Below are 57671 nucleotides of genomic sequence, written 5' to 3'. Positions count from 1 at the left end.
CAGCGGTCCGGGGACGCCGTCGACCTCGCGCTGCGTGGTATCCGGCTGGTTTCCGGCTTTTTCTCCCGGCTCAACGCCGCTGAGTTCATCGGTCTGACGGCGGTCCTGGTCACCGGCTTCCTCCTGGTCGACCACGGGTCGGTGAGCATCGGCACGGCGACCGCCGCCGCCCTCTACTTCCACAGCCTCTTCAACCCGATCAACGCCGCGCTCTTCCTGATCGACGACGCACAGTCGGCGGGCGCGAGCCTCGCCCGCCTGGTGGGCGTCTCGAATCTGCCCGTCGAGCCCGAGTCCGGCAACAGCGGGGCCGCACCGGTGGACGGCGCGGTCAAGGTCACCGCCCTCAGCCACGCGTACGTCACCGGCCACCCGGTGCTCCACGACGTCGACCTGGAGGTACGGAGCGGAGAGCGGGTCGCCCTGGTGGGCGCGAGCGGGGCGGGAAAGACCACTCTGGCCAAGCTCATCGCAGGCGTCCACGAGCCGAGCGGCGGGTCGATCTCCCTGGGCGGCGTCGACACCCGGGAGCTGGGCCCGGCCGGCGTACGGCGCGCGGTGACGCTGATCAGCCAGGAGGTGCATGTGTTCGCCGGTCCGCTGGCCGAGGACCTGCGGCTGGCCCGACCGGACGCCACGGACGAGGAACTGCGCACGGCACTGGCCGGGGTGGGGGCACTGGAGTGGGCCGAGGCGCTCCCCGACGGCCTCGCCACGGTCGTCGGAGAGGGTGGGCACACGCTCACCGTGACCCAGGCCCAGCATCTGGCCCTGACCCGCCTCATGCTCGCCGATCAGCCGATCGCCATTCTGGACGAGGCCACCGCCGACGCCGGCAGCGCGGGCGCCCATGTCCTGGAGACCGCTGCTCTACAGGCGCTTGAGGGCCGCACGGGGCTGATGGTGGCCCACCGGCTCCCGCAGGCGGCGACCGCGGACCGTGTGGTCGTCCTGGACCAGGGCCGTGTGGTGGAGACCGGCACGCATGACGAACTGATCGCGGCAGGCGGCCGTTACGCCGCGCTGTGGACGGCGTGGTCCGACAGCCGGCAGTAGCCCCGGGACCCGTCCAGCGCCGCAGTCACGGGGGAAGCCCCTGACCTGCGGCGCCCCGTCATGTGCAAACGCTGACTGCCGTGTGGCGTCGGATGCCGGACGGGTGGGAAGAGGCCGTCTCCAGGGTCCTTGTCGGCCCGGCCCTGCGTTCCTGCGTTCCTGCGTTCCTGCGTTCCTGCGTTCCTGCGTTCCACGGTGACTCTGGCACCAGGACCCGTGTCCCGACACCGACGCCGCCTCCGAAGGGCTGTCCAGCCGCGCCTCTCGGACACCGAACGCGCGGTGGTGACGAAACTACGCAGGTCCCGGGACAGGCCGCGGTCAGCGAGCACCGGCCCGGCGGCGCGTCCACGGCCGACCTGACGAACACCGAGCCGACTTCACGGTCCGCGACGGAGTGCGCCACCCGGACCGTACCGACTGCCCGCGTCGTCGGCGCGGTTCGCCACGTCCCGCCCCGTGGACACCGCAGCCCACCGCGCATCTGCCGGCCGACCTGCCGGCGTCGCGTCGCTGGTCGGCTTCGTCCACGTGACCGTCGCGATCTGCACGGCCGTCGTTCTGTCGGTCACCGTGGTCGGTCTGCCCGTGCTCGCCGGCGGCTGGTCGGTGCCCGTGCGATCGGCAGGGCGGAGCGGGCGCGGGCTGCGGCCGCGGTCGACGTACCCGACCACTCCTTCGCCACTTCAAGCACCGGCCCACCCGGCCGCCGTCGACGTGGGACACGGTCCGAGCACCGCCCTGTGGTCCAGCAACGAGTCCGCTCCGCAGACCGAGACCATGCCCGACACCCGCTCGTCCTGACCGACCGGGTGCAGGCACCGACGCCGTCGCTCAACGCACGTCGCCGCCCGCGGGGAGGCAACTCCCCGCGGGCGGCGGACTTCTCGGCGGTCTGCCCTGTGTCAGCCCTGCTGGGCCACCAGGCTTGCCGGGCGCAGGTCGCTCCAGTGGGACTCGACGTAGCCGACACACGCCTCGCGCGTGTCCTCGCCGAAGACCGTGCGCCACCCGGCGGGCACCTCGGCGAACGACGGCCACAGCGAGTGCTGGTTCTCGTCGTTCACGAGTACCAGGAAGCGGCCCTGCGGGTCCTCGAACGGGTTGGTGGTCATGCGTTGTCACTCCTCAGGGACTTTACGGTGAACAGCTCCGAGAGCGGCTGTTCGGGGTCGGCTGCCACGGTGCGCAGCAGGGTCTGGAGTTCGTCGGCGAGCCGTCGTGCCTTGGCGCTGCCGAGCAGGTCGGTCGAGTGGATCAGTTCGCAGTGCACCGGGCCCTCGCCTCGCGGCTCGTAGAAGCTGAGGATCAGCTCGGCCCGCGCGGCGCCGGTCGGGACGGCATGGAACGAGCCGATGCCGCCCTCCAACTGCCCGAGGTCCGCCTGCTCGTGGTGGATCACCATGACCTGCGGCCCCTCCTCCGGCAGTCCGGTGGTCCGCACGACCTCGTCGAACGGGACGTCCTGCCGGTCCAGCGCGCTCAGCGTGGTCTCCCGCACCCTGGTCAGCAGCTCCGCGAACGTCGGGTCGCCGGCGGTGTCGGTACGCAGGACGACCGTATTGAGGAAACAGCCGACCAGGTCGGCGAGCTGGTCGTCGGTGCGGCCGGCGACCATCGTACCGATGGGCAGGTCGGTGCCTGCTCCGTGGGCGGTGAGCAGGGCCGCCAGGGCCGAGTGCAGCACCATGAACATGCTGGTGCCGGTGGTCCCGGCGAGCCGGTCCACGGCCGCGTGGAGCTCCTCGTCGAGAACGAAGCCCACATAATCGCCCGGGCGTCCGCCGGACGCGGCCGGCGCCGCGGTGCCGCGCGGGCCGTCCCCCGGTAGGGCCAGCCGCTGCGGTACGTCCTTCAGCGTCTGCCGCCAGTACGCGAGCTGCCGGCCGCCCCGGCTGTCCGGGGCGGTGAGGTCGCCCAGTACCTCATGGGCCCACCGGGTGTAGTCCGCGTACGTCACCGGCAGCGGCTGCCAGTCCGGTGCCCGGCCCTCGGCGCGGGCGGCGTAGGCCGTGGTGAGGTCGCGGAACAGCGGCACCACGGACCACTCGTCCACCGCAAGGTAGTGCATGGTCAGCAGCAGGGCCTGGCTGCCGTCCCCGTCCGCGAGCAGGTGGGCTCGCAGAGGGGCGTCCCGCTCCAGGCGGGGCGCCTGAGCGGCAAGTTCCGCCAGCCGCGCGTCCAGGTCCGCACACCGCTCCGCGGTGAGCGCCGGGCTCTGCGCCGGCTCCTGGAACACCGTGCCGTCCCGCTCGGTGAACGCCGTGCGCAGGGGCTCGTGCCGGCCCACCACATCGGCGAGTGCCGCCGCGACCGTGTCCGCGTCCAGACCGCCCGGGGAGCGCAGCACCAGCGCGTGGTCGAATCCGGGGCTCCGGCGGTACGACTCCCACTGCCAGCGCTGGACGGGCGCCACCGGCAGGGGCGTGCAGTCCTCGGCCGGACCGCCCTCGGCCGCGCGCAGCGCGGGTCGGGCGGCGGCCGCTCCCTCCAGCTTGCCGGCGATCCCGGCGACGGTCAGCGCATCGAAGACGTCACGGATGCTCAGCTCGACTCCGAACTCGGCGCGGATACGGCCCAGCAGCCGCATCGACGCCATGGAGTGGCCACCGAGTGCGAAGAAGTTGTCGTGCACGCCGACGCTGTCCAGCTTGAGGATCTCGCAGAACAGCTCGGCAAGGCGGGCCTGCGTCTCGGTGGCCGGGCGGGCGTCGCCGGTCATCGCGGTCCAGTCCGGCGCGGGCAGCGCCTTGCTGTCCAGCTTGCCGTTGGGCGTCAGCGGCAGCGGGCCGTCCAACGGCACGACGAGGGCTGGGACCATGTACTCGGGCAGCAGCCCGGCCACATGGGCGCGCAGCTCCTGCGGGTCCAGCGCCTGCGACACGGTTTCCCCGGTCTCCGGCACGGCGTAGCCGACCAGCCGAACGATGTCGCCTTCGCGGTCGGGCACCACGGTGGCCTGTGCGACCGACGGGTGCGAGGCGAGGGCCGCCTCGATCTCGCCCAGCTCGATACGGAAGCCTCGGATCTTCACCTGGGTGTCGACCCGGCCGAGGAAGTCGAGGTTGCCGTCCACGCGCCAGCGGGCCCGGTCACCGGTGCGGTACATCCGGCTGCCCGGCGCGCCGAACGGGTCGGCGACGAACCGCTCGGAGGTGAGTGCGGCCTTGCCGAGGTAGCCGCGGGCGAGGCCGCGCCCGGCGACGTACAGCTCGCCCACCACGCCCGGCGGGACGGGGCGCAGGTGCTCGTCGAGCACGTAGCAGCGGGTGTTGGGGTCGGGGCGGCCGATGGGCACCCGGCCGCCCGGGCGGCCGCCGTGCTCGCGGGCCGGCCACAGTGTGGAGTTGACCGTCGCCTCGGTGAGCCCGTAGGCGCAGATCAGGTGGGCTGTGGCGCCGAACCGCTCGAACAGGTCCGGCGGCACCGTCTCGGTGCCGACCAGGACGGTCGATCCCTCGGGCAGTTCGCAGCCCGGCGGGAGTGCGGACACCAGGGAGGGCGGAAGGATCATGTGGGTGATCCGCTGGTCCTCCAGGAAGTCCGTGAGCGCCGGTCCGGCGACCCTGGCCTCGTCGGTGATCAGGACCAGCCGACCGCCGTGGCACAGCGCCATCGCAAGTTCGAAGACGAAGACGTCGAAGCCGATCGACGCGAACTGCAGCACACGGCTGTCACGCTCCAGGCCCATCCGGTCAACAGCGGTGGCGACCAGGCTGGAGATGCCCTCGTGCGGGACGACCGCGCCCTTGGGACGGCCGGTCGAACCGGACGTGTAGATCACGTACGCGGCCTGGTCCGGACCGGCCGGCCCGCCGTCCACGGCCGCGCCGGACAGTGCGTCCAGCTCCGCCGCGATGTCCGGCGCGTCGAGCAGTACCACGGGTACACCCGGCACGTCCGGGATCTTCCCGGCGACCGGCTCGGTGCCGACCACGAGGGCCGCGGCCGAGTCCTCGATCATGTAGGTGAGGCGGTCTCCGGGGTGGACCAGGTCGAGCGGCAGGAACGCGGCGCCGAGCTTCTGCGCGGCGACCACCGTGGCGACCATGTCGACCGAGCGGGGCACCGCCACACCGACCACGCTCTCGGCACCGACGCCACGGGCGGCGAGCAGCCGCGCGATGCGGTTGGCGCGCGCGTCGAGCTGGGCGTATGTCACCGAGCGGGAGCGCTCGACGACGGCGACCACGTCGGGCCGCTCGGCGACCTGCCGGGCGAACAGAGCGGGCAAAGACGCCTCGTCGACCTTGCGAGCCGTGCCGTTGAAGCCCTCCAGGACCAGCCGCCGCTCCTCGGCGGAGAGGATCTCCGCCTGCGACAGAGGCCGCCCGGGGTCGGTGACGAGGGCCTCCACCAGCCTGCGGAGGCGATCGCCCATCCGCTCGGCCGTCTCCTGGTCGAACAGCTCGGTGGCGAACTCCAGTCGGCAGCCGAGGGAGTCGGCGTCGCCGTCGGCCGAGGTGTGCTCGGTGAAGCTGAAGACGAGGTCGAACTTGGCGGAGCTGATCCGGAACGGCACGTATTCCACGCCGAGTCCGGGCAGCTCCAGCTCGTCGCCGGTGCGGGCGTGGTAGCCGACCATCACCTGGAACAACGGGTTCCGGGACAGGGACCGGGTCGGGTTGAGCTTCTCGACGACGGCCTCGAACGGTACGTCGGCGTGGGAGAACGCGGCCAGGTCCGTCTCACGGACCCGGGCGAGCAGCTCGGTGAAGCTGGGGTCGCCGCTCAGGTCCGTACGGACCACGAGCGTGTTGACGAAGAAGCCGACCAGCTCGTCCAGCGCCTCGTCGCTCCGCCCGGCGATGGGCGAGCCGAGGGGGATGTCCGTTCCGGCGCCCATGCGGTGCAGCAGCGCCGCGACGGCGGCGTGCACCACCATGAACATGCTGGCGCCGCTCTCGCGGGCCAGCCGCCGCAGCCCCTCGTGGACGCGGGCGTCGAACTCGATGTCGAGTTCCGCGCCGGAGAACGCCGGGCGCGCGGGCCGCGGCCGGTCGGTGGGCAGCTCCAGCTCCTCCGGGGCGCCCTGAAGCGTCGTACGCCAGTACTCCAGCTGCCTGGCGGCCAGGCTGTCAGCGTCGGCGGGGTCCCCCAGCAGCCGCTGCTGCCAGAGCGCGTAGTCGGCGTACTGGACGGGCAGCGGCTCCCAGTCGGGGGCTTCGCCCGTGTCGAGTCGGGCCGCGTAAGCGGTGGCCAGGTCCCCCAGGAACGGGCGGTCCGACCACTCGTCGGTGGTGATGTGGTGCAGCAGCATCACGACGACGTGGTCGTCCGGCGCCACCTCCACGACTGTGGCGCGCAGTGGCAGTTCGGCGGCGAGGTCGAACGGCCGGTTGACGGCCGCGTCGACGATACCGGGCACCTCGTCCTCGGTGGCGGTCAGATACTCCACCACGGGCCGCGCCTCCTGGGCGGGCAGCACCCGCTGGAAAGCCTGGCCGTCGCGTTCGGTGAAGACGGTGCGCAGCGCCTCGTGGCGTGCCGTCACATCGGCGAGGGCGGTGGCCCACGCCTCCCGGTCGAGGACCCCGCGCAGCCGCATGACCAGCGGGAAGTTGTACGCGGCCGAGGTGCACTCGATCTGCTGGATGACCCACAGCCGCTGCTGCGCGTGGGACAGCGGCAGCTCGTCGGGCCGCTCCCCGGCCGTCAGGGCCGGGCGGGCGGCGCCGTGCGAGGCGGCCGCGCGCTCCACCAGGTCGGCGACGGTGGGCGCCTCGAACAGGTCGCGGATCGCGAGTTCGGCGTCGAGGGCGGTGCGGGCGCGGCTCACGAGGCGGGTGGCGAGCAGCGAGTGGCCGCCGAGCTCGAAGAAGTCGCTGTCGATGCCGACGCTGCCCTCTGGCAGCCCCAGGACCTCCGCGAAGAGAGCGCAGAGCGTCTCCTCCCGCGGGGTCCGGGGCGCACGGCTCGGGCCCGAGCCGCCGAAGTCCGGGGCGGGCAGAGCCTTGGTGTCGAGCTTGCCGTTGACAGTCAGCGGCAGCGTGTCCACGGCGACGAGCGCGGACGGGACCATGTAGTCGGGCAGGCCGGCCTTCAGGTGGTCGCGCAGCCGCCGCTCCAGGGCTTCGCCCCGCTCGGTGCCCGCCTCGGGCACGACATAGCCGACCAGGCGCTTGGTGCCGGCGGTCTCGTTCACGACCACGGCGGCGTGCGCGACGTCGGGGTGCGAGGACAGGGCCGTGGCGATCTCACCGAGCTCGATGCGGTAGCCGCGGATCTTGACCTGGTCGTCGGTGCGGCCGAGGAAGTCCAGGAGGCCGTCGGGGCGCTGGACCACGAGGTCGCCGGTGCGGTACATGCGCTCGCCGGGCTCGCCGAACGGGTCGGCTACGAACCGGTCGGCCGTCAGGCCGGGCCGGTCGTGGTAGCCACGGGCCAGGCCGGTGCCGCCGATGTACAGCTCGCCGGGGCAGCCCGGCGGGACGGGCCGCAGCATCATGTCCAGTACATAGGCGCGGGTGTTGCGGATCGGTATGCCGACCGTGGAGGTCGCGCTGTCGGCGGTGGACCCGCCGAGCGTGTTGATCGTGTACTCGGTGGGGCCGTAGAGGTTGTAGCCGTAGGTGCCCTCGGTGCGGCGCAGCCGGCTCCACACCGTGTCGGACACGGCCTCACCGCCGAGCAGGACCAGCGCCGGGCGGTGCTTCCCGGCCGTCTCGTCCCGCTCGAGCAGGCCCTCTTCGATGAGCAGCTGGGCGTACGTGGGTGTCACGTTGACCACGTCGACGCGGTGCCGGTCGCAGTAGGCGACCAGTGCCTCGGCGTCGCGGCGCAGCTCCTCGTCGCAGACGTGGACCTCGTGGCCCTCGACGAGCCAGAGCAGCTCCTCCCAGGACATGTCGAAGGCGAAGGACACGGTGTGCGCGATGCGCAGCCGTCGCCCGCCCGCCGATGCGATGGCCGGGTCGAAGATCTCCTTCTGGTGGTTGAGCTGCATGTTCGTCAGGCCCCGGTACGGGGTGACGACGCCCTTGGGCCGGCCGGTCGAGCCGGAGGTGTAGATGACGTACGCCGGGTGCTCGAGGCGGTCCGGCACGTCGTGGGCGAACGCGGGCCGCTCGGCGTCAGTGATCTCGCCGCCGGGCAGTGCGGCCAGCTCGGCGGCCACGGCCTCATCGTCCAGCAGGAGTTCAGGGGCGACGGGACCGGCGTCCCCGCGCAGGGTCGGGGCGACGGAGTCGGTGGACACCAGACACAGCGGACCGGTGTCCTCCACCATCAGCCGCAGCCGGTCGGCGGGGTGGTCGAGGTCGAGCGGCAGGTACGCGGCGCCGGTGCGCAGGACGGCGAACAGGGCGGCGACCATGTCGATGGACCGGGGCAGCGCGAGCGCGACGACCTTCTCCGGGCCCGCGCCGCGGGCGAGCAGCAGCCGGGCGATCCGGTTGATGTGCGCGTCCAGTTCCACGTACGTCAGGGCGCGCTCTCCGAAGACCAGCGCCACCGCGTCGGGGGTGCGGGCGACCTGGGCCGCGAGCATGTCGGCGACGGTCTCGTTCGGTACGGGCTCGCGGCTGCCCGCCCAGGTGCTGGTGAGGGACTCCCGCTCGCCGGGCAGCAGCAGGTCGAGTGCGCCGACCCGCGTCGTGAGGTCGCCGATGAGCCGCTCCACGAGGGCGCCGAAGCGGTCCAGCGTGGCCGTGGCCCGCTCGTCGTCGACTAGGTCGGGGCGGTACTCCAGCTTGACCTGGACGGTCTGCGCCGGGTTGACGATCAGCGTCATCGGGTAGTGGGTGGCGTCCACGCTGCCGACACCGCTGATGCCGTGCCGCTCCGTCAGCCGGCGGAAGCCGCCTTCGTCGGCGAAGTTCTGGAGCACGTACAGCGTGTCGAAGAGGGTGGAGTGCCCCCCGGCGCGCTGGAGTTCGGCGAGCCCCAGGTACTCGTGGTCCATCAGGGTGACCCGCTCGGTCTGGATGCGGCGCAGCAGGTCGCCGACCGGCTCGGCGGGATCGAGGGTGATCCGCTGGGGCACGGTGTTGAGGAACATGCCGATCGTCGTGTCGACGCCCGGCACGTCCGCGGGGCGCCCGGCGACAGTGGCGCCGAACACCACGTCGTCACGGCCGACCGTGGAGGACAGGACGAGTGCCCACGCGGCGGACAGCACCGCGTTGATGGTCAGCCCGTGCTCGCGGGCGGAGCTGCGGAGCCGGTCACTGAGGGCGCGGCCGAGGCTGAGCGTGCGGCGGCGCGGGATGGTCGGCTCGTCACCTCGCTCGCGGGCGACGAGGGTGGGCTCGTCCAGTCCGGCGAGGGCTCGCCGCCAGGTCGCCCGGGCCGCGTCGAAGTCCTGGCCGGCGAGCCAGCTCAGGTAGTCCCGGTAGCTGCCGGGTGCGGGCAGGGCGCTGTCGTCGCCGGCCGCCGCGTACAGCTCCAGCAGCTCGTCGAGGAAGAGGGACTGGGACCAGCCGTCCCATGCGACGAGGTGGTGGCTGAGCATCAGCCGGTCGGTGGTGTCGGTGAGCCGGATCAGGGTGAGCCGGAACAGCGGCGGCGCGGCAAGGTCGAACCGCGTGTGCCGGTCGGTGTCGGAGATCTCGGCGAGCCGGGCCTGCCGCTGCTGCCCGGTCAGAGCGGTGAGGTCGATCTCGGTGAGCGGCACGGGCAGTTCATCGGCCGGGCAGACGAACTGGACGGGCTCGGGCAGGCCGTCGCTGGTGATGCCGGCGCAGAGGCTCGGGTGGCGGCGCAGCATGGTCGCACAGGCCGCGCGGAGCCGGTCGGCGTCGAGCCGGTGGTCGAAGTCGAAGGTGTCCTGCGCGGTGTAGACGTCGAGGGCCGAGGTGTCGTAGCTGGCGTGGAAGTAGATGCCGTCCTGCAGCGGCGACAGCGGCCAGACGTCGGCCACCGGCGCAGGGCTGACCCTCTCGACCAGGTCGATGTCGGCCTGGGTGAGGGCGACCAGCGGCAGGTCCGAGGGGGTGAGGGACGGCCGGGCGCCGGGCGTGCCGGTCCGGGCGATCAGCTCGCGCAGAGTGTCGGCCCAGGCGCGGCCGAGGGTGTGGACGTCCTCGGCGGTCAGCGCGTTGCCGTCCGGCCACGTCCAGGTGGCGCGCAGCTCGGGGCCCTGCGGGGTCTCCGCGCAGACGGCGTTGACCTGGAGCGGGTACGGCATGGCGAGGTCGGCGTCGGGCCCGACGCGCAGCGCGTCGGACTCGACGGCGGGCGCCCAGTCGCGGGTCTGCTCGGCGGGCAGGCGTCCGAAGTAGTTGAACAGCACCTGTGCGGTGGACAACTGGGCGAACACCGCGGCGAGCTGCGGGTTGAGGTACCGCAGCATGCCGTATCCGGCGCCGGAGTCATGGGCGGACCGCACGGACTCCTTGACCTGCTTCAGCGCGTCGAGCGGGTCGCCGGCGGCGGGCAGGCGTACGGGGTGGAGGCTGGTGAACCAGCCCACGGTGCGGGACAGGTCGGCGTCGGTGCCGTCGCGGCCGTGCCGCTCCAGGTCGACCAGCAGATCGCCGTCGAGGGCCGGGCCGCCGTCACGTTCGGCGCGCCAGCGGGTGACGGCGAGGCGGAGCGCGGCAAGCAGGACCTCCGTGACGTCGGCACCTGCCGCGGCGGGCACGGCGGTGAGCAGGGCACGGGTCTCGTCCGCGGGCAGGGTGACGGTGTGTTCCCGTGCTGCGCCGGCCGTTCCGGTACGGGTGGCTCCGGGCAGCAGCTCGGCGCCCGGGGCCAACGTCGCGGCCCAGTACGGGAGTTCCGCCTGCCGCTGCGGGGAGGTGGCCTGCTCGGCGGCCTCGCGGGCGAACCGGCGCAGGGACGTGGGCACCGGCTCCGGCGCGGGCCGCTCCCCCCGTGCGACGGCGTCCCATGCGGAGGCGAGGTCGCCGAGGAGGACGCGCCAGGACACGCCGTCGACCACCAGGTGGTGGACGACCAGCAGCAGGCGGCCGGGCCGGTCCGCACCGGCGTCGAACCACACCGCCTGGACCATGACGCCGCTGTCGGGGTCGAGGCGGTCGGCGGCGGCGTCGGACTCCTCGCCGATGGCCGCCCGGAGAGCGGCGTCGTCGAGGTCCCGTACGTCGACGCGGCGCAGCAGCGCGGCGGCGTCCACCGAGCCGGCGGCCGTCGTCCGCGCGGACCACAGGGCGGGGACGACCGGGCCGAGGTCCATACGGGTGAGGACGAGCCGCAGGCCGTCGTGGTGGTCGAGGACGCTCTGGAGGACGTGCGTCAGCTTCTCCGTGTCGGCGGCGGCGGGCGCCTGCAGCAGCATCGAGAGGTTGAAGCGGCTGATGGTGCCGCCGTCCTCACGGAGCTGGTGCACGATCGGCAGCAGCGTGATGTCCCCGACGCCGTCGGAGTCGGCGGCGACGGCCGCAGGCGTGTCCTGCGCTCCGGTGACAGTGGCCGCGAGGGCCGCGGGGGTCCGGTGCTCGAAGACGTCGCGGGGGCTGATCTGCAGGCCGGCCTTGCGGGCGCGGCTGGAGACCGCCATGGACAGGATGCTGTCGCCGCCCAGGACGAAGAAGTCCTCGTCGGCGTCGACGGCGTCGATACCGAGGACGTCGGCGAAGATGGCGCACAGCTGACTCTCGTAGCCCCCGGGTGCGGTACGGCCCTGTCGCCTGCGGGCCTCCGGCGCGGGAAGGGCCTTGTGGTCGACCTTGCCGGCGGGCGTGAGGGGCAGGGTGTCCAGGCGGACGAAGTGACTGGGCACCATGGGCGCGGGCAGGACTCCGCTCAGCGCGGCCCGTACGGCCTCGGTGTCCGGGTCCGCGCCGGCGGCCGGTACCAGATAGGCCACCAGCTGCTTGACTCCCCGCTCGTCGTCGCGGGCCACGACCGCGACATCGCCGACCGCCGCAATCTCGCGCAGTCGGGCTTCGATTTCACCGAGCTCCACCCGGTTACCCCTGATCTTGACCTGGTGGTCGGTGCGCCCGAAGTAGGTGAGCACGCCGTCTCCACTGAACTGAACCATGTCTCCGGTGCGGTACATCCGCCCACCCGGTACGCCGAACGGATCGGCGACGAAGCGCTCCGCGGTCAGCGCGGTGCGTCCGTGATATCCGCGGGCGAGCTGCTCGCCCGCGATGTAGAGCTCACCCGGCTCGCCCTCCGCGACAGGGCGGAGGTGGCGGTCGAGGACGTAAAGGCGGGTGTTCCACACGGGTCGCCCGATGGGGACGGTGCCGCCCTCCTCGGGGGCGGAGCCCGCCTCCCAGCTCGTGACCTGGATGACGGCCTCTGTGGGGCCGTAGACGTTGAAGAGCGGTACGCCAGTGCGCTCCCGCCAACGCCGGGCCAGCGGCACGGGCAGCGCCTCGCCGCCGCTGAAGGCGCGGCGCAGCGTCGTCCACCACTCGCCCGCGTCGTCCTCCGCCAGGAGCGCCCCGTACAGGGACGGCACGAGGTCGATGGTGGTGACCCGTTCACGGCGGACCAGCTCGACGAGGTACGCGGGATCGCGGTGTCCGTCCGGACGCGCGATCACGACGGTGCCGCCGGTGAGCAGGGGCGTGAAGATCTCCAGTACCGACGGGTCGAAGCTGGTCGAGTACTGGTGCAGGACACGTTCCCCCGGCCCGTACCCGAACCGCTCGGCGGTCCAGGAGATCTGACCGGTGACCGCGCGGTGGGTGACCACGACGCCCTTCGGCCGACCCGTGGAGCCCGAGGTGTAGATGAGGTACGCAGCGCTGTCCGGGTGCACCGGCACGGCGACCGGAGCGGCCGCAGCGGCGGTGGTGTCCCGCGTGAGGACGACGGGGGTCACTCCGTCGAGTTCGGGCAGCCCGGTCAGGGACTCCTCGGTGGCGACGACGGTCCGCGCACCGGAGTCGGCGAGCATGTACCGAACCCGGTCGGCCGGGTAGTCGACGTCGACCGGCACGTAGGCGGCGCCGGCCTTGAGCACGCCGAGCAGGGCGACCAGTGTGTCGGCGGAGCGCGGCACGGCGACGGCGACGACGGACTCCGGGCTCAGACCCTGAGCCAGCAGCCGGTGGGCCAGGACCTCGGCCCTCGCGTCCAGTTCGGCGTACGTGGTCCGCCCGGCGTCGTGGACCAGCGCGATCGCGTCCGGGGTGCGGCGGGCCTGCCGGGTGAAGGCTTGGTGCAGGGTGTCGCCGGGGAGGGCACGGCCGGAGCCGGTCAGCGCGGCACGGGTGGTGCGCTCATCCTCGGCTGTGACCATGGCGAGCTGTGCCACCGGCCGGAGCGGGTCGGTGACGAGCTGGTCCAGCACGCCCGCGAGCCGGTCGGCGAACCGGCGGGCCGCCGCGGCGTCGAGCCGGGCCGGGTCGTGGTCGAGGCGCAGCCGGAGCCGTTCGCCGGGCAGGACAGTGAGGGCCAGCGGGTAGTGGACGGCGTCCCGGACATGCGAACCGGTGATCCGGACCAGACCCGCCGGATCGGTCGGCTCGCCCGCCTCGGGCAGGTTCTCGACCACGACCAGTGCCTCGAACAGGTCTCCCCGTCCCACGGCGCGCTGGATCTCGGCGAGCCCCACATGCTGGTGGTCCAACAGCTCGGCCTGTTCGTCCTGGAAGCGCGCGAGGACGTCGGTGAGTGACTGCTCCGGCTGCCAGCGCAGCCGTGCCGGAAGGGTGTTGATGAGGAGGCCCACCAGGGTCTCGACGCCTTCGACGGCGGCCTGGCGGCCCGAGACGGTGGTGCCGAAGACCACGTCGCGGGAGCCGGTGACATCACCGAGCAGGAGGCCGAAGGCTCCCTGTACGACGCTGCCGAGCGTCAGCCCTTGCCGGCGGCAACGCTCCGCGACGGCGGCGGTCTCCCCCGCGGACAGCTCCACGGTGACCGTGCCGGTCCGCCCCTCCTCGCCGTCGGTGCCACGCACCGGGAGCCGGGCCGGGCCGTCGAAGCCGGCGAGGGTGTGCTGCCACGCCTCCGCTGCGCCGTCCCGGTCCCGGGCGGCGAGCCAGCCGGCGTACGCCCGGTACGTCTGATCAGGCGTGCAGGTGCCGGCCTGTGTGCCGGGCCGGTAGCCGGCCAGCAGCTCCCGCATGAGCAGCGAGACGGACCAGCCGTCGACGACGATGTGGTGCAGCGTCAGTACGAGCTGCGAGCGCTCGGTGCCGTAGCGGATCAGCGCCGCACGCAGCAGGGGGGCGGAGGCGAGGTCGAAGCCCTCGGCCCGCTCCTGGGCCGCGATGCTGTCGGCGGCTCCGTCGGTGTCGTGTGCGGACACGTCGGCGTAGCTCCAGGGCACGGTGACGCGCTCACCGATGAGCTGCACGATCCGGCCGTCGGGGAGCTGGTGGAAGGCGGCCCGCAGCAGCGGATGGCGGTCGAGGAGGCCCTGGACGGCCGCCCGCAGTGCCTCGGGGTCGACGTCGCCGACGAGTTCGACGGTGTCCTGGACGGCGTAGCCGTCGGCGCCGCTGTCGTCCGTCGAGGCGTGGAAGTAGAAGCCCTCCTGGAGCGGCGTGGCCGGCAGGACGTCCACAAGGTCCGGGACGACGGCGGCGCACTCGGCCCGCTCGTCGTCGCTCAGAGGGACGAGCGAGAACGGTACGGGCAGGTCGCCGGCCGTGTACTGCGCGGTGCCCGTCCCTTCCGGCGCAACGGGCACGTCACCGACGAGCCGGGCGAGCGCCGCGACGGTGCGGTGGCGGAACACATCGCGGGGCGTGATCGCGAGACCGGCCTCGCGGGCGCGGTTGACCAGCTGGATCGCGACGATGCTGTCACCGCCAAGCTCGAAGAAGCTGTCGTGGACGCCTACCGAGGACAGGCCCAGCAGGTCGGCGAACAGCCCGGCGAGCGCGGACTCCGCAGGCGTGGAGGGCGCGTCGTCGCCGCCTATCGCCGTCCACCGCGGCGCGGGGAGGGCGCGGGTGTCGAGCTTGCCGTTCGGGGTCAGCGGCAGGGGCCCGTCGAGGCGTACGAGGGCGGACGGGGCCATGTAGTCCGGCAGGGCGTCGGCGATCCGGGTGCGTGCCTGCGCGACCACGGCGCCGGCGTCCGTACCGGCCTCTGCAACGACGTAGGCGACGAGCCGCTTGACGTTCCGGTGGTCCTCGCGGACGAGGACGGCGGCCTGGGCGATGCCGGGGCAGGCCATGAAGGCGCTCTCGATCTCGCCGGGTTCGATGCGGTGGCCGCGGATCTTGATCTGGCCGTCCGCGCGACCGAGGAATTCCAGGTTGCCGTCGGCGGTCCAGCGAACCCGGTCGCCGGTGCGGTACATCCGGGCGCCGGGCGCGCCGTACGGGTCGGCGACGAAGCGTTCCGAGGTGAGTCCCGGCCTGCCGAGGTAGCCGCGGGCGAGGCCGCGACCGGCGACGTACAGTTCGCCCTCGGTGCCCACCGGGACCGGGCGGAGGGCCGAATCGAGCACGTAGGTACGGGTGTTGGGGTCGGGCTCGCCGATGGGCGCGGGGCCGGGCCGGTCGGGGTCGGCGATCCACAGCGTGGAGTTGACGGTCGCCTCGGTGAGTCCGTACGCGACAACGACCTGGAGCCGTCCGGACCAGCGTGCGATGAGTTCGCCGGGCACCGCTTCGGTGCCGACGATCAGCACGGCGCCTTCGGGCAGCTCGCAGTCCTGCGGCAGCGCCGACACGAGGGACGGCGGAAGGATCATGTGGGTGGCGCGGTGGCGTGCGATGTAGTCGGTGAGGGCGGGTCCTGCGACGCGGCGCTCGGTGGGGACGACGATGATCCGGCCGCCGACGCACAGCGACATGATCAGGTCCCAGACCGTCACGTCGAAGCCGACGGACGCGAACTGCACGACACGGCTGTCGGCGGTGATGCCGATGCGGTCGGTGGCGGTGGCGATGAGGCTGCCGACTCCGTCGTGCGAGACGACGACGCCCTTGGGCCGGCCGGTGGAACCCGAGGTGTAGATGAGGTAGGCGGCCTGGTCCAGGACGACGGGGACGTCCGGGTTCGAGGCGTCGAGCGTGGCGATCTCGGCAGTGACGGACGGCTCGTCCAGCAGCAGGTGCTCGACGCCCGGCGCGTCCGGCAGTTCGGCGGACAGCGCGCGCGTCGTCAGGACGAGGTGTGCGCCCGCGTCGTCCAGCATGTAGGAGATCCGGTCCTGCGGGTGGTCCGCGTCCAGCGGGAGATAGGCCGCCCCTGCCTTCATCACGGCCAGCAGGGAGACGACGAGTTCGGGAGAGCGCGGCAGCGCGACGCCCACGACGTGCTCACCGCCTACGCCTCGGGCGACGAGGAGCCGGGCGAGACGGTTCGCCGCGGCGTTGAGCTCCGTGTACGTCATCTCCCAGCTACCGCTGTGGGACCCCTCCACGCCCGCCGGGCCTGGAGGGAGGGCTCCCACCCTGTCCTCGCAGACGAGGGCGACGGCGTCCGGGGTGCTGAGCACCTGCCGTTCGAAGGCGGCGGGCCAGGACAGTTCCGGGACCTCGCGGGGCGCCACGCCGAACTCGTCGAGCAGCTGGGCGCGTTCATCGGCCGAGGTCAGTTCGATACGGCCGATGGGACGGCCGGTCACCTCGGCGAAGGCGTCGAGGAGGATACCGAAGCGGCGTTGGTGGTCGACCAGTGTCTCCTCGTCGCACACGTCCGCGTCGGCGTCGAACAGGATCCGCACCGCACCGCGCAGCGACTCGCCGACGGTGATGGCCAGGTCGCTCACGGGGCCGAGCCACTGGGGACGGAGGTCGGAGGTGTGGTCGCCGAAGCGCAGCCAGTCGGTGCCGGGCAGGATGTTGACCGTGGGACCGACGAGCTCCGCGACCCCCTCGGTCAGGCCCAGGTCCTTGGCCAGGTCCTCGGCCCGGTAGCGCGCGTGCGCGACCGTTTCGGCGATCCGGGCCCGCACCTGGGTCATGAGCTCGGCCGGCGTCATGCCCCCGTGAACGTGCAGCCGTAGCGGCAGGATGTTGGACACCATGCCGGGGACGTCCATCGCCTCGGGGTCCTGGCGGGTGGTGACGGGCAGCCCGAGGACGAGGTCCTGCGCACCCGTGACACGGTGCACGTAGGCGGCCACAGCAGCCACCAGCAGGCGGGACATCCGTACGCCGGCGTCCGCCGCGGATGCGTACAGCCGGGCGGTGTCCTGCTGCGACAGCTCCGTGGTGCGCCGGTAGCGGCGGGATATCAGGGTCGAGGAGCGCTCCACAAGGCGGACGGGCTCGGGCCGGTCGGCGAGCCGTTCGAGCCAGTACGCCCGGTCGGTGCGGTACTGCTCGGATGCCCGGTAGGCAAGCTCGGAGTCCAGCAGCCGGGTGACGGACCAGTCGACGTCCCCGGCCGGCTCGCCGTTGGTGTAGATCTCGCCGACCCTGCGGGAGATCAGTGCCACACCCACTCCGTCGACGATGATGTGGTGATAGCGCTGGCACCACAGGACCCGGTCGTCCGCGAGCCGGATCAACGTGTGGGCGAACAGCGGGCCGTGCGCCATGAGTCCGGCCGAAGTGTTGCGGTCAGCCTCCATCCAGTCCCAGGCGGCGTCCTCGGGATCGGGTGCGTCGCGCAGATCGACGACGGGGACGTCGACGGGGTACCGCTCCGGCCACTGGCGCGGGCTCCCGTCCTCGTCGCCGATGCGCACATGCAGGCAGTCGGCTTCCTCGATCACCTGCCGCACGGCCGCGGCCAGGCGGTCGAGGTCGACGTCCCCGCGCAGTTCCAAGGTGAAAGAGACGTTGAAGGCCGAGCTGTCGGGCTCGATCTGCTGGGCAAGCCAGATGCCGGATTGCCCGCCGGTCACGGGTGTCCCTGCAGCGGGTGTCCGGTCCGACTCGGCATCAAACATCGTTCGCGTGGCCTTTCCTGGGTGGTGCGTCAATGAGGGGTTCGTTGCTGGGCGCCGGCCGTGCGGCGCGCTGTTCGTCCATGGCTTACGGGCACCCCAAGCCGCGCCCGCCCGGACGGCCACCGGACGGGCGCGGTTGTGAGTGGTGGCCGGCTGCCGAGGCGCCCTGCCGTGGGCCTTACTTGATGGCCTCCAGCATCGGCACGACCTGGTCGATGGCGTACGGGATGGAGAGCACCGTGTTGAAGGAGAGCGCGGCGCCGATGTCCGGGCTGTCGTACGGCAGGAACAGGTCCCGCTTCTCCTGGTGGACCTTGGTCTTCTTGTACAGCGGGTCGGCCTTCATGGCCTTCTCGGTGTCAGGGGTGCCGAGCCAGACGGTACGGTCCGCCTCCATGGCATCCAGACGCTCGACGCTGAGGTCGGCGATGTTCTCCTTGCCGAGAGCCTTGCGGTAGGTCTCGGAGGTGGTGAAGCCCATCTCCGTCAGGAAGATGACCTTCGGGTCCTTGGGCGAGAACGCGGAGAACTTGCCCGGCTCATAGGGCTCGCCGACGGCGACGGTCTTGCCCTTCCACTCGGGGTGCTTGTCGCGGACAGCCTTGAAGCGGGCGTCGATGTCCGAGATCAGCTTCTCGGTCTCGCCGTCCTTGCCCAGCGCCTTGCCGATCTGGCGGGTCATGACCTGCCAGGGCGCCTGGTAGTCCTCGTGGCCCTTGGGCTGCGCGACGACCTTGGTGAACTTGGAGAGCGTTTCGTACTGCTCCTTCTTCATCCCCGAGTACTGGGCGATCACGAGGTCCGGCTTCAGCGCCGCGATCTTCTCGATGTTGTACTCGTCGCGCTCACCGACGATCTGCGGCGGCGTGGAGCCCCACTTGTCCTTCGCCCACGGCCACTTGCCGTACGGCTGCTCCTTGAACCAGTCCACCGAACCGACCGGCTTGACACCGAGCGCCAGCACCCCGTCCTGGTCCGAAAGACCCAGGGTGACGACCTTCTTCGGCTCCTTGTCGATCGTCGTGCTGCCGTACTTGTGCTCGAGTGTCACCGGGAACGCGGCGGACTTGGCGCCGGACTCCGCCGAGGGCTTGGACTCGGTCTTCTCGGTGCCGCCCCCACAGGCGGTCAGGGCGAACGCGGCGACGGCGGCGACGGCCGCTCGGGGGATGTTTCTGACGAGCCGCGTCAGCGCGGGACGTGTACCAATGGACACGAATGTTCCTTTCACGGTGGTTTCTTAGTGCATGCCACACCCGCCGTGTACGACGGCGCTAACGGCGGGCGGGGGCGTGTGGGGGGCTTGGCAGGTGGTCCCTCGGGAGGGAGCAGAGCCTCTAGCGGGCCGTACCGATGCCGTCAGCGACAGGCTGGGCGGCGGCCGGAGCGGCCTTGAGACCGCGGTCGATGATCGAGCCCAGGATCTCGCCGACCCTGATCGCCGTGTTGGACAGCAGGGACGACGTGATGCCGTGGGTGTGCTCGGTGCCGCCCTGGAGGTAGATACCGCAGCGCATTTCGGGGTGGCACGCGACACGGTAGTCGCGCTCGACCCGGACGCGGCCCTGGGCGTCGCGGTGGCAGCGGTCCCCGACCTCTCCGAGGAGGCCGACGGGGTCCGCCTGGCTGTAGCCGGTGGCGTAGACGACGACGTCGGCGTCGAGGGTGGTCTCCTCGCCGGTGACGAGCGACTTGACCCTGGCCCGGACGCTGTCGTGCGTCTCCTCGACGCCGGTGAGCCGGGAGACGTTGATGAAGCGCAGCCGCTCGGTGCCGAGGACCCGCTCCTGATACGCCTGCCGGTACAGGTCGTCGATCAGGTCGATGTCCACCACGGAGTAGTTGGTGTTCCCGTGGTAGTCCATCAGCTTGCGCTTGATGTCGTCGGGGGCCGTGTAGTACTCGTCCACCGCGGCCGGGTCGAAGATACGGTTGGCGAAGCTGCTGTCGTCGGCAGGACTGTAGCCGTAGCGGGAGAAGACGGCGCAGATCTCGGCTTCGGGGAAGCGGCGGTGCAGGTAGGCCACGTTCTCGGCGGCGCTCTGGCCGGCGCCGACGACGACGAAGCGGGAGGGGTTGGTGCCCTCCAGACCGTCGACCTTCTTCAGCAGCTCGGAGTTGTGCCAGACGCGGTCCGTCCGGTCCACACCCTCCGGCATGAGGGGACGCAGCCCGGTTCCGATGACGAGGTTGCGGGCCCGGTGGACCACGACCTCGGACCCCGAACGGGCCGTCACGTCCAGGTAGTCCACCACGCCGTCGCGCACGACGGGCTCGACGGCGATGACCTCGTGGCCGTAGGAGACCATGTCGTCGACCTTCGCCGCGGCCCACTCGAAATAGTCGTGGAACTCCACGCGGAGGGGGAACAGGTTCTTGTGGTTGACGAAGTCGACGAGGCGGCCCTTGCTCTGCAGGTAGCAGAGGAAGCTGTACTCGCTGGCCGGATTCCGCAGCGTCACCAGGTCCTTGAGGAAGGACACCTGCATGGTCGCGTCGTCGATCAGCATCCCGCGGTGCCAGCCGAAGCTCGGCTGCTGCTCGAAGAAGTGAGCGGTGACCGCCTCCTGCCTGCCGACGCGTGCATTGTGCTCGCCGAGCGCTATCGCCATGGCCACATTGGACGGCCCGAAGCCGATACCAATGAGGTCGTGGACCAAAGGTGCGTCGCCAGGAAGAACCTGAGACATGTCACTCCCATCGTGCGGGACAGCCGCCTGTGAGGCGTGGGTGAGAACGAGGCGTCGGGCACACCGGAAGCGGCGGCCGAGCGGAACTTAGGTAAAGCTAACCTGATCTGGCCAACCTGTCACGTGGACAAAACGGGCAAGGCGCCGATCACGACGTCAACCACCATGAGATTCATGGCGTGTTGCACCCTTAGGTAAGCCTTGCTTTACTGAGCGCCGGTCTATCGCTCGTTTCTAGGAGGAACCCCATGCGGGTCGTCATGTTCGGTTATCAGACCTGGGGGCACCGCACCCTGCAAGCGCTCCTGGACTCCGAGCACGACGTGGTGATGGTCGTGACGCATCCCAAGAGCGAGCACGCCTACGAGAAGATCTGGAGCGACTCGGTCGCCGACCTGGCCGAGGAGCACGGCGTCCCTGTCGTCATCCGCAACAGGCCGGACGACGAGGAGCTGTTCCAGCGGCTCAAGGAGGCCGACCCGGACATCATCGTGGCCAACAACTGGCGCACGTGGATCCCGCCGCGCATCTTCAGCCTTCCCCGGCACGGCACGCTGAACATCCACGACTCGCTGCTGCCCAAGTACGCCGGCTTCTCGCCACTGATCTGGGCCCTCATCAACGGCGAGCCCGAGGTGGGCGTCACGGCCCACATGATGGACGACGAGCTCGACGCGGGCGACGTCGTCCAGCAGCGTGCAGTCACCGTCGAGCCGACGGACACGGCCACCGATCTGTTCCACAAGACGGTCGACCTCATCGCCCCGGTCACGATCGGCGCTCTCGACCTGATCGCCTCCGGACAGGCCGAGTTCACCAAGCAGGACCGCTCCCAGGCCAGCTTCTTCCACAAGCGGTCCGAGGAGGACATCCGCATTGACTGGAACTGGCCGGCCGAGGACCTCGAGCGCCTTGTCCGCGCCCAGTCCGCCCCGTACCCCAGCGCCTTCGCCTTCCACAAGGGCAAGCGCCTCGAAGTGGTCTCCGCCGTCGTGTCCCAAGGCCGCTACGGCGGCACCCCGGGCCGCATCTTCTACCGCGAGGGCGACGGCGTGGTGATCGTCGCCGGGGCCGACGCCCGCACGGGACGCAACCACGGTCTCGCCATCACCCGCGTACGGACCGAGGACGGCCACGTGATGCCGGCCCTCGAGTACTTCACCTCCATGGGCGGCTACCTCACCAGCCGTCCCTGACCATCGGAACCCACACCTATGCGTACCGCACGGCCGCGGCACTACCTCATGTGCCGGCCCAGCCACTTCGACGTGGTCTACTCCATCAACCCGTGGATGGACCCGAAGAAGCCCGTCGACACCCAACTGGCCATCACACAGTGGGAACAACTGCGCCAGGTCTACCTCGACCTCGGCCACACCGTCGATCTGATCGATCCGCTGCCCGGCCTGCCCGACATGGTCTTCGCCGCCAACGGCGCCACGGTCATCGACGGCCGCGCCCTGGTGGCGCGGTTCCGCGACGCCGAACGGGTGGACGAGGCTCCGGCGTACCGCGACTGGCTTCGCGACCACGGCTTCACCTCCCTGCACACCGCCGGTTTCGTCAACGAGGGTGAGGGCGACTACCTGTTCACCGGTGACTGGCTGCTCGCGGGCACCGGCTTCCGGAGTGACCCGCGCTCGCACGGCGAGGCCCAGGAGTACTTCGAGCGTCCGGTGATCAGCCTGCGTCTCGTCGATCCGCGTTACTACCACCTGGACACCGCGCTCGCCGTCCTCGACGAGAGGACCATTGCCTACTACCCGGCGGCCTTCTCCCCGGGCAGCCGCGCGGTCCTGCAACGGCTCTTCCCGGACGCAATCACTGCCACCGAAGCCGACGCGGCGGTCTTCGCGCTCAACGCCACGTCCGACGGCTGCAACGTGGTGCTGCCGCACAACGCGACCGGACTCGCCGAGCAGCTCCGCAACCGCGGCTTCAACCCGATCGGCGTCGACCTGTCGGAACTCCTCAAGGCGGGCGGCAGCGTGAAGTGCTGCACGCTCGAGCTCCGCAGCGCCGTCTGAGCACCGGGGGGCCCAGACGGTCCTGGGCCCCCCGGCAGGTGGTGCCGCCGGGGGCCGAGGCGCCTGTGCAGACCACTGTCACAACTGGTGCACGGGCGCCGGCATCAGGCGGCAGCGGCGCCCCGTCACGCCGAACGCGTCCTCACCGATGTGCCCGAGCCTGAGTGGCTGAAAGCCGCTTTCCCGACCGGGTACACAGCCTGGCAGGAGGCGGCTTCTTGCTGCTCACGCCACGTCAAGAAGCGCGTCGGGGTCGCGTCGGACGAGCGTCGCGTTCGACGAAAGCCGACGCCGGTGTCCCGCAAAGCCACCGGAATTGCGACCTGTGTGGCGTCAGCCCGGGCCGCCGATCACGGGGTAGGGCACGAAGGTGGTGCTCTTCTCGTCGATCGCGAGAGGGCGGCCGAGCGCGGGAACGGCCCGCTGCGGGCAGTCGAGGCGCTCACAGATCCGGCACCCCATGCCGATCCGTGTGGCGGCCGAGGCGTTGTCCAGGTCGAGGCCGTCGGAGTAGACCAGGCGCCCGGCGTGGCGGATCTCGCAGCCGAGGCCGATGGCGAACGTCTTGCCGGGCTCGCCCCAGCCGCCGCGTTGGCGGGTAATGGCACGCGCGGTCCAGAGGTAGCGCTGTCCGTCCGGCATCGAGGCGATCTGGACGTGGATGCGGCCGGGGGCGGCGAAGGCCTCGTAGACGTTCCAGAGCGGGCAGGTGCCGCCGGCCCGGGAGAAGTGGAACCCGGTCGCGGACTGGCGTTTGGACATGTTGCCGGCGCGGTCCACGCGTACGAAGGAGAACGGAACCCCGCGCAAACGGGGCCGCTGGAGCGTGCTGAGCCGGTGGCAGACCGTCTCGTATCCGAGGCCGAACCGGTCGGTGAGGCGCTCGATGTCGTAGCGGTACTCCTCGGCGGCCGTATGGAAGGCCAGGTAGGGCAGGATCAGCGCGGCGGCGAAGTAGTTGGCGACACCGATCCTGGCGAGCGACCAGGTGGCCGAGTCCTGCTCGTAGTCCTCGGAGGCGAGACGGGACAGCTCGTCGTCGTATTCGAGCAGGGCGAGCTGGGTGGCCATCCGGAACGCCTGCTGCCCGGGGCGCAACCTGCTGGACAGATGCAGGACGCGGCCCGCCGGGTCGTAGTGGTGCAGCCGGTCGGAGTCGGACGCCAGGCGCACACCGTGCGTGTCGGCGAGGTGGGCGGCAAGCGCGCGCAGGACCTCACCGGGGCGGATCCCGATGGCGCGGGCCAACTCCTCGGCGGCGAGGTCGGTGTCGTGCAGGTAGTTCTGCCGGCGGTAGAAGAACTCGCGGATCTCCTCGTGCGGCGAGCGCGGCAAGGTGCTGTCGTCGAGGCCACGGCCGTCGCCCGCCTGGGCCAGCCGCTCGGCCAGCGCCTGGTTGCGGCGGCCCAGGTCGACCAGGACTTCGGCGACGGCCGGCATACGGGCCGCCAGGTCCGCGAGGTCGGATGCGGAGACACGGGCCTCGGCCACCTCGTTGGCCAGTGCCTCCCGCAGATCGGCGAGCAGTCTGCTGGTGTCCCTCTCGGAGAAGAAGCCCGGGTCCACACCGAATGCCTCGGTCAGCCGCAGCAGCACGGGCACGGTCAGCGGGCGCGCGTCGTGCTCCATCTGGTTCAGGTAGCTCGGCGAGATGGCCAGTATCCGGGCCAGCTCGGCCTGGCTGAGCCGCCGCTCCTCCCTCAGCCTTCGCAGCCGCGCTCCGGCATAGGTCTTGCTCACTGCGCTCCCCGTCGTCGGCCTGCCGGCTGCGGCGCCGCTGTTGCTGCGCGCACGGACGCACACCGCGACCGTCCGGTGTGCCCCTCCTCGGTGTGGGTTCAAGCCTACGCTCACTGCCTTCGAAACCGACGTTGGCAAAGTTGGCAATCCGGGTGCGAAAGATTCGCACAACTTGGCACACAGCCACCATTGATGGCACTCGGTGCCACTGCCAGAGTCGTGTTGCGGCCCGCCGGACCCGGCAGCCGGAGCGGATCATCGGGCACGATTCACGCCCTGACGTCGGAGGTCTCGGCGATTTCGCCCCAGCAGCCCGCAGCATTGCTCACCTTCACTCGGGCACCGGCAGGCGGGCCGCACCACGAGGCACGACACCCAGTGTCATGCCTTCGCAACAGTTGACGAACACGGCACCATCGAGGAATCCGGGAGAGACGGTCATGGCACAGACAGGGACAGCAACGGAGACGGCCGAACAGCTGACGCAGCGGTGGGCCACCGACTCCCGCTGGAAGGGGATCGAGCGCACCTACACTGCCGACGAGGTCGTGCGGCTGTCCGGCAGCGTCCGCGAGGAGCACACGCTGGCCCGGCGGGGCGCCGAGCGGCTGTGGCGGCAGCTGCACGACCTCGACTACGTCCACGCGCTGGGCGCCCTGACCGGCGGCCAGGCCGTGCAGCAGGTGAAGGCCGGACTCCAGGCCATCTATCTCTCGGGCTGGCAGGTGGCCGCCGACGCCAACCAGGCCGGCCACACCTACCCCGACCAGAGCCTCTACCCCGTCAACTCCGTCCCGCAGGTGGTACGCCGGATCAACAACGCCCTGCTGCGCGCCGACCAGATCGCCACCGCCGAGGGCGGCACGGACACCACCGACTGGCTCGCGCCGATCGTCGCCGACGCCGAGGCCGGCTTCGGCGGCCCGCTCAACGCCTTCGAACTGACCAAGGCAATGATCGCCGCCGGCGCCGCGGGCATCCACTACGAGGACCAGCTCGCCTCCGAGAAGAAGTGCGGCCACCTCGGCGGCAAGGTCCTCGTCCCCACCTCCCAGCACATCCGCACACTCAACGCGGCCCGCCTCGCCGCCGACATCGCCGACGTCCCGACCGTGATCGTCGCCCGCACCGACGCGCTCGCCGCGAACCTGCTCACCAGCGACGTCGACGAGCGTGACGCACAGTTCGTCACCGGCGAACGCACCGCCGAGGGCTTCTACCGCGTGCAGAACGGCATGGCCCCCGTCATCGCCCGCGGCCTCGCCTACGCCCCCTACGCCGACCTCATCTGGGTCGAGACCGGCACCCCGGACCTGGCGCAGGCCCGCGAGTTCGCCGAGGCCGTCCACGCCGAGCACCCCGACCAGATGCTGGCGTACAACTGCTCGCCCTCCTTCAACTGGAAGGCCGCCCTGGACGACGACCAGATCGCCAAGTTCCAGCGCGAACTCGGCGCCATGGGCTACAGGTTCCAGTTCATCACCCTGGCCGGCTTCCACTCCCTCAACCACGGCATGTTCGACCTGGCCCGCGGCTACGCCGAGCACGGCATGCCCGCCTATGTCGACCTCCAGGAGCGCGAGTTCGCCGCCCAGGAGCACGGCTTCACCGCCGTCAAGCACCAGCGCGAGGTCGGGACCGGCTACTTCGACCTCGTCTCCACCGCCGTCAACCCCGCCTCCTCCACCACGGCGCTGACCGGCTCCACCGAGGAAGAGCAGTTCCACTAGAAGCGGCCCGGGCCGGCCTCCGGGCCGGCCACCCCGCACCCGCACATCGAGCGCACCCGTGTCCAGCTGGGGCCCCGGACGACCGTCCCCGTCCGGCCCCCAGCGCTCCCGCTGAGGAGTCCTCCTTGTCCACCACCGCACTGACCGGTCGTATCCAGGTCCTCGGGGCACCCGGCGACCGCTTCGACGAGATCCTCACGCCCCAGGCCCTGGACTTCGTCGCCCGCCTCGACGCCGCCTTCACCAACCATCGGTTCGAGCTCTTCGCCGAACGGCGCCGCCTGGCAGGCCGGCTCGCCTCCGGCTTCCCCCTCGACTTCTCCAGCGCCACCGCGGGTGTCCGCAACGACCCCGACTGGCGTGTCGCCCCGCCCGCACCTGGGCTGACCGACCGCCGGGTGGAGATCACCGGGCCTCCGGACCGTCGGACCGCCGTAGCCGCGCTCACCTCGGGTGCCCAGGTGTGGATGGCGGACTTCGAGGACGGCACGTCCCCCACCTGGGACAACATCATCGGCGGCCAGCTCACCCTGCTCGACGCGGTCGAACGGCGGCTCGACCTCGCCCCGGCGGCAGGAACGGAGTACCCGTCAGGCACTGATCTCGCCACCATCATGGTCCGTCCACGCGGCTGGCACCTCACCGAGAAGCACCTGGTGATCGACGACCGCCCGCTGTCCGCGTCACTGGTCGACTTCGGCCTGTACTTCTTCCACTGCGCACAGCGGCAGATCGACGCGGGCAGCGGCCCGTACTTCTGTCTCCCGAAACTGGAACACCGCGACGAGGCGCGCCTGTGGAACGACGTGTTCGTCCTCGCCCAGGAGCTGCTCGGCATCCCGCGCGGCACCATCCGGGCGACGGTGCACATCGAGACGGTCACCGCGGCTCTGGAGATGGAGGAGATCCTCTACAAGCTGCGCGAGCACAGCGCCGGCCTCAACGCGGGGCGCTGGGACTACCTCTTCAGCCTGATCAAGAACTTCGCCCACCGCCCGGACTTCACGCTCCCCGACCGCGACCGGGTCACCATGACAGTGCCGTTCCTCCGGGCGTACACCGAACTGCTCGTACGCACCTGCCACAAACGCGGAGCCCACGCCATCGGCGGCATGGCGGCGCATGTCCCCCTCCAGGACGCCGCGGCGAACGAAGCCGCACGCGCCAGGGTCCGGCTCGACAAGGAACGCGAGGCCGAGGACGGCTTCGACGGAACCTGGGTCGCCCACCCGGCACTCGTCCCGCTGTGCCGAGACGTTTTCACCGGCGTCCTCGGCGACCGCCCTCACCAACTGGACCGCATGCGCGAAGACGTCCATGTCACCGCCGACGACCTGCTTGCTGTCCGGCGCACGGCGGGCCCGCCGACCACCGACGGCGTCCGTTCCAGCATCGCCCTCGCCCTGCGCTACTTCGACGCCTGGCTGCGCGGCGAGGGCGCCGTCCACAAGGACGGCCACATGGAGGACGCCGCGGCGGCGGAGATCGCCCGCAGCCAGGTCTGGCAGTGGATACGGCACGGGGCCGTCAGCCGGGAGACCGTTCTCACCGTCCTCGACGAGGAACTGGCCGCCCTGGGCGCGCAGTACCCGTGGGCCCGGGTCGAGGACGTCCGGGAGATCTTCGAGCGCACCGCACTCGCCAGGACACTGCCCTCGTTCTTCACCGCCGACGCCTACGCGCGTCACCTCGTCCACCGCCAGGAGGCACAGTCATGAGCGCACTGATCCCCAGGGTCGGCGTGGTCGGCGGCGGACAGATGGGCGCCGGGATCGCGGAGGTCTGCGCACGCGCCGGCCTGGACACCGTGGTCTGTGAGGCAGACGCCACAGCCGCCCGGCGGGCCCGGGAAAGAGTCGCGATGTCGCTCGAACGTGGCGTCCAGCGGGGCAAGCTGGACCGGCTGACCGCCGAGGACGCTCTGGCCCGCCTGGTCTTCACCGGCAGCCTGGACGACCTGGCCGACCGGCAGCTGGTCGTCGAAGCGGTCGTCGAGAACACCGACGCCAAGACCGAGATCTTCACGGCCCTGGACAAGATCGTCGAGGACCCCGGGGCGGTTCTCGCGACCAACACCTCGTCCATCCCGGTCATGCGTCTGGGCATGGCCACCCGCCGCGCCGACCGCGTCCTCGGGCTGCACTTCTTCAACCCTGTGCCGGTGCTGCCCCTCGTCGAGGTCGTCGCGTCCCTGCACACGGCACCCGCGGCGATCGCCACCGTGGAGGAGTTCGCCCGCACGACCCTGGGCAAGACGGTGGTCCGCTCCCAGGACCGGGCAGGATTCGTCGTCAACGCCCTGCTCGTGCCCTATCTGCTGTCAGCGGTCCGGATGGCCGAATCGGGATTCGCCACGGCCGCCGACATCGACGCGGGCATGGAGCTGGGCTGCGCGCATCCCATGGGACCGCTGAGGCTGGCGGACCTGATCGGACTCGACACCGTGGCCGCCATCTCGGAGTCGCTGTACGAAGAGTTCAAGGAACCTCTCTACGCCCCGCCGGCACTGCTGCAACGCATGGTGGAGGCGGGACTGCTGGGCCGCAAGAGCGGCCGCGGGTTCCATACCTACGACCAGGGCTGAGGGGCCTGGGTCGGCGGTCGTGGGCGTGATACCCACGGCTGCTGTGGAAGCGGGGCGCGGGACGGTCGGAGTGAGCCGTCCCGCGCCCTGCTCGCGAGCACGAACACCGGTCGCGCCACGCTCACCCGCACGGTGCCGTACCCGCCGGTGCCGTGCGCGCCCCGGCCGTGCCGGACCGGACACGACCCTGACACCGGGCGGCAGACTCCCGCCGAGGGCAGGACCCGCTCATGTACAAGCGCGGTGCGTCAGCTGCTGATTCTCGCGGTCGGGTCTGAACTCGAGGTTCAGGCAGGGGTGATGTTCTCCGCCTGCGGGCCCTTCTGCCCCTGGACGATGTCGAACGTCACGGCCTGGCCCTCCTGGAGCTCGCGGTAGCCCGAGGCGTTGATCGCTGAGTAGTGGGCGAAGACGTCGGGGCCTCCGCCGTCCTGGGCGATGAAGCCGAAGCCCTTCTCGGCGTTGAACCACTTCACAGTTCCGGTAGCCATGGTCATGCCTTCCAGTCGATGGTCGCTTCCCACGCCACGCGGGAGCGGAGGTGATCGCCTTGGTCCTTCGGCACGGCACAGCAAACCGCCCGCACCACGGGTGCGGGCAGGGGCACTTCGAACCACGACAGCTACCGCAGACGCTACACGGCGCCACCCTCCGTGACCATAAGAAACGATCACACAGCACAGAAGAAAAGAGGCGGCAGGGTCGGCGTGCTGCACCACGGTACGGGGCGACGGCCCACGGACCCAGGACCCCGGCCGGCCCGGACCACCACGCTCACTGGATCAGGCGTCGGTCCCGGTGCGCGGTTCGGCTGCGGCACGGCGGTACTCGGCGTTGATGCGCTGGGCCTCCTCGAGCTGGTCCTCGAGGATGATGATGCGGCAGGCGGCCTCGATAGGAGTGCCCTGGTCGACGAGTTCGCGGGCTCGGGCGGCGAGGCGCAGCTGGTAGCGGGAGTAGCGGCGGTGTCCGCCCTCCGAACGCAGCGGGGTGATCAGGCGGGCTTCACCCAGGGAGCGAAGGAAGCCGGGTGTGGTGCCGAGCATTTCGGCGGCCCGCCCCATGGTGTACGCGGGGTAGTCATCGTCGTCGAGACGTCCGAGCGGGTTCTCTGCTGTCATTTCACCTCTTCAGGAACGCGTGGAGAGGCCCTGGTGCCGTACGGCACCAGGGCCCCGAAGGAAATTCAACACCATCTGCCGGGGCTTTCTGCTGCGCCGGCCTTCTGTTCCGCACGCCCGCCCGGGAGAGGACGGGGATGCGGGGATCGCGGATGCGTGACCGTGGACCACCTGCCGTTCCGGGGTCGTGTGGTACCCGGGGCCGTGTCCTTCTCGCCCGGGCGATCCTGATGGCGGTTGCCTCCTCCGTTCTTCCTCCGAACGAACTACTTGCCGAACTTCATCTGCTGCAACCCGCCAGTTCGTGTCTGCCGGGTACGGTTTGACCTTGTCGACAGGAGAAACCTTAACCACAAGGCAGAGCAATGTCTACTCTGGCGAACACAGATTTCATGATGTCGAGGCGGGGGATCTGTGTCCGCAACAGCAGGTGACCCTGCCTGGCAACACCGCCGCGGTGAGGGAGAGGGTGCCGCCCCGTCCGTCGGCCGCACGCGGGCACAAGGTGCGCATCCGCCGCCCCGGCGCAGGTCGGGCGCGGCCGCTTGGGTAGGATGCGTATTCATGTCGAACCCTGATGCACTGCTCGTTGCCGTTGCCACCAAAGTGGAGTCCGAGCAGTCAAATCAGATGTCCCTGACCGTGGTTACCGGTGGCGCTGTCATCACTGGGCGGCTGGCCCCCGAGGCAGTGTGGAGGCAGCGCGTGGCCGAGGTCCTGACGGACTCGGCCCGTCTCGGCCCCTTCTCCGGCATCTTCAGGGCCACCGAGCCCGGACGCCGGCCCAATGAGCACGAGCCTCCCACGCATCTGCACTTCCACGTCGCCAGGATTCTTCAGGGCAGCACCGGGATTCCCGAAACGGGCGGCATGTATCGCGTCGCGATCAAGGACGTGAGCGCCTGGACCGTAGGGGACTTCAGCTACTCCGATCACTGAGCAGCTCATCCGCACCGGTTGTCCTGCTCCGGCCGACCGTACGGCTCTCGCATCGCCGGCCGGCCGTGAAAAGCGTTGAGGGCCCGCCGACTCGTGTCGGCGGGCCCTCAACGCTGTCTGCTCCCGGCTTCCCGATGCGCCGCCCGGTTACGCGGCTGCCGGGTGCCGGACCGTGTTCATGCGATCTCGAACGGAGCGAGGGCCCGGGCCGCCGGCTCGGCCTTGGGGACCGCACGACAGGTGAAGCCCAGCGCGCTCAGCGCCCTGGTCACCTCGCCGGCTGTGAAGTCACGCCGGTCCTGACGGGTGATGACGGCGCCTACTTGTTTGACGGGGTAGTGGCGACGGCCGATGATCACGGAGTCGCCCGTGACGGGTTCGGGCGTGATGCCCTTCATCGAGGCCATCACCCCGCTCTTGGTCAGCTCGAACGGGAAGCGGGCGATGATGCAGCGCATGGAGCCTCACAGGCAGAGGGGAACGATTCCGCGGTCCTGACGGGGCGGGATCAAGAAAAGAGGGCGAGGACGCCCAGGGCGTAGCCGTCGGTGTCCACGACCGGGGAAGCTCCGAGCTGCCGGTCCCGCATCGCAAGCTCGGCAACACGCACGGGCGTCACGGACGAGGTGAACGGTCCGTGGTCGTAGGCGATCGCCCGCAGGCGGGTGCGATCGGTGTACGAGGAACGGCTCCGCGCAGCCATGAGCTGGTCCTTGGTCACCATTCCGGCGCACCGGCCGTCCTCGTCGCACAGGAGCAGGTGCCCAGCGCGGGAACTGACAAGTACGGACAGGGCGACCTCGACCGTCATGTCGTCGTGGACCTGCGGTCCGAACGGCCTCATGGCATCGGCCGCCGTGACAAGGACTTCCGCCTCGCAGGGGTGCGTCTGAACCAGCGTCACAGGTACCTCCTGGATGGGTGGGCTGCCGGGTCGAGCCAGAGCCGTGCCACCGTGGACTAGGCAGCCCCGGCACGGGCGGACTGCCGCCGGGACCCGCCCGGTACCGTGCCCGTCCTGTTGGTCGTGCGTCGCCCCTGAGCGGGGCGGCTGCGCCGGCCGCGCGGGCCGGAGTCGCTGCGCCTGGGGCGTTCGGCCACCGGCGCGGTGATGACGACGGGTACGCCGGAGGGGGCCTGGGCGCCGGTGATCCGGCTCAACTCGGCCTCCCCCGATCGGACCTGGGCGATCTGCGGCGTGATGCCGGCATCTCTCATCAGGCGGCTCATCCCCCGGCGCTGGTCGGGCGTGACCAGGGTGACGACGCTGCCGGATTCACCGGCGCGGGCGGTACGTCCACCGCGGTGCAGGTAGTCCTTGTGGTCAGTCGGCGGATCCACGTTGACGACCAGGTCGAGGTTGTCGACGTGGATGCCGCGCGCCGCGACGTTGGTGGCGACCAGCACGGTGACATGGCCGGTCTTGAAATGCGCCAGCGTACGGGTGCGCTGTGGCTGGGACTTGCCGCCGTGCAGCGCCGCTGCGCGTACACCGCTGTTCAGCAGGTGCTTGGTGAGCTGATCGACGGCGTGCTTGGTGTCCAGGAACATGATCACACGGCCGTCGCGGGCCGCGATCTCCGTCGTGGTCGCATGCTTGTCGGTGCCGTGGACGTGGAGGACGTGGTGCTCCATCGTGGTGACCGCACCGGCGGAGGGATCGACCGAGTGGACCACCGGATCGTGCAGGTAGCGGCGCACCAGCAGATCGACGTTGCGGTCCAGGGTGGCGGAGAACAGCATCCGCTGGCCGCCGGGGCGTACCTGGTCGAGGAGCTGGGTGACCTGAGGCATGAAGCCCATGTCGGCCATCTGGTCGGCCTCGTCCAGGACCGTGACGCCCACCCGGTCCAGGTGGCAGTCGCCGCGCTCGATGAGGTCTTGCAGACGCCCCGGGGTCGCGACGACGACCTCGGCGCCGGCGCGCAGGGCGCCGGCCTGGCGGCCGATCGACATGCCGCCGACCACAGTCGTCAGCCGCAGTCCGAGCGACTGTGCGTAAGGAGTGAGGGCGTCGGTGACCTGCTGGGCCAGCTCACGCGTGGGAACGAGGACCAGAGCCAGCGGCCGACGGGGCTCGGCGCGCTGTCCGGCGGTCCGGGCCAGGAGCGCCAGCCCGAATGCGAGGGTCTTGCCCGATCCGGTACGGCCTCGGCCCAGGACGTCCCTTCCGGCCAGGGTGTTCGGCAGCGTGGCTCCCTGAATCGGGAACGGCTCCTTCATGCCGAGACCGGTGAGCACCCTCAGGACCTCGACCGGCAGGTTCAGCTCTTCGAAGGTCGCGGCTGCGGGAAGAGCGGGGGTCATGGTCACCGGCAGGGCGAACTCACCTTGAGGCGCGGCCGGACGGCGGCCGTAGCCTGCAGACCGGGTCGGCGCGCCTGAGCGGCGGCCCCCACCGGAGCCGGAGCCGCCGGTGCGGGTACGGGAGTAGCGGTCATTTGTGCGTGTCGTTCGGTTCATACAAACCTTCCTCGATACGGCACGCATCAAGGAATTCTCGCAGCATTGAGCAGCGCGCGGAATTGCAAGAACGAGCCGAGTACATACGAATGCGAATCCGGCCGGCAGGAAGCACCGTGGCCGAGCGGCCGAAACGGGTGGCCCGGACCGGGCAGAGAAACCGGCGCGCCGAGCGGGAGAGATCCGACGGACTTGGATACGGAGCCCTGGGCAGCGCAGCCGGCCGTGCGGTGAAACGGGGCCCACGGATCGCTCCGCCGGCGAAAAGGTCACGGCAGGATGCGGGGGCGGGGGCTGCGCCCTGAGAAAGCACGCAGCCGGGGCCCGCACCCCAAGGTGCGGGCCCCGGCTACGACGTACGCGTCAGCTTCAGGCCGGAACGATGTTCTCGGCGGTCGGGCCCTTCTGGCCCTGCGCGATGTCGAAGCTCACCTTCTGGCCTTCCTGCAGCTCGCGGAAGCCCTGGGCGGCGATGTTCGAGTAGTGGGCGAACACGTCAGCGCCGCCACCGTCCTGCTCGATGAAGCCGAATCCCTTTTCAGCGTTGAACCACTTCACGGTGCCAGTAGCCATGTCATATCTCCTTCGGGGCAGTGCCCAGAGGTCCGCACTGTGCGAACCTCGAGTCGCCGCGATGATTGCCCCGCCCGGAAAGCACCGGAAGTACAAAAGCACTCTCACACGGGGAGAACCCGGTGAGGGCACTTGAAGTTTTGGGAACCACAACTGCAACTGAAATCAACAGTAGCACGGCACGACCGGCCGGACACGGGAGGTAATTTCGCTCCGCCTGTTGGGCGAGAAACCCTTACTGCGCGGTGCGCCCATTTCTCTATTCGCGAGCACAGGTATTGATGTTCACCAGGCGCACATCTCAGGTCGCCGGCACCTCTGTGATCCCGGCACCTGGAGACGCACCGGGACGGGCGTTTCTCCGGACGCGGACCCTCGTCCTGAACCTTGGGAACCGGCTTACGGCGACGGCCGGCGGGGGCGGTGGGAGAGCAACCGGATGCCGAATCGGGATCGGTTGCCGCCCCACCGCCCCCGCCGGCCGCGACACCGGACGGGACAGTCCGCCGAGATCAGACCACTGGGGCCGGGAAGGTCGGGTACTCCACCCCGGAGACGTGCTGGACGACGCGGATGACCTGGCAGGAGTAGCCGAACTCGTTGTCGTACCAGAGGTAGAGGATCGCGTTGTCGCCGTCGACCTTGGTGGCACCCGCGTCGACGATCGAGGCGTGGCGCGAGCCGATGAAGTCGCTGGAGACCGCGTCGGGGGCACTGATGAAGTCGATCTGGCGCTTCAGCGGGGAGGTCAGCGAGACGTTGCGGAGGTAGTCGAGGACTTCCTCGCGGTTGGTCTCGCGGCCGAGCCGCAGGCTGAGGATCGCGATCGAGACGTCCGGCACCGGGACCCGGATCGAGCTGCCGGTGATCGGGGCCTTGAGATCGGGCAGCGCCTTGGCGACGGCGGAGGCGGCACCGGTCTCGGTGATGACCATGTTGAGCGGCGCCGAGCGGCCGCGGCGGTCGGAGCTGTGGTAGTTGTCCAGCAGGTTCTGGTCATTGGTGAACGAGTGGACGGTCTCCACGTGGCCGCGCAGGACGCCGTACTCGTCCGCCATCGCCTTCAGCGGCGGGACGATCGCGTTGGTGGTGCAGGACGCGCAGGACAGGATCTGCTCGTCCGGCTTGATCATGTCGTGGTTGACGCCGTGCACGATGTTGGGGACGTCACCCTTGCCCGGCGCGGTCAGGACGACCTTGTCGATGCCGGGGCGCAGGTGCTTCGACAGTCCCTCGCGGTCGCGCCACTTGCCGGTGTTGTCGATGAGGATGGCGTCCTTGATGCCGTACGCCGTGTAGTCGACCTCCGACGGGTCGCCGGCGTAGATCACCTTGATCTCGTTGCCGTTGGCGATGATCGTGCTGTTCGCCTCGTCGACGGTGATCGTGCCCTGGAACTGGCCGTGGATGGAATCGCGGCGCAGCAGCGAGGCCCGCTTGACGATGTCCTGGTCACCACCCTGGCGGACGACGATGGCGCGCAGCCGCAGTCCGTTGCCGGAGCCGGCCTTCTCGATGAGCAGGCGGGCGACGAGGCGGCCGATGCGGCCGAACCCGTAGAGGACGACGTCGCGCGGCTCGCGGCGCTCGATCTTGTTCGGACCCGCGGCGCCGGCAACGGCCCCGGCGGTGAACTCCTCCACCGAGAGACCGCGGTCGTCGCTCCGGTACGTCGCGGCGAGCATGCCGATGTCGATCTGGGAAGGACCGAGATCCAGCGTGGTGAGAGCCTGCAGGAACGGCAGCGTCTCGGTGACCGTGAGTTCCTCACCGGCGATCTGCCGGGCGAATCGGTGGGTCTTCAGGATGCTGACCACCGACTTGTTCACCAAGGAGCGGCTGTGGAGAAGGACCGTGACGTCCCGCTCCCGGTGCAGCTTCCCGATGATGGGGATCATCGACTCCGCGATCTCCTCGCGGTTCTTCCAGTTGGTGAACGAGTCGTCATTGACAGTCACAGGCTTATCTTTCGAGCTAGGCGGTGCTCATATGCTAACCCGCCCCCACTTCGATCATTCAAGCGGTGCCACCTGAGCGGGATGCCTGGCGTCGGCGAGAGCCGCCGACCGGCTCGGCGGACCTCCTCGGCGACCCTCGACGGGACCGTCGGACGACCGGCCTCTCAGTGAACGCGGTCACCTCCTGGATGCGCTCGTCTCAGGGCACGGCGGACGACGGCTTCGGCGCCAAAAGCGCCAGCACTGTTCGGTCCGGGTGCAGTACGATCATCGCGCCCTGTCCGTCGTTGACAGGCCGCTCAGGCAGCGCAGGGGGTGCGCGCCGGGCGATGAACCAGGGGCAGTGGTGGGGGACGACCAGCAGGGATACACGGGCGCGCCGGTACGGGCGGTCGGGGGCGGCAGGTATGTGCTGGAGGCACCGCTGGGCGAGGGCGGCATGGCCTCCGTCCATCGGGCGCGGGATTCGGTACTGGGCCGCACGGTCGCGGTCAAGACCCTGCATGCCGATCTGGCCCGTGACCCGTCGTTCCGTGAGCGGTTCCGCCGTGAGGCCCGGGCAGTCGCCGCGCTCAGTCACACCAACATCGTGGCGGTCCACGACAGCGGTGAGGACAGCGATGACGCCGGGGTCGTGCAGTACATCGTCATGGAGTACGTGCGGGGCCGCCCGCTGAGCCGGCTGATCCAGGAGGCCGCCCAGGCGGGCGAAACGATTCCGCTGGACCGGACGCTGGGCCTGACCGCGGCCGTGCTGGACGCGCTCGAGTGCAGCCATCGACAGGGCCTGGTCCACCGGGACATCAAGCCGGCGAACGTGATGGTCACGGACGACGGCACGGTCAAGGTGATGGACTTCGGCATCGCGCGGGCCCTGGAGTCGGACGCCACGGCGATGACGCGGACGGGCGCGGTGATCGGGACGCCGCAGTACCTCTCGCCGGAACAGGTGCTGGGCAGCAGCGCCGATGTGCGGTCCGACCTGTACGCGGTCGGCTGCATGCTCTTCCAGATGCTGACGGGCACCCTGCCGTTCGACGGCGGGTCCGTGATGAGCGTGCTCTACCAGCATGTCCAGGAGCCCGCGCCCGCACCGTCCACCGTCAACCCTGCGGTGTCCGCGGCGGTGGACGCGGTGGTCGCGCGGGCGCTGAGCAAGGACCCGGAGCAGCGGCATCCGAGTGCGCGGGACATGGCGGACGACATACGCCGGATCGCCCAAGGCGGTGCACCGTCACGGCAGTTGCCGCCGCAGGACCCGCAGGCTCCGCCGACCTGGCAGGTGCCGCCGCAGGTCCCGCGCACCGTCACGGCCGGCACGGCGGCGGGAGGCTCCACCGCGCCAGGTCCAGGCATGGCAGATACCGGAACGACGCGTCCCGCCAGGGCTCGTGCCGGAACGACGGTCCCCGGCACACCTGGACCCGGCACGGCGGGTCCCGCCGGGGCCAACCCGTTCCCCGCCGGAACCTTCCCCTTCGGTACGGCGAACCAGCACAACCAGGCATTCCGGGTCGACATCCGCGGAAACAGCGCCTCCATCACTCAGCGCCGCGTGAAGACCGCCACCTCGGTCGCGGCTGCTGTCGTCGCGGTCATCGTGTTCACCGTCATCTTCTTCGGGCAGATGCTGATCTCGGGCCTGTCAGGCCTCTCGGACGTCTCGGACGACTCCTACACCCCGGATCCCCGCGCCACCGGCGTACTGGTCCTGTGCGACTACAAGTCCGGCCTGGGGAGCGAAAGCGAGCCACCCGACCTCACGGGGATGTCCCCCGAGGAGGCGAAGACCTGTGCCGACATCGCCGGGCTGAGGCTGGTGCAGAAGTCGGAGCGTGGGACGTCGTCCGACGTGCACACGGTGATCCGGCAGTCGCCGACCGACTCCCAGAAGGTCAAGTCGGGCAGCACGGTCACCGTCTGGGTGTCGACCGGTGGTGATCCCCGGGCCAAGGGCAATCTGGCCTCCTGCGACATCGAGGAGAGCCATGGCAGGCTCTCCAACCCCTGGCTCACAGGCATGAGCGAGGCCGACGCCCGCGTGTGCGCGGACATCGCCGGTCTGAAGGTGGAGAAGGCCGGCACCGTACCGGACTCCCTCACGCCCGCCGGAGAGGTGGCGAAACAGGAGCCGGGGTCGTCGGAGTACGTGCTCCCGGGCAGCACGGTCAAGGTCTGGATCTCGTCGGGTGACTCCAGCCCGAGCCCTTGACGAACATCCCGTTCACCCGGACGACGTGGGTGGGGCAGCCGCCGTGGTCCCGAGTCGCGCCGTCGCCCTTGACCTCGTCGCAGCCCGGCGTGAGTCGGCCGGGCCACTGTCCTCATGACGGGCTCCCTGATCACGATCCGGGCTCCTGAAAGCGGCCGTGGCCGTCAGATCGGATGGGGTTCCAGTTCCAGACCGCTCCGGCCCCACGACCACAGCGTCGCCGTTATCGGATGTTCCGCCCCGAGCTGCTTGATCATCTCTGGCAGCACTTCGTCATGCACCGACCCGGCGACACGGCTGTCACCCAACTCCCGTAGCAGGACGGCATGGTTGCCTGCACACCAGCGTCGATGGATGGCTGGACCTCGGTGAAGGCTCACACCGCCTGCACCAGGTGGCCGAGTATGTCGATTGCCGCGCGGACCGGTCCACGGCGCACCCGCTGTCCGGCCGTCGTACGCCCGCGCCATCCACCACTCACCGAGAGGGCGGACCGAGAGTCTGGACCGTGGCCCGCATGCCGGCCAGCAGCCGCTCGCCCACACCGGTGGGTTCTCCGGCTCCAGCCAATGTGTCGATCGCATCGAGCACCGCGCCACACCAGTACTCCGCGAGCCACGCGGCATCGTACGTATCGGATGCGCGCCCGACACGTACGGCGCGCCTCCGCCAGACGTCGGCGACCGCCAGGTGCGCATACGCACCCTGCAGTACGGCATTGAGTGGTCTGGCGTCCGGCCGCCAGGCCACGGTGTGGCGGCCGCCGTCGGCACCGAGCAGGTCGTACATGTCCTGAAGGGCGCCGAGTTTGACATGCTGAAATTCATGAATGAGCAGGAGGGCGAGTTCCTCGGTGGACGACGGAAGCGCCACGCCGAACGCGCCGAAGGCGTGCCGTGACGTCTCGGCCACCACATGGCCCGGGGGTGCAACGAGCGGAGTCACCGCGCGTAGCCCGGCGGCGAGTCCGTCGGCGTAGCGCGGGTGTTCGGCGCGGATGACCTGCCAGGCCTCGCTGAAGGCATCCTGCCAGGACCGGAAGGCGGCATCGCTGAGACGCGGCACCACTTCGGTCTGGTACTGGTCGCGGTACGGATCGGAGTCCTCCAGGGCCACCCTCACGCCGTCCGCCTCCAGATACCGCAGCGGCTGCCAGAGCATGCCGCCGGGCAGCGCGCCCAGTCGGCTGCCCTCGACGGCGAGCTCCCCGGCCTCGGCCGAGACCGTCACCGTACGCCCGCCTCCGTCGACCACCAGCCGCCCCAGACCCGGCAGTTGCAGGGTGCTGTCGCGCAGCGGCACCGTGAGACTCAGTGAACCGCCGGTCCTTGCCACGGCCGCCAGCGCGATCTCCGCGGGCCGCCCCGGATCGGATTCCTTCGTCTCACAGACGTCCAGAGCCCACACCCGCACATAGGGATTGTCGAGCGCAGCGTCCAGGGCGGCAGGAGACAGCCCCCAGATGGCTTCCCAGGCCGCCGACGGACGGGGAGCCGCACGGCGGGCGGCCGCGAGGAGTACCCGCCGCAGTCCGCGCTGCGAGCGCTCCAGCTCCTGGACGGCTGCCGCGCCGCCGTAGCCAGCCGCCAGGTCGTCGAAGTGCGACGGGCGCAGCCCATGTGCGACGGCACTCCCGACGGCCGCCTTCACGTGACGGATCAGCTTCAGCAGATCGGCACAGTACACGGAGGGATTGTCGAAGCCGCCCGGGCCCTGCACCTCCACCGGCGTGCGGAAACGGTGCCCGTACAGTCCTCCGCCACAGACTGCCGCCACCGGGCAGGCCCGGCACTGTGCGGACAGTCCGTCCAACCCCAGGCGCTGGGCGCGGACACCAGGGTGGGCGGCGGTCGCGTCAAACCCGTCGTGCGCCACGTGAAAGCCGGTCTCCGGGGCTCCGTGAGCGACGGTCTTCAGCCAGTCCGCCTGTTCGATGGCGCCATCGGTCTCCACCACGAGCAAATCGGAACTACCGAGCCCCAGCGCCTCGGTGAGGCTCAGGCCGCCGTTGGCCAGACGCGTGATCGACTCGAACATCCGGATCGGTACCGGCTTTCCGTCGGCCGTCCACCGCTCATGGACGGCGATGAGCCAGTCCGCGTAGTCGGTCTCGCCGCGCGGGCGCCGGGGCGGGCGGTCCCAGGTGGCGTGCGGCAGCAAGAAGTCAATGGCGGGCGGGTCCAGTTCGGCGAGTGCACGGTAGACCGCGACGGGGTCGTTCTCGACGTCGACGGTGCACAGAATGCCTCCGAAGGCACGCCGGTACTCGGGTGCGCCGAGACGGCGTACGGCGCGCACCACGTCCTCGTAGCTCCCGGATCCGTCGGGCGTCATCCGGTGCCGGTCGTGGGAGATGCGGTCGCCGTCGAGCGAGATGCCGGTGACGATGCCCTCGTCGGCGAGCATGGCGCAGAATTCCTCGTCCAGCCGGAGCCCATTGGTCTGCATCCGCAGGTCGAGACTGCTCACCCCGTCCAGTGCATGGCGCAGTTCGCGGGCGAACCCGCGTAGGCGCTCACGGCCGACGAGCAGCGGCTCACCGCCGTGGAACACCACATGCACCCGCGACAGACTGTGCGAGCGGGCGTGCTCGGCTATCCGGCAGGCCGCGAGCCGAAAGGTCTCCCGGGACATAGTCACCGGGCGGCCGCGCCAGCTCTGGTCCTCGTGCCGGTAGACGTAGCAGTGATCGCAGGCCAGGTCGCAGCGGCTGTGCACCTTCAGCACGATCTGGCGGAACGGACGTGTCTCCCCGGACACTTGAGCGGTCCCCAGGCCCTGGTTCAAGGCGAGGGCCGGGCCGACACCGCAGACTGGAATGCCGACGTCGTCTCGCCGCGCGCGGATCCGACCCGCGCCAGAACCGTGATCTCCACCTCCTCGGACACCTGACCGAGCGGAATTCCGCTGTGGTCCGGTATCACACCAAGGATGATCACGGGCTGCTGCTCGTCGCTGTCCATGGGGTCTCCTCGACCGGTACGGCTCCGGGTGACGCTCCTTATCGTGACGCTCCGATGACGTGCCCACAAGACGCTCACCCGGCCAGCTCCGAGCAGGCTTCCGGTGACCGGCTCCGGCGGACGCATCCCTGACGGGCGCCGGGAGTCCAGGCTCCCGCTCCCACGCGTGTCGAGCGTGTTGCCCGGATCCCGCTCGCGCAACGCGTAGGGGCAGAAACCGGGGAACGGACGTGGTGCGCGCCCGAGGCAATCGCACTCTTCCCACCCGTCAGCAAGCAAGTCGCACATGTATCTCGGTGAGGCGAAGACCCTCCTGGTGAGCGGCTCGCCGCAGCAGCCCGGCTTCCTCCAGACGTCTGTGAAAGGCGCCTGACCTGGGCCGAAGCCCGGCAGGCGCCCTTCGCTGCGCTCACTCACGCGGTGGGGAGACGTACGCGCTCATTGCCCGCATCTCCTCCGGGTCACGTCAAAGGGCCTGCCCGGAACCGCCGTTGACCATGGCCGACAGGACCGAGCGACGGTCCTCTCCCGGCTGTGAACGCAACGGCGCGGCCAAGCGGGCGCAGTCGTAGTGCCAGCGGTGGTCGAGGTCCTGGTGGACCTGGTCCGTCTCGTGGATCGGACTGGTGCTGCCGAGAAGTTCGGTCAGGTCGGTGGCGAGGTCGCGCCACGAGACATGACCGCTGAGGGCGTTGGCGACTCCGTGCACCGGCGTGTCCAGACAGGCGGTCACGGACCGGGCCAAGGCCGCCGCGTGCACCCAGGCCGCGCCGTACCAGGCGTGTCCGCCGGTGCCCGGCCGTGGCAGGGCGATGGGCCGGCCCTCCTGAGCGGCTTGGTAGAGCATGCCCGTCGCTCCCCAGCGCAGCTGGTCGCGCAGCCGGTCGTGCGGGCCCCACACGATCGGTGAGCGCACGGCGCTGGCTCCGCCCCGGCCTTCGGTTCCGGCCGCGCGCAGCAGCAGGGCCTCACAGTCGAGCTTGGCCCGTCCATAGGGACTGAGCGGATCCCGGGAGGCCGACTCCTCGGCGACCCGGTCCTCGGCGGGGTGCCCGTAGGCGTCGACGCTGCTGACGAAGACGAACGGGCCGCGCCGCCAAGCGGCGGTCATGGCCTCCATGGCCGCCACGTCGACCTCGGGCCGGGTGAAGGTACAGGCGGCGTGGACGACCGCGTCCGCGCCGTCGACGGCCTGGCGCAGTCCGGCCAGGTCGGCGAGGTCGCCCTCGACGACGTCCACGCCTTCCGCGGCGACCAGGTGAGCGGACTCGGGGCGGGCCAGGGCCAGCACCGGGCGTCCCTGGGCGGCCAGTTCACGCACAATGGACGCGCCGACCCCTCCGGTTGCCCCGGTGACCAGGACCGTGCCCGGGCGGGTGCGCCGCGGACGGGCGGACACGGGTGCGGCCTTGGCGGCGGCCCGTTCGATCTCGCGTGCGTCCAGCAGGGCGGTGACCGCCCTGGGGGTACGCGCCTGGAGGACGTCGAGCCCGGTCAGCGGCAGTTTCAGCGCCTCCCGCAACCGCTCGGCGAGCCGGACGGCGACCAGAGAGTGCCCGCCGAGGGCGAAGAAGTCGTCGTCCGGTGCCGGCACTCGTCCCAGCAGCGCGGTGAAGCCCTCGGTGACGGCGTCGGCACGGGGGCCCGTCGGCACGGCGGGTGCCGGCATCCCGGGCAGGCGCGCCTGGTCGACCCCGCCGTCGGCGGTGCGCGGCAGGGAGTCCAGCAGGGTGACAGCGGCCGGTACCGACTCCGGTGCCAAGGCCGCCCGCAGGTGGGCGCGCAGCTCATGGGGTGTCGGGCCGACACTCTCGCGCAGAACGGCGTACGCCAGCAGCGGCCCGCCGGCCGGCCCGGCCACGGTGGCGTCGGCGATCCGGGGGTGGGTCCGCAGCGCCGCCTCGGCCGGGTGCCCGCCCGGGGTGTCCCCGGTGCCCTGCGGGTCGCGGCTGCCCTCGCTCTCCTGGGGCGCAGGCGCCGTTCCCCCGAGCTGGGACAGCCGCAGGTGCGGGTCGGCCGCCACCGCTTCGAGCAGGGTCGCGTAGTGCGTGCCGAGGCCGGTCGCCGCGTCGCCGTCCAGCGCGGTCCTGCGGTACTGCACCAGAGCCGCGGGCACCTCGGTGTCGAACAGGCCGAAGGAGAGGTCGAACTTGGCCTCGTCGACGCCCACTTCCACGTACTCCCCTGCCATGCCCGGCAGATGGAGCGCCGTCGGCTCGCCGAGGACATCGGCTGTGACCCGGACAAGCGCCGTGCCGTCCGTGTCGCGCGCGGCGGCGCCGAGCCGCTCCAGGACGAGGTCGAACGGCACGTGCCGGTACTGCTGGGCTTCCAGCAGCGCGTCCCGTACCCGCTCGACGAGCGCCGTGAAGGCCGGGTCGCCGGAGGTGTCCACGCGTACCGGAAGGGTGTTGACGCACAGACCGACGAGCTCGCGCATGGCAGCGCCTTGGCGGTGGGTGCTGGCGACCCCGATGACCAGGTCGTCTCTGCCGGTGAGGCGCTGCAGGGCGGCGAACGCCGCTGCGAGGGCCACCGTGAAGAGGGTGGCGCGGTGTTCGCTGCCCAGGGCGCGCAGCGCCTGCGGCACCTGCTCTCCGAGCGGGACGGTGCGGGTGCCGGCCGGCCGGGTGACGGCGTCGGACGGCGCCTTCGTGGGGCGCGGCAGGCGCGGGGGCGTGGCATCCGCGAGACGGCCGGTCCAGTGGCGCAGCCCCTCGTCGAGACGGCCGGCCGCGGCGAGTTCGTTCCGTGCGAAGTCGGCGTACTGCGGTGGCGCTGCATGCGGCCGCGGTCCGGTTCCGTGAACGGCCGACCCGTACAGCTCCGCCAGTTCGCGGGCGACCGTCTCCAGGGACCCGCCGTCGATGGCGATGTGATGGAAGGTCAGCAGCACCGTGTGGTCCTGCTCCCCGTGACGCAGCACCAGGGCGCGCATCACGGGGCCGGTGGACAGGTCGAAGGGGCGGCGCGCCTCCTCGGCCAGCAGGGCGTGGGCACCGTCCTCGTCGGTGTCCACGACGGGCACGGGCACGGCTTCGGGTGCCGAAAGCGTCTCCTGGTACGGCTCGCCGTCCCGCTGTCCGTACCGGGTGCGCAGGATCTCGTGACGCTGTACGAGCGCGGTCACCGCGGTGGTGAGCGCGGCCACGTCGAGCGGGCCGCGCAGCCGGGTGGCGAAGGGCACGCTGTAGGAGGCGCTGCCGTGGCCGAGCCGGTCCATCAGCCACATGCGGCGCTGGGCGTGCGAGAGCGGGGCGGGCCCCCGGCCGGCCGATTCGGAGGCGGCCGGGGGCGCGCCAGAGGCGGACGCGCCACGTCCGGATGCGCGGGCACGTGCCCGGCGCAGCAGTTCCTCCTGGCGGGCGGCAGCAGCGGGGACGTCAGTGGGCATCGGCGTACTCCGGGGCTTCGGGGTGCAGGTCGCTGTGGGCGGCGAGCAGTTCGCGTTCGACGAGGGCGGCCTGTCCGGCCACCGTGGGGGCGCCGAAGAAGTCGGCGAGTGCCAGTTCCACGCCCAGTTCCTCGCGAAGGTCGTCGGTCACGACGAGGGCGAGCAGGGAGTGTCCGCCGAGGGCGATGAAGTCGGCGTCCGGCCGGGTGACGTCGGTGCCCAGCGCCCGGCTCCAGATGTCGGCCACGGCCTGCTCCAGTGGTGTCATCGGCTCGGCGGGCGCGCCGGTTCCCGCCGAGCCGGCGAGACTCGCGAGCGCGCGGCGGTCGACCTTGCCGGTGGCGGTGAGCGGCAGCCGCTCGACGGCGGTGATGCTGTCCGGGACCAGGTGGGCGGGCAGTACGGCGGTGAGCCGGTCGCGCAGAGCCTCCCCACGGGGCACGGGCCCGGGTGCGGCCACCACGAAGGCGACCAGCCGGGCGTCGTCCTCGGTGGGCCGGTGGACGGTGACGGCCGCGTCGTCGACGTCGGGCTGGTCCCGCAGGGCGTGCTCGACCTCTCCCGGTTCGATGCGGAAGCCGCGGACCTTCACCTGGTCGTCGGTGCGGCCGTGGAAGTCCAGCACCCCGTCCGGCCGGCGGGAGACCACGTCGCCCGTGCGGTAGAGGCGGCCCAGTTCGGGGTGTTGGGTGAAGCGTTCGGCGGTGAGCTCCGGCTGTCCCGCGTAGCCGTGGGCCAGCCGGCTGCCGCCGATCCACAGCTCGCCGCGCTGCCCGTCTCCCGCCGGGCGGCCGTGGTCGTCCAGGATGTGCGCGCTCGCGCCGGCGATCGGCCGGCCGATCGGGATCTGTCCGTCGCAGTCGGCGTCGGTGACGCGGTGGGCCGTGGCGAACGTGGTCGTCTCGGTCGGGCCGTAGCCGTTGACGAGTTCCAGCCAGGGGAAGGCGCGCAGGACCTGGCGGGCATGGGTGGCGGCAAGGGCTTCGCCGCCCACGACGACGGTGCGCAGGAGGGAGAACACGCGGGAGCGGCGGGCGGCCAGCTGATGGAAGAGCGCGGTGGTGAAGAACGCGACGGTGGCACCGTGGCGTTCCACGTGCTGGGCCAGGTCCTCGAACGAAGGCCGTTCGACGGTGCACACGACCACGGCGGCGCCGGCGGCGAGCGCTCCCCACACTTCGAACGTCGACGCGTCGAACGTCATCGGTGAGTGGAAGAGGACGCGGTCCCGGGGGGTGATGGTCACATAGGACGGGTCACGGACCAGTTCGGCAATGGCGTCGTGCGGGACGGCGACGCCCTTGGGACGGCCGGTGGATCCCGAGGTGAACATGATGAACGCCGTGACGTCCGGGTCCGATTCCGCCACGGTGGCACCGGTGAGCAGCGCCTCGCCGGGCAGCGGCAGCGTGGGGCCGGTGAGCGCAGCCGATTCGAGCAGCTTGCGGTCGCCGACGGTCAGGGTGACACCCGCGTCAGCGGTCATGGCCTCGGTGCGCGGGCGCGGATGTGCCGGGTCGAGGGGCACACACACGGCGCCCGCCGACCACAGTGCGAGCTGGGCAACGACCGTGCCGGCCGAGCGGGGCATCAGCAGCGCCACCCGGTCGCCGCGGCGCACCCCGTTGTCGCGCAGATGGGCGGCGAGCGCGCGGGCACGGGTGACGAGCTGTGCGTAGGTGAGCGTGGTGTCGCCGTCGGCGACGGCGAGCGCGTCCGGGGTGCGTTCGGCATGCCGGGCCACGAGGGCGGGCAGCGCTGCACGGGGCGCGGGCGGCGCCCCCGCCGGGGCGCTCTGGATGCGGCCGGCAGGCATGGAGCCGTCCTTCCGGGTGTCGTGGGTGTGCAGGTCGAGGAGGGTCATGTCAGGCTCCCGTCTGCCGCGCACCGGCGCGGCGCTTGTCGACGAGGACGGCCACGGCTCGCAGGTCCGGCTGACGCAGCAGTTCGGGGGCGCGCAGCCGTACGCCGGTCTCCTGCTCGATGGCCGTCAGCAACCGGGCGGCGACGAGCGAGGTGCCTCCGGCGTCGGTGAAGTTGTCGGTGAGAGCGGTCCCGGGGCGGCCGAGGAGGTCGCGTACGGCACGCAGCACGAGCAGCTCGGTGAGCGTGGCGTCGCCGGGCAGGTCGTCGGCGCCGGGCGTGTCGTCGGCAGCTGCCCGGCGGGTCAGCTCGGCCCGGTCCACTTTGCCGTTGGCGTCCAGGGGGTAGGCGTCCACGATCCGGACGGCGGAGGGCACGGCCTGCTCGGGGAGCCAGGCCCGTACCGCAGCCACAAGCGCGTCGGTGTCCGGGGCGGCTCCGGTGGCAGGGCGCACGTACGCGACGAGGCGGGTGTGGCCGTCGGGGGTGCGGGGCGCGGTGACGACGGCGCTGTGCACTGCCGGGTCCTGTTCGAACGCGGCTTCCACTTCGGCCGGTTCGACACGGACGCCGCTGATCTTCACCTGGTCGTCGAGGCGACCGAGGAATTCCAGCTGTCCCTCGGCCGTCATCCGTACACGGTCACCGGTGCGGTAGAGCCGGTCGACACCAGGCAGGTCCAGACCCTCGGGCGGAGCGGTGAAACGGCGGGCGGTGAGTTCGGGGTCGAGGTAGCCGATCGCCAGGCAGGTTCCCCCGATGCGGAGTTCGCCGTCCTCGCCGCGTGCGACGGGCCGGCCGTCGTCCGAGGTGACGACAACGGTCACGCCCGGTACGGGACGTCCGATGGGCGGCGGCGACTGCTCACCGGCGAGCCGCTCGGTGCCGCGCATCGCGTACGTGGTGGTGACGACGCTGGCTTCGGCCGGCCCGTACGCATTGTGGACGGTGGCCGTGACGTCGCTGCCCGGACGCCGCCGCATCCGGTCGCCGCCGACGATCAGATGACGCAGTGTCAGGTCCTGCGGCCAGGGACGGTCCAGCAGCGGCTCGATCATCGGGGTGGCCCCGACGGAGACCGTCACGGCGGCGTCGCGCCACCAGTCGGTGAGCACGGCGGGGTCCCAGCGGACGTCGTCGGGGGCGGGGACGAGCGCGGCGCCGGAGGTGAGCCCGGCCCACAGCTCCAGCAGGTGCGGGTCGAACGCGACCCCGATGAGCAGGGACTGCCGGTCACCGCGGGCGAGGCCGGTCTCGGCGCGGTACCAGTCGAGCAGCGCGGCGAGTGAGGGTTCGGCGACGGCGACCGCCTTGGGGCGGCCGGTGGAGCCGGACGTCAGTACGGCGTAGAACGTTCCGGCGGGAGCGCGGCGGGCGTCGGGGCCGGGCGCGGCGAAGGCGGCGACGACCGTGGCCGCTGCGTTGGTGCCCTCGCCGGGCAGCGCCAGGGGCACCTGGTCGGCGGCCCGGTGCCGGGGTGGCAGGACCTCCGGGGCACCGATGAGGCAGACGACGTTCAGGTCCTCGGTGACGGCGTCGGTGCGGCGCTGCCCGGGCCGGGGGCCCAGCGGCAGGTAGACGGCGCCCATCCGGGCGAGGGCGACGGCGGTCACCACGAGAGCGGCGGAGCGGTCGAGGCAGACGCCCACCAGGTCCCCGGGGCGTACGCGGTCGCCCAGTGCGGCGGCGACCCGCGTGGCCGCGGTGTCGAGATCCTGGTAGGTCCAGGTGTGGGTGCCGTCGATCACCGCAGGGGCCTGCGGGGTTCGGCTCACCCATTCCTCGAAGCGGGTGAGCACTCCGGTGCCCACAGCGGCGGCGCCGTGGGCGATGCTGAGCGGCGCGGCGGTGGTGGTCGGGGCGGTCAGGGACTGGGTCATCACGACTCCGTCGAGGTGGTGGCGGCCGCGAGGGCACCGGCCTGGTCGGCGAGCACGGGGTTCTGGAAGAGCAGCCGCAGCGGCGGGCGCTCCCCGAGCCGCGGCTCCAGCCAGGCGGCGAGCTGGGCGGCGAGCAGGGAGTGGCCGCCGGTCCGGAAGAAGTGGGAGGACTCGTCGAAGCGGCTGTGGCCCAGCACTTCACGCCAGCCCTCAGCAAGCAGTGCGGTCATCGGATCGCCGGGGTCGGCCGGCTCACGGAAGGCCGGTTCCTCGGGCGAGGCGGGCTCGAGCGCGGCGGCCAGGCGGGCCAGCGCCACCCGGTCGGGCTTGCCTCCGGCCAGGGTCGGCATGGTGTCCAGCTTTGCCCAGCGGGCCGGCACGAGGGCGCCGGGCAGCCGCCGGCTCAGCTCGGCGTGGAGCGCCTGCTCGTCCCACGACTCGTGCGCGTCGGCGCTCTCCAGGAAGCCGACGAGCCGGGGTCCGCCGGGAGCTTCCCGGTCGAGCACGACGGCGCAGGACCGGCCGCCGAGCGCCGCGGACGCCGAGGCCTCCACCTCTTCCAGCTCGATGCGGTGGCCGCGCAGCTTGATCTGGTTGTCGCGGCGCCCCAGGAAGTACAGCAGCCCGTCGAGGCCCCGGTAGCCGAGGTCTCCGGTGAGGTAGACCCGCTCGCCGCCGAGCGCGTCGACGGAGACGAAACGAGCGGCCGTGGCCTGCGGGTTGCCGACGTATCCCTCGGCGAGTCCCGGTCCCGCCACGGCCAGTTCGCCGACCGCCCCGGTCGGCAGCGGCCGGTGGTGGGCGTCCAGGACGTGCACCCGCTCGCCGGGCAGTTCGGTGCCCAGGGGTATCTCCGCGCCGTCGGTGAGGGCGTCGCGGGTGATCTCGTGGACGGTGGAGCTGATGGCCGCCTCCGTGACGCCGTACACATTGAGCACAGTGGCGTCGGTGTCGGCCAGGAAGTCCCGCATCGCATCGGCGGGAAGGCGTTCGCCGCCGAGCACGAGCAGTCGCGGCGTCCAGCTGCCGTCGCGCAACGCGGGCCGCATCTCCTCGCGGGTGGCGAGGAAGTAGCTCGTGGGCAGGTTGGCGACACTGACGCGGGAGGCGGCCAGCAGACCGGTGAGCTCGGCTCCGGTGGGCACCTCGTGCTCGGGGACGACGAGGCAGGCCCCGGCGTGGAGCGACGGCAGCACCTCTTCGAGCGCCACGTCGAACGACGGCTGGGCGAACAGCAGGACCCGGTCGCCGGGGCCCAGTCCGAAGCGGTCGGCGGCCGCGGTCAGATGGTGCTCCAGTGCCGCTCGGCCGACGGCGACAGGCTTGGGAACGCCTGTGGAGCCGGAGGTGTGGATGATGTACGAGGTGCCGGGCACCACTTCGGCCGCGCGCGCCCGGGGCAGCACCGGAGTGCCGACCGTGGCCGCGGGCAGGCCGTCCGGGATCGTCACGGAGCTGTCGGAGGAGGTCAGGACCAGCGCCGGAGCCAGCCGGTTCAGCAGCAGTTCGAGGCGGGCCTGCGGATCGGACGGCGAGAGCGGGCAGTACACGGCGCCGGTCCTCAGGCAGGCCAGCAGGGTGACGACCGAGTCGGCGCCTCGGGGCAGTACGGCTGCCACGGGCTGACCAGCCGTCACTCCGGCGTCGCGCAGCCGCCGGGCGAGCGAGTCGACCTGGTTGTCCAGGTCGCCGTAGGTGATGCGGCGGGCACCGATCAGCAGGGCGGGCAGGGCCGGGTCGTGGGCGGCGGCCGGGTCGAGCGGGTCGCCCTCCTGCCGAGCCTGCGCGGCGGCGGGCGGCGGGGTGTCCTCGGGGCGCGCGGGCGCCAGGTCGGCCAAGGCTGTGCCGGGGGCGTCGAGGTAGGACCGCAGCAGGTCCAGGAACCGTCCGGCGAGCAGCTTCGCCACGTCCTCACCGAACAGGTCGGCGTCGTAGTCCCAGACGAGCGTCATGCCTGCGGCGCCGTGTCGGGGGGTGACCCCGCGCCGGTCGTCCGGCAGCAGCACCACGTCGAGGTCGAACCGGGTGGTGCCGGTGTTGAACCCCTCGAAGAGCGTGATGTCCAGGCCGGGCACCTCGATCTGCGGGAGCTCGGCGTCGTGCGCACTGAACATGACGCTGAAGAGGGGGTTGTCGGCGCCCGAGGTGTGCATACCGAGCGCGCGGGTCAGCTCCTGGACCGGCACCTCCTGGTGCGGCAGGGCCCGGATGAGGGTGTCGGTCACCTCGTCCATGGTGTCCTCGGCCGGGGCTGCGGGATCCAGTCGGAGTGGGAGCGGGATGGTGTTGACGAACATGCCGACGGCGTCCTCGAAGCCGCGCGGGCGGTTGCCGACGGCGGTGCCGACGACCATCTGCGAGCGGCCGCTGTGCCGGCGCAGGAGCTCGGCGAAGAGTCCGAGGAGGGTGGCGAACGGGGTGAGTCCTCGCGAGCGGGCGTGCTCGCGCAGCCGCTCGGCCAGGTCCGCGCCGATCGACTGGCGCAGCTGTCCGCCGTGGTGCCGTCGCCGCGCGCCGGGCCGGGTCAGTCCGGGCAGCGGCATGTCATGGGCGACGTCCCGCAGTTCGGCCGTCCAGTGGTCCAGGCTCTCCGGCGGGAACGGGGACTCTGCCTGGGCACGGACGTGGTCGGCGTACGAGGAAGCGGGCGGCAGCGCGACCGGCTCGCCCAGAACATGGCCTCGGTAGACGCTGAAGACGTCCCTGAGCAGGATCGCGAACGAGTGGCCGTCGTGGATGAGATGGTGCTCGACATGGATGAGGCGGTGCAGGTCGTCCGCGAGCCGGACCAGGGTCCACCGCAGCAGCGGCGCCTGGAAGGTGTCGAGCGGCGTCTCCGCCTCGGTGCGCAGCAGTTCCCGGAACGCCGTTTCCGGGTCGTCCTCATCGCGGAAGTCGACCGTGTGGAGGCGCGGCGCGCAGGTCCGGGCGACCTGCTGCCCGGGCATCGCCCCTTCGACGGCGACGAGTTCGAGCCGCAGACCGGCGTGCCGGCCGAGTGCAGCGGTGAGCCCGTGGCGCAGGGCATCGATGTCGAGGGTGCCCCACAGGTCGAGCGCTGCGGTGAAGTTGTAGGCACGGCTGCCCGGTTGCACCTGTTCGTGCAGCCAGACGATCTCCTGTGAGGAGGAGAGGGGAAGCATGGGCGATCCCTGAGGTTGTCGGGTCGGTCTTCTGTCGGCCGGGCACGGTCGTGTCCGGCGGTGTTCGCACGGGCGGTCCGCGGATCGCGTGGCATGGCCCGGTTGTTCGGCTCTGAAGCGGACGGAGCGGTCGAGAGGTGTACGGGCCACAGCCCGCGGGCTGCCGGGCCCGGTCACCGGGGCCGGCGCGTCAGGTTGCTGTGCGGGACGACGCCCTGACCGAGTCGGCCAGCGCGGCGAAGGCGTGCTCGGCGGTGTGGTCGTCGAGGACCGCGCGGTCCCACACCATGCGCAGCTGCAGTGCGGAGCCCTGGGTGACGGACACGGCGAAGGGGCCGCGTACCGCTCTGCCGTCGACCTGGATCTCGCGGCCTGCCACACCGCCCAGGCGGAGCGGCGGGCGCTGGCGGGCGTCGTCCACGGTCAGCAGGCCGTCGAGCCGGCCGGTCCAGGCGGAGCCGGCGGCCCGGGCGGCGTGCACCACCGCGTCGAAGGGGGTGTCGGCCCGGTCCAGATCGTCCCACCATGCGTCGGCCGTCACCTCCGCGGCAGGGCTCTGCCCGGTCACGGCCGGGAAGACCACGGTGTTGAGGAAGCAGCCGAGGACCGGAGCGGCGCCGGACGGGCGACCACCCCACGGGTAGCCGAGCGGCACCGCATGGCCCGGTCCGTACAGCACCCGCGCGGCCGCCCGGCAGGCGTCGAGCAGATCGGGGAACGGCACTGAGCCGGCGGAGGACGGCAGTTGCAGTTCGGCCGAGCCGCTCGGCAGTGTCCCGGCGGTCGGGCGCTCCGGCCGCGGCGCGGGGGCCTGATCGCGTACGGCGCGGAGCCGCTCGCCCCAGTAGGCCATCGCGGAGGGCGAAGTGGCACGGTCCTCGGCGTCCAGCTGGAGCAGGACCGCTTCCCGGTAGGCGGCCAGCTCGGCGGCGGTCTCGGCGGGGGACGGTCCTTCGGCGTCGGTGCTCCCGGCATAGGCGGCGCCGAGTTCCTCCACGATGCGGGCCAGCGACCGGCCGTCGCAGGCGCTGTGGTCCAGGACGACGGCGAGCGTCTCGTCGCCGGTGTGTGCCTCGTCCTGGGCCAGGAACATCCGCAGCGGCGAGCCTTGCGGGGCCCAGTCACCGAGGACACGGCGCAGCGCCGCTGCTGCGGTCTCCCGCGGGGCGCAAGGCACCCGGGTCACGGGTACGTCCGGCTGCTCCGGTCGGAGCACGGGCGTACCGCGGACGACGACCGGCCGGGCGCGCAGGACGGGGTGCCGGGCGGCGAGACGGTTCCCGGCCGCCGTGAGACGCTCCACGTCGACGGTGCCGTGCGGGAACGCGAAGAACATCGGCACCAGGTCCGGTCGCCCGGCGGGGTCGAGGGAACGCACCAGTACGAAGCGGCGCTGGGCTCCGGTGACGGGAAGCAGGGCTTCGGCCCCGCTGCCGGTACCGAGTTGCCGGTAGCGGGCGAGGTACTGGCCGGTGATGCTGAGCACGTGATCCTCTCTGTCGTGGCCAGGCCGACCGGGCAGGGCGCGGCGGCCATGGGTGAGGCGAGGGCAGGTCCGGGCGCGCCGTCCGAAAGGCGAAGGCGGGTTCTGGGTAGGGCAAGGGCGGGTCAGTTGACGGACGCGGTCCGGTCCTCGGTGTCGTGAGCGGTCGCGTCCTGAGCGTCCTCGGCCACCGGCAGGTCACGCATCCGGCTGAGCGGGGACAGGAGCAGCGGCAGTGGTACGGCGAGGAATCCCGCCGCGCACCAGGCCAGCGCGGTGCGCGGGCCGAAGCTGTCGGCCAGGGCGCCGCCCAGCAGGGCACCGAGCGGGAGGGTGCCCCACATGAGGAACCGCAGCGTGGCGTTCATCCGGCCCAGCAGCCGGGGCGGGCACAGGGCCTGGCGGAAGCTCACCTGGGCGACGTTGTAGACGACGGCGCCGAAGGAGACGACACCGGAGCCGATGGCGAACAGGGCCGCGCCGCCCGCCCCGTTCCCCGACAGCGGCCACAGAAGTGCGAACGGGCCGGTGGCGAGCGCGGACAGCCAGATGATCCGGGCCTGGCCGAGCCGGGAGGCGAGCGTGCCCGCGCAGAACGCACCGGCGAGCCCGCCGACCGCCGAGGCGGACAGCACAAGGCCGACCGCACCCGGCTCCAGCCCGAGCACCCGGACCAGGAAGACGGTCTGGGTGGCCATGAGCACCGCGGTGAAGAAGTTGGCGAGGCCGGTCGTGAGGGCGATGACACGCAGCAGCGGGTGACCGGTGACGAAGCGCACGCCCTCGCCGATGTCCTTGCGCAGGGAGGCGCCCGGTACCGGCTCGGGGCGGCTCTCCGGCTGCTTGATGCCGAGGAGGAACAGAGCGGACAGGGCATAGCCGACGGCGTCGGCCACGATGGCCAGGTGGGCTCCGAGCAACTGGACGAGTCCGCCGCCGAGCCCTGGGCCCGTCACCTGCGCCGATGAACGGACCGTCTCCAGTGCCCCGTTGCCCGTGACGAGCTGTTCCCTGGACAGCAGCTGGGGCAGGAAGCTCTGGTGAGCCACGTCGAAGAAGACGGTCGCCACGCCGGTGATCAGGGCGACGACGTACAGCTGGGCCATCGTCAGGACGTCGGCGAGCGCGGCGACGGGAATGCTGGCCATGGCCGCGGCGCGTACCGCGTCGGCCCGGATCATCAGCGGCCGCTTGCGCATACGGTCGGTCCAGGCGCCGGCGGGCAGGCCGATGAGCAGGAACGCGGCGGTCTCGGCGGCCGTCAGCAGACCCACCTGGAAGGCGGACGCCTCGAGTTCGAGCACGGCCACGAGGGGCAGGGCCACGAGGGTGACGTGGGCTCCGAGCTGTCCGGCGGCCGCTCCGGCGAGCAGCAGACGGAAGTCACGCATACGCAGCGGGCCGCCGTCGGCGGCTCGGGGTGTTACGGGCATGTGAACGACACTCACCGTACGGCCGATCGGCAGTCAAAAGCGGATGATCACTTTCGGTCATTTCCTTCACCGTTTTGGCGTCAGGTCAGGAAATATTTCGCCAGATGGGGGCTACGTCCGGATGAATGACGCATGCGCGACCCATCTCGGGACAGCAGCCGCCCGCCGCAGCCACGCCGCGACAGCTGCTGATTGCGCACAGTGCGCCACCGGTCCCGCAATGGCCGAAAAACGTCAACCCTGTTCGCTTGTTGTCGGAATCGCTCGTTCCGGCCGCTATGTGACGGACGGTCCACGACGAGAACGGCGGACCTGGACCGTCGGGCGGGCACCGCCGGCCGCTACGCCGGGAAGCTGTCCTCGGTCATGGCTCGGGTGCCGATGACGCGCAGGAGTCCGAGCTTGTCCGCGGCGTCGCTGCCGGGGACGGCCGTGTAGGCGACGACGCGCAGATCACTGCCCGGAGCCATGCGCACGTCGCAGTCGAGGGTGAGCGTTCCGACGCCGGGGTGGTGGACGATCTTGGTGTCGGACTCATGGACGCCGACGATTCCGGAGTCCCACAGGTGTGCGAAGTCAGCACTGACGCCCCGCAAGTCCTTGATCAGGGAGCGCAGGTCGGTGTCGGCCGGGTACCGGGCGGTCGCCGCTACATGCGCCGGGTACTCGCCGCCACCCATCGCGAAGTGGGCCGGCAGACGGCCACCACGGCGGAGTAGCCGCGGAACGCCCGGCTGCTGCGGGTGCGGGCAATGCCTTTGGCCTCAGCCCGCACGGCAGAGGCGCCTCCGCGGAGCGGTCCTTGCCGAAGCGCTCACTCCCCGTTCTCCCGGGACCTGCTGCCCGCTGGTTCACCCGGGTGGTCATGGAAGCGGCGCCGCCCGGGGCGGGTAGTCAGCAGATCTGTGCCTCCTACGCCTTCCCGCACTCGACCCTCGACGGAGCCGTCGTGAAATTCGGAGTCTCGACCTTCATCACCGACCAGGGCATCAGCCCGACCTCGCTCGGCCCCGCGCTTGAAGAGCGGGCGTTCGACTCGCTGTTCATCGCTGAGCACACCCATATCCCGGCGGACCGCCGGACGCCCTACCCGATGGGTGGTGAGCTGCCGGAGATCTACTACCGCACCCTCGACCCCTTCGTCGCCCTGACCGCGATCGGTGTGGTGACCGAACGGCTGCTGCTGGGCACCGGCATCGCGCTGGTCCCGCAGCGCGACCCGATCACCACGGCGAAGGAGGTGGCCTCGCTCGACCTGGTCTCCGGCGGCCGCGTGATCTTCGGCGTCGGTGTCGGCTGGAACCGCGAGGAGATGAGGAACCACGGCACCGACCCCGCCACCCGCGGCCGGCTCACCGACGAGCGGCTGCGCGCCATGCGAGAGCTGTGGACCTCGGAGAGGGCCGAGTTCCACGGCGAGTTCGTGAACTTCGATCCGGTCTTCGCCTGGCCCAAGCCCGTGCAGCGCCCTCACCCGCCGATCTACGTGGGCGGCGGCGAGGGCGCGTTCCGGCGGGTGGCGGAGTTCGGGGACGCGTGGCTGGCCGGCAGCGCGCCGCCGCAGGAGCTCGGACCGCAGATCGAGCGGCTACGGGCCCTTGCCGACCGAGAGGTGCCGGTGACGGTGTACGCGGTTCCCGACGATCCCGAGCAGGTCGAGGGATACGGCAGTCTCGGCGTCGAGCGGCTGCTGTTCTACGTGCCGACCCTGCCCGAACGGGAGACCCTGGAGCACCTGGACCGGCTGGCCGAACTCGCTGCCCGGTACCGGTGAGCCCAGGACCCCCTGACCGCCGTGAACGGCGGGACTGCCGGGAAGGGGTGCGATGCCCGCTCTGACGAGCGCTGAGGCACGGAAGCGGTTCGCAGCGGCGCGCATCGCCCACCTCGCAACGGCCGACACGGCAGCCCGCCCGCACCTGGTACCGGTGGTGTTCGCCGTGGACGGCGACACGGTGGTGCTGGCCGTGGACCACAAACCGAAGCGGACGACACGGCTGAAACGCCTGGCCAACATCGCCGCCAACCCGTCGGTCTGCCTGCTCGCCGACCACTACGAGGAGGACTGGGACCGCCTGTGGTGGGCCCGGGCCGACGGCGCAGCCCGAGTGCTCCCGTCACCGGACCACTCCCCCGAAACAGCCCGCTGCATCGAGCTGCTCACGGCGAAGTACCGGCAGTACGCCGGCCGGCCACCCGACGGACCGGTGGTCGAGGTCTCGGTCCTGCGCTGGAGCGGCTGGCGCGCATCGTGAGCTGTGCGTCGGCGCGTCCTGGCGGCGAGCGTCCGTGATCACGGCGAATCGGCGGGCCCGGGGACACGTTCGGCGTGAACGCGGCTGCCGCCGCGACCACTTGCGCAGCCCTTTGACGCACCCGCGCGGTAGCCGATGGTGCTGCTCCTCGGACCACATCACTCGCACCGTCCCTCGTTCATGTTCGACCATCCCCCCGGCGGCCAGGGCGGCGGCACGGTGTCGATTGCGGACTCGGACAGCTCCTACGCGGCGACGGCGTGGCGGTGCAGGGTCCGGACCGGGCGCCGGTGCGATCACGCGCTCGCCACGGCACCGAGCGGCTGCGTGGACCGGCGTCCGTGGAAGGCGGAGCGGTACGCCTGCGGGGTGGTGCCCACGACCCGCCGGAAACGTTCCCTGAAGGCTGTCGGTGATCCGAATCCTGCCTGCTGGGCGATGCGTTCGACGGAGTGGTCGGTGTTCTCCAGCAGATACTGGGCCCGCCGCACACGGGTCCGCAGCAGCCATTGCAGGGGTGTGGTGCCCAGCTGTTCACGGAAGCGGCGGCTGAACGTGCGGCCGCTCATTCCGGAACGTTCGGCCATGACATCCAGCGTGAGGTCCTTGGCGAGGTTGTCCTCGATCCAGTCCAGAACGGGCTGCAGGGCCGAGCCCTGCGGCACGGGTGGCTGCTCGTGGACGATGAACTGCGCCTGTCCGCCCTCGCGTTCCAAGGGCATCACGGAAAGGCGTGCTGCGTCGGCGGCAACGGCAGAGCCGAGATCACGGCGGATCATGTGCAGGCACAGGTCCAGGCCTGCGGCGGCCCCGGCCGAGGTGAGGATCTGCCCGTTGTCGACGTAGAGGACGTCGGGCTGCACATCGATGAGCGGGAACTGCCGGGCCAGTTGGTCGGCGGCGACCCAGTGCGTGGTGGCGCTGAGTCCGTCCAGCAGTCCGCTTGCGGCCAGGACGAAGGCGCCCGCGCACACCGACGCGATCCGGGTGCCTGCCGCCGCCGCGGCTCGCAGTGCGTCCAGGACCTCTTGGGACGGGGGCGGTGCCTGCTCCGAGCAGCCCGGCACGATGATCGTGTCGGCCTCCGCCAGCGCCTCCAGGCCCCAGGAGACCCGCAGGGCGAAGGCCTCCGTTCTCACCTCAGGGGTGGGGGAACAGACGCGGACGCGGTAGGGGCGTCGTCCGTCGGGGAGCCGGGTGCGTCCGAACACCTCGACGGGTGTGGCCATGTCGAATGCCACCACATGGTCCAGAGCAAGAACTGCCACCGTATGCATGCAGCACACGATAGTCAGGTTCCCGCCACAGGGAAGAAGGCCTCTGCACATGGCTGCTTTCACAGAACCCCATGTCAGAGGCCTGGCGAGAATCCGTGGGAAGTTGTCATCAATGCCCATGGGAACTCGTTGATCGTCCTCCTAGCGTTGGCGTGGCAACG

General features: G+C 71.3%; 33 protein-coding genes (1 of these 33 cut by a window edge). 11 read left to right on the top strand and 22 right to left on the bottom strand.

Features of this window, described 5'->3' with window-relative positions; all coding sequences use genetic code 11:
- Together ABZ208_RS05635 and ABZ208_RS05630 are read left to right on the top strand one after the other, a co-directional pair.
- Positions 1-1056 carry the 3' portion of an ABC transporter ATP-binding protein gene (locus ABZ208_RS05635; RefSeq protein ID WP_356908291.1) on the top strand. 717 nt of this gene lie to the left of the window's left edge, so only the last 1056 of its 1773 coding nucleotides appear in the window; its start codon lies beyond the left edge, outside the window; it ends in the stop codon at positions 1054-1056.
- 459 nt (positions 1057-1515) lie between these two features.
- Positions 1516-1860 (top strand): hypothetical protein, encoded by a 345-nt coding sequence (locus ABZ208_RS05630; RefSeq protein ID WP_356908290.1) that lies wholly within the window; start codon positions 1516-1518, stop codon positions 1858-1860.
- Positions 1861-1961: 101 nt separating this feature from the next.
- On the opposite strand, the gene ABZ208_RS05625 is transcribed toward ABZ208_RS05630, so the two are convergent.
- The 4 genes from ABZ208_RS05625 to ABZ208_RS05610 all read right to left on the bottom strand — a co-directional run bounded on the left by ABZ208_RS05625 (position 1962) and on the right by ABZ208_RS05610 (position 20472).
- Positions 1962-2171 (bottom strand): MbtH family protein, encoded by a 210-nt coding sequence (locus tag ABZ208_RS05625; protein WP_356908289.1) that lies wholly within the window; start codon positions 2169-2171, stop codon positions 1962-1964.
- Entirely contained in the window at positions 2168-17782 is a 15615-nt protein-coding gene (locus ABZ208_RS05620; protein WP_356908288.1) for an amino acid adenylation domain-containing protein, read from the bottom strand. The genes ABZ208_RS05625 and ABZ208_RS05620 overlap by 4 nt, the downstream gene beginning before the upstream one ends.
- Positions 17783-17960: 178 nt before the next feature.
- On the bottom strand, positions 17961-18998 hold the full coding sequence (locus tag ABZ208_RS05615; protein WP_356908287.1) for an iron-siderophore ABC transporter substrate-binding protein: 1038 nt from the start codon (positions 18996-18998) through the stop codon (positions 17961-17963).
- Between the two features lie 121 nt (positions 18999-19119).
- Positions 19120-20472 carry a lysine N(6)-hydroxylase/L-ornithine N(5)-oxygenase family protein gene (locus tag ABZ208_RS05610; RefSeq protein WP_356908286.1) on the bottom strand — a complete coding sequence of 451 codons (1353 nt, stop codon included), beginning with the start codon at positions 20470-20472 and terminating at the stop codon, positions 19120-19122.
- Between the two features lie 248 nt (positions 20473-20720).
- Between ABZ208_RS05610 and ABZ208_RS05605 the strand changes: the two genes are divergently transcribed.
- Both ABZ208_RS05605 and ddaH read left to right on the top strand, forming a co-directional pair.
- Entirely contained in the window at positions 20721-21668 is a 948-nt protein-coding gene (locus ABZ208_RS05605; protein WP_356908285.1) for a methionyl-tRNA formyltransferase, read from the top strand.
- Positions 21669-21686: 18 nt separating this feature from the next.
- Entirely contained in the window at positions 21687-22499 is an 813-nt protein-coding gene (ddaH, locus tag ABZ208_RS05600) for a dimethylargininase (protein WP_356908284.1), read from the top strand.
- A 333-nt stretch (positions 22500-22832) separates the two neighbouring features.
- Here the strand turns inward: ddaH and ABZ208_RS05595 are convergent, their stop codons facing one another.
- Entirely contained in the window at positions 22833-24239 is a 1407-nt protein-coding gene (locus tag ABZ208_RS05595; protein WP_356908283.1) for a short-chain fatty acyl-CoA regulator family protein, read from the bottom strand.
- Positions 24240-24679: 440 nt separating this feature from the next.
- Between ABZ208_RS05595 and aceA the strand changes: the two genes are divergently transcribed.
- From aceA to ABZ208_RS05580, 3 genes are all read left to right on the top strand, one after another.
- Positions 24680-25969 (top strand): isocitrate lyase, encoded by a 1290-nt coding sequence (gene aceA, locus ABZ208_RS05590; RefSeq protein ID WP_356908282.1) that lies wholly within the window; start codon positions 24680-24682, stop codon positions 25967-25969.
- 125 nt (positions 25970-26094) lie between these two features.
- Positions 26095-27687, top strand: a complete 1593-nt coding sequence (gene aceB, locus ABZ208_RS05585; RefSeq protein ID WP_356908281.1) for a malate synthase A — start codon at positions 26095-26097, stop codon at positions 27685-27687.
- Positions 27684-28553: a 3-hydroxybutyryl-CoA dehydrogenase gene (locus tag ABZ208_RS05580; RefSeq protein WP_356908280.1), complete on the top strand. Its 870-nt coding sequence runs from the start codon at positions 27684-27686 to the stop codon at positions 28551-28553. Before aceB ends, ABZ208_RS05580 begins: the two co-directional genes overlap by 4 nt.
- A gap of 287 nt (positions 28554-28840) precedes the next feature.
- On the opposite strand, the gene ABZ208_RS05575 is transcribed toward ABZ208_RS05580, so the two are convergent.
- The gene (locus ABZ208_RS05575) at positions 28841-29044 is read right to left on the bottom strand and encodes a cold-shock protein (RefSeq protein WP_328392907.1); all 204 of its coding nucleotides are present in this window, start codon (positions 29042-29044) and stop codon (positions 28841-28843) included.
- Positions 29045-29335: 291 nt separating this feature from the next.
- On the bottom strand, positions 29336-29674 hold the full coding sequence (locus ABZ208_RS05570; protein WP_356908279.1) for a MerR family transcriptional regulator: 339 nt from the start codon (positions 29672-29674) through the stop codon (positions 29336-29338).
- Positions 29675-30238: 564 nt separating this feature from the next.
- On the opposite strand from ABZ208_RS05570, the gene ABZ208_RS05565 reads away from it, so the two are divergent.
- Entirely contained in the window at positions 30239-30613 is a 375-nt protein-coding gene (locus ABZ208_RS05565) for a hypothetical protein (RefSeq protein ID WP_356908278.1), read from the top strand.
- Positions 30614-30789: 176 nt separating this feature from the next.
- On the opposite strand, the gene ABZ208_RS05560 is transcribed toward ABZ208_RS05565, so the two are convergent.
- The 5 genes from ABZ208_RS05560 to ABZ208_RS05540 all read right to left on the bottom strand — a co-directional run bounded on the left by ABZ208_RS05560 (position 30790) and on the right by ABZ208_RS05540 (position 35607).
- Positions 30790-31071 carry an SCO5918 family protein gene (locus tag ABZ208_RS05560; protein WP_356908277.1) on the bottom strand — a complete coding sequence of 94 codons (282 nt, stop codon included), beginning with the start codon at positions 31069-31071 and terminating at the stop codon, positions 30790-30792.
- A 50-nt stretch (positions 31072-31121) separates the two neighbouring features.
- Entirely contained in the window at positions 31122-31457 is a 336-nt protein-coding gene (locus ABZ208_RS05555; RefSeq protein WP_356908340.1) for a CBS domain-containing protein, read from the bottom strand.
- A 116-nt stretch (positions 31458-31573) separates the two neighbouring features.
- Entirely contained in the window at positions 31574-33076 is a 1503-nt protein-coding gene (locus ABZ208_RS05550; RefSeq protein ID WP_356908276.1) for a DEAD/DEAH box helicase, read from the bottom strand.
- A 369-nt stretch (positions 33077-33445) separates the two neighbouring features.
- Positions 33446-33649 carry a cold-shock protein gene (locus tag ABZ208_RS05545; protein ID WP_030224351.1) on the bottom strand — a complete coding sequence of 68 codons (204 nt, stop codon included), beginning with the start codon at positions 33647-33649 and terminating at the stop codon, positions 33446-33448.
- Positions 33650-34161: 512 nt separating this feature from the next.
- Positions 34162-35607, bottom strand: coding sequence for a glyceraldehyde-3-phosphate dehydrogenase (locus ABZ208_RS05540; RefSeq protein WP_328392919.1), 1446 nt, complete (start codon positions 35605-35607; stop codon positions 34162-34164).
- A 346-nt stretch (positions 35608-35953) separates the two neighbouring features.
- Here ABZ208_RS05540 and ABZ208_RS05535 point away from each other — a divergent pair, with 346 nt between their 5' ends.
- On the top strand, positions 35954-37819 hold the full coding sequence (locus ABZ208_RS05535) for a protein kinase (protein ID WP_356908275.1): 1866 nt from the start codon (positions 35954-35956) through the stop codon (positions 37817-37819).
- Positions 37820-38296: 477 nt separating this feature from the next.
- Here ABZ208_RS05535 and ABZ208_RS05530 read toward each other — a convergent pair whose 3' ends face one another.
- From ABZ208_RS05530 to ABZ208_RS05490, 9 genes are all read right to left on the bottom strand, one after another.
- Positions 38297-40579, bottom strand: coding sequence for an FxsB family cyclophane-forming radical SAM/SPASM peptide maturase (locus ABZ208_RS05530; RefSeq protein ID WP_356908274.1), 2283 nt, complete (start codon positions 40577-40579; stop codon positions 38297-38299).
- 23 nt (positions 40580-40602) lie between these two features.
- Complete coding sequence (locus tag ABZ208_RS05525; protein WP_356908273.1) at positions 40603-40782, bottom strand: hypothetical protein; 180 nt, start codon at positions 40780-40782, stop codon at positions 40603-40605.
- Between the two features lie 466 nt (positions 40783-41248).
- On the bottom strand, positions 41249-44176 hold the full coding sequence (locus ABZ208_RS05520) for a condensation domain-containing protein (RefSeq protein ID WP_356908272.1): 2928 nt from the start codon (positions 44174-44176) through the stop codon (positions 41249-41251).
- A complete protein-coding gene (locus ABZ208_RS05515) occupies positions 44166-46040 on the bottom strand; it encodes a non-ribosomal peptide synthetase (RefSeq protein ID WP_356908271.1) in 1875 nt (624 codons plus the stop codon). Before ABZ208_RS05515 ends, ABZ208_RS05520 begins: the two co-directional genes overlap by 11 nt.
- Before the next feature lies 1 nt (position 46041).
- A complete protein-coding gene (locus tag ABZ208_RS05510) occupies positions 46042-47919 on the bottom strand; it encodes a non-ribosomal peptide synthetase (protein ID WP_356908270.1) in 1878 nt (625 codons plus the stop codon).
- A complete protein-coding gene (locus ABZ208_RS05505) occupies positions 47919-51062 on the bottom strand; it encodes an amino acid adenylation domain-containing protein (protein WP_356908269.1) in 3144 nt (1047 codons plus the stop codon). The genes ABZ208_RS05510 and ABZ208_RS05505 overlap by 1 nt, the downstream gene beginning before the upstream one ends.
- A gap of 190 nt (positions 51063-51252) precedes the next feature.
- Positions 51253-52548 (bottom strand): non-ribosomal peptide synthetase, encoded by a 1296-nt coding sequence (locus tag ABZ208_RS05500; protein ID WP_356908268.1) that lies wholly within the window; start codon positions 52546-52548, stop codon positions 51253-51255.
- 122 nt (positions 52549-52670) lie between these two features.
- The gene (locus ABZ208_RS05495; protein WP_356908267.1) at positions 52671-53978 is read right to left on the bottom strand and encodes an MFS transporter; all 1308 of its coding nucleotides are present in this window, start codon (positions 53976-53978) and stop codon (positions 52671-52673) included.
- A 341-nt stretch (positions 53979-54319) separates the two neighbouring features.
- The gene (locus ABZ208_RS05490; protein WP_356908266.1) at positions 54320-54658 is read right to left on the bottom strand and encodes a hypothetical protein; all 339 of its coding nucleotides are present in this window, start codon (positions 54656-54658) and stop codon (positions 54320-54322) included.
- A 269-nt stretch (positions 54659-54927) separates the two neighbouring features.
- Here ABZ208_RS05490 and ABZ208_RS05485 point away from each other — a divergent pair, with 269 nt between their 5' ends.
- Positions 54928-55752 carry an LLM class F420-dependent oxidoreductase gene (locus tag ABZ208_RS05485; RefSeq protein ID WP_356908339.1) on the top strand — a complete coding sequence of 275 codons (825 nt, stop codon included), beginning with the start codon at positions 54928-54930 and terminating at the stop codon, positions 55750-55752.
- Positions 55753-55804: 52 nt separating this feature from the next.
- Entirely contained in the window at positions 55805-56233 is a 429-nt protein-coding gene (locus ABZ208_RS05480) for a TIGR03668 family PPOX class F420-dependent oxidoreductase (RefSeq protein ID WP_356908265.1), read from the top strand.
- Between the two features lie 296 nt (positions 56234-56529).
- On the opposite strand, the gene ABZ208_RS05475 is transcribed toward ABZ208_RS05480, so the two are convergent.
- Complete coding sequence (locus tag ABZ208_RS05475; protein WP_356908264.1) at positions 56530-57510, bottom strand: helix-turn-helix domain-containing protein; 981 nt, start codon at positions 57508-57510, stop codon at positions 56530-56532.
- Positions 57511-57671: the final 161 nt, after the last annotated feature.

Origin of the sequence: Streptomyces sp. NPDC006208 (assembly GCF_040613775.1) — a bacterium.
Lineage (GTDB): Bacteria > Actinomycetota > Actinomycetes > Streptomycetales > Streptomycetaceae > Streptomyces.
The sequence above is the reverse complement of the archived record's forward strand: the minus strand, read 5'-3'. Positions and strand labels throughout refer to the sequence as shown.

What these genes read in the sequence shown, in the direction of transcription:
- ABZ208_RS05625 (WP_356908289.1), bottom strand. Translation starts at nt 2,171, where the DNA reads ATGACCACCAACCCGTTCGAGGACCCGCAGGGCCGCTTCCTGGTACTC.
- ABZ208_RS05620 (WP_356908288.1), bottom strand. Translation starts at nt 17,782, where the DNA reads ATGTTTGATGCCGAGTCGGACCGGACACCCGCTGCAGGGACACCCGTG.
- ABZ208_RS05610 (WP_356908286.1), bottom strand. Translation starts at nt 20,472, where the DNA reads ATGTCTCAGGTTCTTCCTGGCGACGCACCTTTGGTCCACGACCTCATT.
- ABZ208_RS05605 (WP_356908285.1), top strand. Translation starts at nt 20,721, where the DNA reads ATGCGGGTCGTCATGTTCGGTTATCAGACCTGGGGGCACCGCACCCTG.
- ddaH (WP_356908284.1), top strand. Translation starts at nt 21,687, where the DNA reads ATGCGTACCGCACGGCCGCGGCACTACCTCATGTGCCGGCCCAGCCAC.
- aceA (WP_356908282.1), top strand. Translation starts at nt 24,680, where the DNA reads ATGGCACAGACAGGGACAGCAACGGAGACGGCCGAACAGCTGACGCAG.
- ABZ208_RS05580 (WP_356908280.1), top strand. Translation starts at nt 27,684, where the DNA reads ATGAGCGCACTGATCCCCAGGGTCGGCGTGGTCGGCGGCGGACAGATG.
- ABZ208_RS05575 (WP_328392907.1), bottom strand. Translation starts at nt 29,044, where the DNA reads ATGGCTACCGGAACTGTGAAGTGGTTCAACGCCGAGAAGGGCTTCGGC.
- ABZ208_RS05570 (WP_356908279.1), bottom strand. Translation starts at nt 29,674, where the DNA reads ATGACAGCAGAGAACCCGCTCGGACGTCTCGACGACGATGACTACCCC.
- ABZ208_RS05565 (WP_356908278.1), top strand. Translation starts at nt 30,239, where the DNA reads ATGTCGAACCCTGATGCACTGCTCGTTGCCGTTGCCACCAAAGTGGAG.
- ABZ208_RS05560 (WP_356908277.1), bottom strand. Translation starts at nt 31,071, where the DNA reads ATGCGCTGCATCATCGCCCGCTTCCCGTTCGAGCTGACCAAGAGCGGG.
- ABZ208_RS05555 (WP_356908340.1), bottom strand. Translation starts at nt 31,457, where the DNA reads ATGAGGCCGTTCGGACCGCAGGTCCACGACGACATGACGGTCGAGGTC.
- ABZ208_RS05550 (WP_356908276.1), bottom strand. Translation starts at nt 33,076, where the DNA reads ATGAACCGAACGACACGCACAAATGACCGCTACTCCCGTACCCGCACC.
- ABZ208_RS05545 (WP_030224351.1), bottom strand. Translation starts at nt 33,649, where the DNA reads ATGGCTACTGGCACCGTGAAGTGGTTCAACGCTGAAAAGGGATTCGGC.
- ABZ208_RS05525 (WP_356908273.1), bottom strand. Translation starts at nt 40,782, where the DNA reads ATGGACAGCGACGAGCAGCAGCCCGTGATCATCCTTGGTGTGATACCG.
- ABZ208_RS05520 (WP_356908272.1), bottom strand. Translation starts at nt 44,176, where the DNA reads ATGCCCACTGACGTCCCCGCTGCTGCCGCCCGCCAGGAGGAACTGCTG.
- ABZ208_RS05515 (WP_356908271.1), bottom strand. Translation starts at nt 46,040, where the DNA reads ATGACCCTCCTCGACCTGCACACCCACGACACCCGGAAGGACGGCTCC.
- ABZ208_RS05510 (WP_356908270.1), bottom strand. Translation starts at nt 47,919, where the DNA reads ATGACCCAGTCCCTGACCGCCCCGACCACCACCGCCGCGCCGCTCAGC.
- ABZ208_RS05505 (WP_356908269.1), bottom strand. Translation starts at nt 51,062, where the DNA reads ATGCTTCCCCTCTCCTCCTCACAGGAGATCGTCTGGCTGCACGAACAG.
- ABZ208_RS05495 (WP_356908267.1), bottom strand. Translation starts at nt 53,978, where the DNA reads ATGCCCGTAACACCCCGAGCCGCCGACGGCGGCCCGCTGCGTATGCGT.
- ABZ208_RS05490 (WP_356908266.1), bottom strand. Translation starts at nt 54,658, where the DNA reads ATGGGTGGCGGCGAGTACCCGGCGCATGTAGCGGCGACCGCCCGGTAC.
- ABZ208_RS05480 (WP_356908265.1), top strand. Translation starts at nt 55,805, where the DNA reads ATGCCCGCTCTGACGAGCGCTGAGGCACGGAAGCGGTTCGCAGCGGCG.
- ABZ208_RS05475 (WP_356908264.1), bottom strand. Translation starts at nt 57,510, where the DNA reads ATGCATACGGTGGCAGTTCTTGCTCTGGACCATGTGGTGGCATTCGAC.